The organism is Streptomyces sp. NPDC005878 (assembly GCF_040629815.1).
GTDB lineage: Bacteria > Actinomycetota > Actinomycetes > Streptomycetales > Streptomycetaceae > Streptomyces.
This window is the reverse complement of the sequence record NZ_JBEXWK010000013.1, coordinates 1-57,671: the sequence shown is the minus strand read 5'-3', so window position 1 is coordinate 57,671 and position 57,671 is coordinate 1. Positions and strand designations below refer to the sequence as shown.

The window sequence follows — 57,671 nt, the reverse complement described above, 5'->3', positions numbered from 1 at the left end:
TCGCTACTTAGGCAGCGAGGGCGAAGGAATCGCGCTTGGTGTTGGCGATTATTGGTTGCGACATATGGTTAACGAGATCATTGCCGCTTCCTCGACACGCTTCCCCTGCTCCGACATCCGCTGTCGAAACCGATCATCCCCATGTTTTGTTAACAAGGTGCTCCGCCCCGGGGGGCGGCGCTGTAGCCATGGTACGCGACGCGGACCGCGGCTCGCCAGGACATTTACGCCCGCTGCCGCCGCCGGGCCGCCGCGACGGCGCGGTTCGTCTCCCGGGTGTCCTGCTTCTCCCGCAGCGTCTGGCGCTTGTCGTACTCCTTCTTGCCCTTCGCCAGCGCGATCTCGATCTTCGCCCGGCCCTCCTTGAAGTACAGGACGAGGGGCACGATCGTGTGACCCGACTCCTGCGACTTGCTCGCCAGCTTGTCGATCTCGGCGCGGTGCAGCAGCAGCTTCCGCTTGCGCCGCGCGCTGTGGTTGGTCCAGGTGCCCTGGGCGTACTCCGGTACGTGGACGTTGTGCAGCCAGGCCTCGCCCTGGTCGATCTGGACGAACCCGTCGACCAGCGACGCCCGCCCCTGGCGCAGCGACTTCACCTCGGTGCCGGTGAGCACGAGACCGCACTCGTAGGTGTCGATGATGAGGTAGTCGTGCCGCGCCTTCTTGTTCTGCGCGACGAGCTTGCGCCCGTTGCCCTTGTCCTTCTCTTTTGCCTTAGCCATAGTGCGGCCATTTTCGCACTACGACCGCCCCCCGAGGCCACCCAATACCGCCTCGGCCCGCTTCTCGGCCCGCTCGGTGACCGGTACGTCCGGGGTGATGCCCTTCCCGTCCACCGCGTGCCCGGCCGGGGTGCGGTAGTGGCCGACGGTCAGCTCGGCCACCGAGCCGTCCGGCAGCTCGGTCGGCATCTGGACCGAGCCCTTGCCGAAGGTGCGCGAGCCGACCGTGACGGCCCGGCCGCGGTCCTGGAGGGCTCCGGTCAGCAGCTCGGCCGCGCTCATGGTGCCGCTGTCGACCAGGACGACCAGCGGGCGGGCGGTGTCGCCGGCCCGGTCCGCGTAGAGGGCGCGCTGGCGGCCGTGCACGTCGTAGGTGGCGACCAGGCCGCCGTCGAGGAAGGCGGAGGCGGCCGAGGCGGCTTCGGTGACCAGACCGCCGGTGTTGCCCCGCAGGTCGAGGAGGACCCCGGCGCCGCCGGGGGCCGCGCGAACCGCTCTGCGCACCCGCTCGCCGGAGCCCTTGGTGAAGGCCGCCACCTTGATCATCACGTCGCCGCCCGGCAGCGCGCTCACCGTCACGGTCTCGGTGGTGAGCTCGGCCCTGCGCAGCGCCTCGGTCCAGGTCCGCCCGGCCCGGTCGAGACCGAGGACGACCCGGCTGCCGGGGGTCGCCCTCTCACCGCGCAGCAGCGCGACGACCTCGGTGACCGGCAGGGTGCCGAGCGCGCGGCCGTCGATCGTGACGAGCCGGTCACCCGCCCTGATCCCGGCGCGGGCGGCCGGGCCGCCGGGCTGGAGGCGGGTCACCTCCACGCGGCCGTCGGCGGTGCGCCTCGCCCACAGGCCGACGCCCGTGTAGCGGCCGTCGAGGGCGTTCTCGAACTGCTCGTACGCGCTCTGGTCGTACACCGCGCCCCAGCGGTCGCCGCTGCGGCTGACGGCCTCGGCCGCCGCCTCCGTACCGGACTTGCCGTCGGCCACCGCCCGGGCCGCGGCCCGGGCCACGTCCGCGCCGCGGTCGCGGGGCTCGACGGCGGAGGCGGGCAGGGCGTGCAGCGGGGCGCGGCGCTCCTCGGCCTGCGGCAGCGAGCCGGTCACCGCGGCGGTCGCCAGGACCGAGACGAAGACCAAGGTCAGAGTCGCCCCGCGGCGCACTCCGCGGGACCTGGGACAGCTGTCCGGACCTGACATGGCGTCGAGTCTAGGACAACGCGAGGGCGCCGCAGGGGCTGTTGCTCCTACGGCGCCCGGGGCACATCTCACACTCCGACGGCCTCGCGTCACACCTTCAGGTACTTGCGCAGCGCGAAGAACGCGGCCAGCGAAGGCATCAGCACACTCGCGGCCAGCACCAGCGGCAGCTTGGCGAGGACCGCGTCCCAGCCGATGAAGTTGATCAGATTCAGCTTGTGCGACAGGTCGAGCCCGTGGTCGATCATGAAGTAGCGGCCGACGATCAGCATCCCGGAGGCGGCGATGCCACCGAGCACCCCGGCGAAGGCGGCCTCCATGATGAACGGCGCCTGGATGTAGAAGCTCGAAGCGCCGACCAGGCGCATGATGCCCGTCTCGCGCCGTCTGCTGAACGCCGAGACCCGGACCGTGTTGACGATCAGCATCAGCGCCACGACCAGCATCACCGCCATGACCAGGACCGCGGCCACGTTCATCCCGCCGAGCAGGCTGAACAGGTTCTCCAGGATGCCCTTCTGGTCCTGGACGGACTGCACGCCGTCGCGCCCGGCGAAGGCGGTGGCGACCACCTTGAACTTCTCCGGGTCCTTGAGCTTGACCCGGAACGACTCCTGCATCTGGTCCGGCGTGATGGAGCCGGCCATCGGCGAGTCGCCGAACTGCTCCTTGTAGTGCTTGAACGCCTGGTCCGCGGACTCGTAGGTGACGGTCTCGACGATGTCGAGCTTCTTGAGGTCGGCCTCGATGTCCTTCTTCTGCTGGGCGGTGACAGCGCCCTTGGAGCACTTGGCGACGGACTCCGCGTCGGCCTTGTTGCAGAGGAAGATCGAGACGTTGACCTTGTCGTACCAGTAGCCCTTCATGTTGTTGACCTGATCCCGCATCAGCAGCGAACCGCCGAACAGGGCCAGGGACAGGGCCACGGAGACGATGACGGCGAACGTCATGGTCAGGTTGCGGCGGAGACCGACGCCGATCTCCGAGAGTACGAACTGCGCGCGCATGGCGACTGGTTGGGCCTTTCCGTGCTGGTCGTGCTTCCGAGCTCGATGCTCAGCGCATCAGTGCTGGTAGCCGTAGACGCCGCGCGCCTGGTCACGCACGAGACGGCCCTTTTCGAGCTCGATCACACGCTTGCGCATCTGGTCGACGATGTTCTGGTCGTGGGTCGCCATGATGACGGTCGTCCCGGTCCGGTTGATGCGGTCCAGGAGCTTCATGATGCCCACGGAGGTCTGCGGGTCGAGATTGCCGGTCGGCTCGTCCGCGATCAGCAGCATCGGCCGGTTGACGAAGGCCCGCGCGATGGCGACGCGCTGCTGCTCACCGCCGGAGAGCTCCCCGGGGCGCCGGTCCTCCTTGCCACCGAGTCCGACCAGGTCGAGCACCTGGGGCACGGCCTTCCTGATCTCCCCGCGCGGCTTGCCGATGACCTCCTGGGCGAAGGCGACGTTCTCGGCCACGGTCTTGTTGGGCAGGAGGCGGAAGTCCTGGAAGACGGTGCCGAGCTGGCGCCGCATGTGCGGCACCTTCCAGTTGGAGAGCCGGGCCAGGTCCTTGCCGAGGACGTGCACCTGCCCCTGGCTGGCGCGCTCCTCGCGCAGGATGAGTCGCAGGAAGGTCGACTTCCCGGAGCCGGAAGAACCGACGAGGAAGACGAACTCGCCCTTCTCGATGTCGAGGGAGACGTCCCGCAGAGCGGGGTGGCTCTGCTTGGGATAGGTCTTGGAGACGTTGTCGAATCGGATCACGGTGCACCACGGTCGCCGGGAATAGGTGTGCGTGACACTACGCGAACCGGCCTGGGCCGTGCAGGCACCGTTCGGGGATGTTCCGGGGATGCGCCTTATGTCCCGTTGACGGCGGCCTCCGGACCCCCTCACGGGGGCAGAATCCGGCGGGGCGCGCCGAAACGCGCGCGAGCTGGCACAGTGGTAGGGGGAACGGTTGCGTTTCCCTGAGCGTTGTGCGGAGCAGTAGGTGCCTACAGCGGCTCCGCCGCGCGGGAGGAGGAAAGCGCATGACCTACGACCGCTTGGTGTGCGCGAACTGCGCGGCGCCGGTCAGCGAGGGCCGCTGCCCCGTCTGCCGGGCCAACCGCCAGCGGCTCCAGCAGGAGGGCCCCTGGGGCGGCCTGAGTCCGGCCGCCCTGGTGACGCTGCTCGTGGTGCTGGTGGCCGCGTTGGCGCTGCTGGCCCACCAGACCGCGTGACGTCACGGCACCGGGCCGCACGGCCCGGCCGCTTCTGACACGTCGGGTGTACGCGAGTGGGGCCCGGGTTGCGAAGTGCGCCCCGGGCCCCACTTTCGTACGGTGTAACGACTACCGTGCGTGACGCCTAGGCGACCGTGCGGCCGCCGACCAGACGCGGCATGAAGCGGAAGCCGATGCCGCCGGCGATCATCGTCGCGGCGCCGAGCAGCAGGAACGTGGTCTCGCCCGCACCGGTCTCGGCGAGCTCCTCCTTGGGCTTGCCCTGCTCGACCGGCTTGGAGCCACCGCTGTCCGGGGTGGTGTTGTCCGGGCAGCTGGCCCCGTCGAGGGAGACGGTGCAGGTGCCGCCGGTGGAGCCACCGGTGCTGCTGGAACCGCCGGTGGCGGAGGAGCCGCCGGTGGAGCCGCCCGTGGCGGACGAACCGCCGGTGGAGCCGCCGCCGGTCGCGGAGCTGCCGCCGGTGGACGAGGAACCGCCCGTGGAGGACGAGCCCCCGGTGGAGGAGCTGCCACCGGTGGACGAGCCGCCGGTGGACGAGCTGCCGCCGGTCGTGGAGGAGCCGCCCGTGGTGCTGCTGCCGCCCGTGGAGGAGCTGCCACCGGTGGACGAGGAACCGCCCGTGGAGGACGAGCCCCCGGTGGTGGACGAGCCGCCCGTGGTGGACGTGCCGCCGGTGGACGAGCTGCCGCCGGTCGTCGAGGTGGAACCGGACGAGCCGCCGATGTCGGCACCGCCGATGCCACCGGTGGAGGAGGTCCCGCCGGTGGAGGAGGTACCGCCCGTGGTCGACGTGCCGCCCGTGGAGGACGTGCCGCCGGTGGACGAGGTACCGCCCGTGGAGCTGGTGCCACCCGTGGACGTGGTGTCACCGGTGGTCGAGGTACCGCCCGAGGAGGAGGAACCGCTGGTGGAGGAACCACCCGTGTCGGCGCCGCCGATGCCGCCCACCGTGCCGGTGGTGCCCTCGGACTCGCCCTGGACGCCGAGGCCGACGTCCACGCCGCTCTTGTCGGCCTCGGCCTTGGCGCTGATGCCGCCGATGTTGACGTCGACACCGGCGGCCTGAGCCGCCCCCGCGGCGGTCAGGGACGCACCCGCCGCGATCACCGCGCCCGCGGCTATCCGTGCGAAGCGGACCCGCGTCATTTTCGTCATCTGGCTGCTACCCCCAGTAGCTCAAGTGTCATGGAGCAGCGTCCGGGGGCCGCGGGACCGGGGGGATACGTTTCTCCGTCGCCCCCGTCACACGCGCCCCGGAAATACGCATGCCGCGCGTCACCCTTCCGCACTTTCAAGAATGACGTCAAGGCCGTTGCGTACGGAATGCCCGGAATGGCGTGACTTGCCCGTCGTACGGAGTTGCGACTGTGACGTAAAAAGGGAACTGCCGCTCAACGAACGGCAGTTCCCTTGTCGACAAAGCCCCGAAAGGGCGGTCGATTACTTCTCCTGCTGCTTGCGCCAGCGAATTCCGGCTTCGAGGAAACCGTCGATCTCACCGTCGAGGACGGCCTGCGGGTTGCCCACCTCGAACTCGGTGCGCAGGTCCTTGACCATCTGGTACGGGTGCAGGACGTAGGAGCGCATCTGGTTGCCCCAGGAGCTGCCGCCGTCCTTGAGGGCGTCCATCTTGGCCTGCTCCTCCTGGCGGCGGCGCTCGAGGAGCTTGGCCTGGAGGACGTTCATGGCGCTGGCCTTGTTCTGGATCTGCGAGCGCTCGTTCTGGCAGGAGACCACGATGCCGGTCGGCAGGTGCGTGATGCGGACCGCGGAGTCGGTCGTGTTGACGCCCTGGCCGCCGGGGCCGGAGGCGCGGTAGACGTCGATGCGCAGCTCGCCCTCGTCGATCTCGACGTGGTCGCTGGACTCGACGACCGGCAGCACCTCGACGCCCGCGAACGAGGTCTGGCGGCGGCCCTGGTTGTCGAAGGGCGAGATCCGCACCAGGCGGTGGGTGCCCTGCTCGACGGAGAGCGTGCCGTAGGCGTACGGCGCCTTGACCACGAAGGTGGTCGACTTGATGCCGGCCTCTTCCGCGTACGACGTCTCGTAGACCTCGGTGGAGTAGCCGTGGCGCTCGGCCCAGCGCAGGTACATGCGCTGGAGGCGCTCGGCGAAGTCCGAGGCGTCGACGCCGCCGGCCTCGGCGCGGATGTTGACCAGGGCCTCGCGCTCGGCGTACTCGCCGGACAGGAGCGTCCTGACCTCCATCTCGTCCAGGGCCTTGCGCACCGAGACCAGCTCGGCCTCCGCCTCCGCGAGGGTGTCCGCGTCGTCCATCTCCTCGGCGAGCTCGAAGAGCACGCTGAGGTCGTCGATCCGGCCGCGCAGCGTCTCGGTCTTGCGGACCTCGGCCTGGAGGTGCGAAAGCTTGCTCGTGATCTTCTGGGCGGCCTCCGGGTCGTCCCACAGGGACGGCGCGGCGGCCTGCTCCTCAAGCACGGCAATGTCTGCCCTCAGCTTGTCGAGGTCCAGGACGGCCTCGATCGACCCCATGGTCGAGGAGAGGGACTTCAGCTCTTCGGATACATCGACGACTGCCACGGGTCCAGCGTAACGGCTGTGCGCAAGGACGTTTCCCCCGCGGCGTGCCACGGGCGGACGGGCCCGGGACTACGGGGCCGGCGCCGAGTGCTTGGAGTCCTGCGGGGGCTTGTCGTCGTCGCCCGAGGTGGCGAGCCAGCCGCCGACGGCGACCGCGGCCGTCAGCACCACCGCCGAGGCGCCCAGGATCAGCCGCCGCCGGCGCAGCTGGTCCGCCCGGTGCCGGGCCGAGCCCGGGCGCGGGGTGCCCGCCGGGCGAGGGGCGCGGGCGGTGCCCAGGGGGCCGCCGGCCAGCTCGTCGGGGCCGGGGACGCGCATGCTGGTGTGGGTGTCGCGGTTGGAGTCCAGCGGGGCGCCCGGGACCAGCGGCACCGCGCCCCGGCGGGGCCTGCCGGAGGGGGCCGCGGGCTCCTCGTAGACCGGCTCCTCGGGCTCCTCGGCGTCCGGCTCGTCCACGTCCAGCGGCGGCATCCCGGCCACCAGCGGCAGCAGCTCGCGCAGCCGGGCGGAGAGCTCGGAGGCGCGCAGCCGGGAGGCCGGGGCCTTGGCGAGGCACTGGACCATCAGCTGCCACAGCTCGTCCGGGATGCCGGGCAGCGGCACCACGGTCTCGGTGACGTGGCGGCGCAGGACCGCGCCGGGGTGGCCGCCGCCGAAGGGGGTGAAGCCCGCCAGGAGCTCGTAGAGGACGGTCGCCAGGGCGTAGATGTCGACCGCCGCCCTGGGCGGCAGGCCCTCGACGATCTCGGGGGCGAGATAGTCGGGCGTGCCGATGATGCGGGTGGCCTTGGTACGCCGCGGGGTGTCGATCAGCTTCGCCACGCCGAAGTCGGTGAGGAGCGCGGGATGCGCGCCACCGGGGCCGAGCGGGCCCTGCATGTCCAGGAGGATGTTCTCGGGCTTGACGTCGCGGTGCACGATCCCGGCGGCGTGCGCGGCGGCCAGGCCGTCGGCCACGTCCGCGACGATGGCGACCGCCGCCTCGGGCGCGAGCCGGCGCTCCCGGTCGAGCCGGGTGCGGACGTCCGTGCCCCGCACCAGGTCCATGACCAGGGCGAGGTCGTTGCCGTCGACGACCAGGTCGCGCACGCCCACGACGTTCGGATGGTCCAGGCCGAGCAGCGCGGTGCGCTCCTGGACGAAGCGGCCGACCAGCTCCTGGTCGGCGGCGAGGTCCTCGCGCAGCAGCTTGATGGCGACGGGCCCGTCCGGGCCCTCGCCGAGCCACACCGTGCCGGCGCTGCCCCGCCCCAGGATCTGGTGGGCGGTGTACCGGCTGCCGATATTCCGTGCCAAGACTGCTCCCTCAGCGGCTGGCTGTGCACGCCGAGGCTACGCGGCCAGGGGGGCAACCTTCACTTCCGAGGGGGAATTCACCCCCTGGAAGTCGACAAATCCATGAAGTCGGTGTTCCGGAACGCCTTACTTGCCCCCGAGTTTGCCGATCCAGCCCGACACCTTGTCGACGGCGTCGCCGATCGCCTGCCAGTAGCTCTTGCCCTCGGCCACCCAGTCCTGGAGCGGGGTGAGCTCCCAGACGAGCCAGCCCGCCACGAACAGCAGGACCAGGGTGAACAGACAGCCCTTGAGGCAGCCGAGACCCGGAATCCGCATGGGGTTGGCGCTGCGGCGGCGCGGCTCACGGGGCTCGCGCGCCGCGGGTGCCTGCGGCTGCTGGGGCGCCTGCGGCGGGGCGTACTGCCGGCGCTGCTGGTGCTGGGGCGGCGGCGCGTACTGCTGGTGCTGCGGGGGCTGCTGCGCGTACGGCTGGGGCTGCTGCGGCTGCCGGTACGGCTGGGGCTGCGGCTGCGGCGCGTACGGCTGGGGGCGCTGCTGCTGGGGTTGCTGGTGCTGGGGGCGCTGCTGGGGCTGCTGCGCCTGGCGGTGCGGGCGGCGGCGCAGCGGGTCCTGCTCCGGGTCCAGGTACTGCACCTGCGTCTGCTCGTTGCGGTCGCGGGCCGCCTGGAGCTGGGACTGCCAGGGGTGCGGCTCCTCGGGCCGGTCGGGACCGCCCTGGGGGCCGTACTGGTTCTGCCCCTGCCCCACCGGCGGCAGCACCGCCGTCGGGTCGGGCGCGCCCCGGCCGGGCAGGACCGCGGTCGGGTCCGCGGCGCCGGGGGTGTGCGGCAGGTACGAGGTCGCGGCGTTCGGGTCGTACGCGCCCGCGTTGGTGGGCAACACCTGGGTCGGGTCGGCCGCGCCTGGCGTCTCGGGGACGGGCGCGGGCGCCGGGTCGGGCGCGAGCAGCGCGCCGACGCCGTCGGCCGCCTCGACCTGGGCCGGGGTGGAGTGCACCCCGATGCCGTCGGCCACCACGCGCAGGGCGCGCGCGAGGTTCTCCGCGCTCGGCCGCTCGTCCGGGTTCTTGCGCAGACAGCGCTCGATGACCGTCCACAGCGGGGCGGGCACGGTGGTGGGGCGGCGCGGCTCCTCGCTCAGATGCCGGTGCAGCACCTCCAGAGCCGTGCCCCCGGCGAACGGCGGACGCCCGGTGACCAGCTCGTACATCAGGATTCCGGCGCCGTAGACATCGACGGCGGAGGTCTGCGGGCGGCCCTCGGCGGACTCCGGCGCGACGTACGCGGGCGTGCCCACGAACTCGTGCGTACGGGTCAGGCCCGGGGAGTCCGCGAGGCGCGCGATGCCGAAGTCGGTGAGCATCGGGTGCATGGCGCCGTCGCGCTCGTCGAGCAGGACGTTGGCGGGCTTCAGGTCGCGGTGGACCACGCCGTCGGCGTGGCTCGCGGCGAGCGCGTCCGCGATCTGCGCGGTGAGCAGGGACGCGGCGACCGGCGTGAAGGGCCCGTTGTCCCGCAGATAGCGGTGCAGGTCGGGGCCGTCGACCAGATCCATGACCAGGGCGAGCAGATCGCCCTCGACGACGAGGTCGCGGGTGCGCACGATGTTGGGGTGCGTCAGGCGCAGCAGCACCGACCGCTCGCGCAGGAACCGCATCACGACGTCGGCGTCGTTGGCGAGCTCCTCCTTGAGGACCTTGATCGCGACGGTCTCGCCGGGCTGGCCGGCCACCGCCGCCTCGGCACCCGCCGCCTCCCTCTGGCGGGCGCGCCAGACGGTACCCGTGGCACCGCGTCCGAGCGGCTCCTCGAGCAAGTACTTGCTGCCTACCGGCCGCACGTCATGCGCTCCCTGCTGGTCTGGCTGGATCCGGGTCTCCTCGGGTGTCCCCCGGGCCGCCCACTGTAGTGCCGACGGCTGTCACCACGGCCGCCGCGGCGGCCGTGGCGGCGCGGGCCCGCGGGCTCCGCTTGTTCGAAGGGAAGACGCCGCCGTCGCACGGAAGGTTGCCGAACGGCCGTGCCGAAGCGGGGTGAACGATTCCGCCGAGGTGCGCAACCGGCCACTTTGCGGCCACATTTGCGTCGAGAGCCGATCATTCAAGATCACTTGGAGGTGGGTGGCGGGCGTGTTGTCAGTGGCAGGTGCGAGGATGCCCTCAGCACGACATGTGTGCCTGGTGGGGGGAATCACAAGGGCCTTTCCCTCCGTGCCCGGCACCCCCGCGCAGAAGGGACCGCCGAGGCGATGCAGATCCGGCTGACCGTCCTCGCGCCGCGCAGCGGCCACGCTGCGGCGCGCGCCTGCGACGTGCTCGTGACCGCGCCGGCCGGGACCGCCCTGGCGGCCGTCGCCTCCGGCCTCGCCACGGCCGCGTCCGGTTCCGAGGTGTCGAGCACGGTCGTGCTCTACGCGGGCCGTGAGCGGCTCGACCCCCAGCGCCGCGTCCTGGGCGAACCGCCCCTGGTGGACGGCGCGGTGCTGTCCCTCTCCGCCCCGGCCGACTCCTCGACGTACGCCTACGAGGAGCACGAGGAGGCCGTCCGCGCCCGCCTGTGCGTGGTGGCGGGGCCGGACGCGGGCGGGGTCCATCTGCTGCACGGCGGACAGATCCGCGTCGGCCGCTCGGCGGACGCGGACGTCCCGCTGGACGACCCGGACGTGTCCCGGCTGCACTGCGCGGTCACCGTCGGCGAGGGCGGCCGGGTCTCGGTGGCCGACCTGGGCTCGACGAACGGCACGCGCGTGGACGACGCCCCGGTCGGCCCGCACCCGGTGCGGCTGCCGGTGGGCGCCCTGCTGCGCCTCGGCGAGTCCGCGCTGCGCCTGAGCACGGGGGCCCCGTCCCCGCAGCCGCTGCCCACGACACCGGACGGGGAGGGCCACATCCGGGTGACTCCGGCGGCTTCCCCGGCCCCGGCCGGATCCGGCGAAGCCGCGCCGCTCGCGCCCGGCCCCGGGACCGCCGCCCGGGTGCCGTCCCCGCGCGCGTCGAGCGAGCCGGTCCCCACCGCCCCCGGACCGACGACCCACGGCACCGGGAACACGCCCGCCCCGGGCGGCCCCGGTCCCGCCGAGGCGAGGGAGAGCGGCGGACGGCCGCACGCACGCGACGGCGCGGAGACCGACGAGGCCTACGGGGAGGCGGGACGAGGGCGTACCGAGGGCGGGTTCGGTACGTACGGCGGCGTGCCGGGAGCGAGGAGTGCCGCCGGGGGCGGCAGCGGTGATGACGCCGGTGACGGCGTTGACGGCTGGGGTTTCGCCCCCGGGGGGCAGGGTCACGGCCCCGGGCTGGTGCCGGGACGGGCTGGCGAGGGGCACGGCCCCGGGCCGGGGGGACAGGGTTACGGCGCCGGGCCCGGCGGTGAGGGTTACGGGTCTGGACGCGGCGGTGAGGGCTACGGGCCCAGGCCCGGTGGCGCGGGCCAGGGGCTCGGGCCGGCTGGCGCCGGCCAGGGATCCGGGCCGGCGCAACAGGGTTACGGCCCCCGGCCGGGCGGTGCGGTTCACGGGGCTGGACCGGGCGGTGAGGGCTACGGGCCCGGGCCGGGCGGCGGGGTCCAGGGATCCGGGCCGGGTGGTGTGGGTCAGGGGTCCGGGGTCGGGGCCAGTCGGAGGGTTGGGACGCCTCCCCGTGGGACGCGGCTGCCCGAGGACGTCGAGCACGCGCGCGCGGACGACGGAGCCGCGGCGCGGCGGCGCGGCGGGATCGGGGCCTGGGCTCGGCGGCTGACCGGCGGCCGCCCCGAGTCCGTGGACGAACCGGCGCCGACCGAGACCGCCGCCGTGGTGCCGGGCGGCTCCCCCCGCGCCCCCGAGCGCTGGCCCGACCCGGCCGCGCTGCTGCTGACCGCGCTCGGCCCCGGGCCGAGGCTGTGGGAGCGGCGCCCCGGGCACCCGGAGGAGCTGGCGATCCGGGTGGGGACGGCGGACCGCGGCGAGCTCGCGGCCGTGCCGGTGACCGTCGGGCTGCGGGAGGTGGGCTCGCTGGGGCTCGCCGGACCCCGCGCGAGGCTGAACGGGCTGGCGAGGGCGGCCGTGGCCCAGCTCGCGGCGCTGCACGCGCCGGCCGACCTGGAGATCGTCCTCATCAGTACGGAGCGCGGCCGCAGCCTCCAGACGCGTACGGCGGAGTGGGGCTGGCTCGGCTGGCTCCCGCATGTGCGTCCCGGGCACGGCCAGGACTGCCGGCTGCTCCTGGCGTACGACCGCGAGCAGGCCACCGCCCGGACGACCGAGCTGGTCCGGCGCCTGGACGACAGCCCGCTGGGCCCCGGCTGGGCGTCCGCCGACGCGGCGGCCGTGGCCGACGCCACCCGCCGCTACTCGGGTCCGTACACGGTGGTGATCGTCGACGGCGACCCCGGCTCGTCCGTGCTGCGCGAGACGACGGCCCGGCTGGCCTGCGCCGGGGGCGCGGCCGGCATCCATCTGCTCTGCCTCGCCGAGACGCCGCCCGCCTCGCCCGTGTCGCCGGTGGAGGCGACGTACGAGTCGGCGTGCGCGGTCTCGCTGCCCTTCCGCGAGTGCGGGGCGGCGGCGCTGCTCAGCGGCGACGTGGCCACGGCGCTGCGGCTGCTGCGCACGGCGGGCGGACGTCCGGCCGGGCACGGCACGCTGGCGGTGGTGGACGCGGTGTCGGCGGCCTGGGCCGAGCGCTTCGCGCGGGCGCTCGCGCCGCTGCGCGCGGGCGACGGAACGACCGCGCCCGGCCGGCCGCCGGTGGCACTGCCCCCCTCGTCCCGGCTGCTCGACGAGCTGGGCCTGGCGCGGGCCACCCCGGCGTCCCTGATGGCGCGCTGGGAGTCGGCGCCGGACGGCGCGGCTGTGCTCGGCACCGGGCCGCGCGGCCCGGTCGGCGTCGACCTCGCCTCCGAGGGGCCGCATCTGCTGGTCGAGGGCCCGGCGGGCAGCGGGCGTACGGAGCTGCTGCGGGCGGTCGCCGCGTCGCTGGCGGCGGGGGCGCGGCCGGACCGGCTGGCGCTCGTGCTGGTCGACGGGGCGGGCGGGGAGCGCGGCGAGGGGTTGCGCCCCTGCACCGAACTCCCCCATGTCTCGACGTACTTGGTGGCCTCGGACCCGGTCCGGATGCGGGAGTTCGCGCAGGCGCTGGGGGCGGAGCTGAAGCGGCGGGCGGAGCTGCTGGGGGAGCTGGGGTTCACGGAGTGGCTCGCCCGGCAGGAGCCCGGGCAGGGAGCCGAGGAGGTGGCGGGACGGGTGGTGGGTCCCCGGCCGCCGGCCCCCGGTGAGCAGCAGGGCGAGGGGGACGCGCCGTCCACGAGCACGCTGCGGCTGCGCCCCCTGGGGCGTACGCGTACGGACTCGGGGCCGCCGGCCCTGGCACGTCTCGTCGTCCTGGTGGACGACTTCGACGCGCTGCTCGCGCCCGCGCTGGGCAGCCCCGGGCGGCCCGCGGCGGGCTCGGTGGTGCGCGCGCTGGAGGCGGTGGCGCGGGACGGCGAGCGGCTGGGCGTCCACCTGGTGGCGACGTCGTCGCGTCCGGAGCGCACGGCGGAGACGGAACTGGCGCGCCGGGTACGGCAGGTGGTGCGGCTGGACGCGCCCCCGCTCGTCCCGTCGCCGGAGGAGCCGTCGCCGGGGCGGGGCCGGCTGTTCGGCCCGGACGGTTCGGTGACGCCGTTCCAGGGCGGCCGGGTCACAGGCCGGATACCGCGCACGGCGACGCTGCGGCCGACGGTGGTGCCGCTGGAGTGGGAACGGATGGGCGACCCGCCGGCCCGGCGGCCGGTACGGGAGCTGGGGAACGGGCCTACGGATCTGGCGTTGCTGGCCAGTGCGTTGGAGAGGGCGGGGCGGGTAGTACAGGCAGCAACCCCGGCGGGCCTATAACCCCCGGACACCCCCTTCGGGGCTGCCCCCGCCCCCCTTCAGGGCCACGCCCCCGGACCCACCCCGGGGCCACGCCCCCGACCCCACCCCGGGGCTGCGCCCCTGACCCCGCTTCGGGGCTCCGCCCCGGGCTGCCGTCTTTCGCCTGCGGACCGTGCTGGGTTGCTCGCGCAGTTCCCCGCGCCCCTAGGCAGCCGGGGGCGCGGGGAACTGCGCGCTCAGCCACCAACAACCCGCAGACAAGGTCCCGGCCCCCGGGGCAATCAGGGGCGCGGGGAACTGCGCGACCAGCCACCCACCACCCGCAGACAAACCCCGACCCCCGGGACAGTCAGGGGCGCGGGGAACTGCGCGACCAGCCACCCACCACCCGCAGACAAACCCCGACCCCCGGGGCAATCAGGGGCGCGGGGAACTGCGCGCTCAGCCACAGACGGGCCACAGACGGGCCACAGGCGGGCCGCAGACGAACCCCGGACCGAAACCGCTTCGCGGACTGACCCCACGTCACGACCCCATCACGATCACCCAGTTGACAGCGAACGCGGTATTGCGGGGCCCCCGCACCCGGCGTAGGACTGTCCGGACGGGACGACGACCTCGGTGAGCGGGAGGCGGCACACTCATGCGTACAGGCCGGAAGTTGGTCGGGATGGCCATCGTCGGGGCACTCGCCCTCACCGCCACCGCCTGCGGGGACGACAAGAAGGACGACGAGACAAAACCGGCGCCCGGCAAGTCCGGCACGGCGGCCGCCGTCACCCTCCCCCGCCTCGACGGGCAGAAGATCGAAGTGGCCGCGGTGTGGACCGGCCCCGAGCAGGCCAACTTCGTCAAGGTGCTGAAGGAGTTCGAGAGCCGTACCGGCGCCACCGTCACGTTCGTCCCCGCCCAGGACCCCATCGTCAACTTCCTCGGCACCAAGATCGCCGGTGGCAGCCCGCCCGACGTGGCCATGCTGCCGCAGGTCGGCGCCATCCAGCAGGCCGTGCGGAAGAAGTGGGTCAAGCCCGTCGGCCCGGACGCCAAGGCCCAGCTCGCCAAGAACTACAGCAAGGTCTGGCAGGACCTGGGCGCGGTCGACGGCACCCAATACGCCGTGTACTTCAAGGCCGCCAACAAGTCCCTGGTCTGGTACAACACCAAGGTCTTCGACACCGCGGGCGCCCAGGTCCCCAAGACCTGGAAGGACTTCCTGGCCACCGCCGACACCATCTCCGCCTCCGGCGTCACCCCGGTCTCCGTCGGCGGCGCCGACGGCTGGACCCTCACCGACTGGTTCGAGAACATCTACCTCTCCCAGGCGGGCCCGGAGAAGTACGACCAACTGGCCAAGCACCAGCTCAAGTGGACCGACCCGTCGGTCAAGGACGCCCTGACCACCCTCGGCCAGCTCTTCGGCAAGCCCGACCTCATCGCGGGCGGCGCGACCGGCGCGCTCCAGACCGAGTTCCCCGCCTCCGTCACCCAGACCTTCACCGGCGGCGACCAGCCCAAGGCGGGCATGGTCTTCGAGGGCGACTTCGTCGGCATCAACATCGCGCAGACCAGCGCGAAGATCGGTACGGACGCGAAGGTCTTCCCGTTCCCCGCCGTCGGCGCCAAGGCGCCCGTCGTGACCGGCGGAGACGCGGCCGTCGCGCTCAAGGACACCAAGGGCGCCCAGGCCCTGCTCACCTGGCTGGCCTCCGCGGACGCCGCCAAGGTCTGGGCCTCGGCGGGCGGGTACATCTCGCCCAACAAGGCCACGGACCTCGCCGCGTACCCCAACGACGTCCAGCGCGACATCGCCAAGGCCCTGATCGCGGCCGGGGACGACGTACGGTTCGACATGTCCGACCAGGCCCCGCAGTCCTTCGGCGGCACGCCGGGCAAGGGTGAGTGGAAGGACCTCCAGGACTTCCTGAAGAACCCCAAGGACGTGAGCGGCGCCCAGGCCAGGCTGGAGGCCGACGCGGCCGCGGCGTACAAGAACTGACCCGGTCATGACCACCGCGCCGGTACCGCCGCCCGCCTCGCCCGCCCCTCCCCCGCCCTCCGCCGCCCCGCCCGGCCGCGGGACCGTCAGGAGCGTCACCGGGACGCGCGTCTACCTCGCCGCCGGGTTCCTGCTGCCCGCGCTCGTCCTGCTGGGCGCGCTGGTGGTGTATCCGATCGGGTACTCGGTCTACCGCTCGTTCTTCGACCGGTCCGGCGACGGTTTCGCGGGGATCGACAACTACAAGACGCTCTTCACCGACGACACCATCCTGAAGGCCGTCGAGAACAACGCGATCTGGGTGGTCTGCGCCCCGACCATCGCCACCGTCCTTGGGCTGATCTTCGCCGTACTGACCGAACGGGTGCGGTGGGGAACGGCGTTCAAGCTGATCGTCTTCATGCCGATGGTGATCTCGATGCTGGCCGCGGGGATCATCTTCCGGCTGGTGTACGAGCAGGACCCGGACCGGGGCGTCGCCAACGCCGTCTGGGTGGGGGTGCACGACACCTTCGCCGAGTCGGCCGGCTTCCCCCGCGCCCGTCCGCTGCCCGCCGCCCCTCTCGGGCCGGGCGGCGGGGGCTCCTTCGTGACCAAGGATGCCGTCCACGCCGGGCAGAGCGCGCTGCTGCCGCTCGTCGGGGTGCCCGCCGAGAAGATGCCGTCGTCCGCGAAGCCGGCGCGGCCCGCCGCCGCCGGCCCCGGTGAGATCACCGGTACCGCCTGGCTCGACTTCACTAAGGGGGGCGGCGGCAGGCCCAACACCATCGACTCCAAGGAGCTGGGCCTCAAGGGCCTCAAGATCGAAGCCGTACGGGACGGCCGGGTCGTCGCGACCGCCACCGCCCGCGCGGACGGGACCTTCACGCTGCCCGCGAAGGCGGACGGGGCGAGACTGCGGCTGCCCCGGAGCAACTTCCGCGAGCCCTACAACGGCGTGAACTGGCTCGGCCCGACCCTCGTCACCCCCGCCATCATCGGCTCGTACATCTGGATGTGGGCCGGGTTCGCGATGGTGCTCATCGCGGCCGGACTCGCCGGGCTGCCGCGCGAACTCCTCGAGGCGGCACGGGTGGACGGGGCCAACGAGTGGCAGGTGTTCCGGCGGGTGACCGTGCCGCTGCTCGCGCCCGTCCTCGCCGTGGTCCTGGTCACCCTGATGATCAACGTACTGAAGATCTTCGACCTGATCTTCATCATCGCGCCCGGCTCCAGCCAGGACGACGCCAACGTACTGGCGCTCCAGCTCTACCGCTCCTCGTTCGGCACGGACGCCGATCTCGGCGTCGGCAGCGCGATCGCGGTCCTGCTGCTGGTCCTGGTCATACCGGTGATGCTCTTCAATATTCGCAGGATGCGGCGGGAGGCCGGGCGATGACGACGAGCCACGCCGCGACCACCCCCTGCCGGGGGTCCGGGGGTCGCCCCCCGGGACAGCACAGCAATATCCGCAGGATGCGGCGGGAGGCCGGGCGATGACAGTCGTGGGGGTCGTCAAGGCCAAGCAGTCGCTGCCCGCCCGGATCGCCGCCCGGGCCGGGGGCGGGGCGCTGCGCGTCTTCCTCGTCCTGGTCGGGCTGTTCTGGCTGATGCCGACCGTCGGGCTGCTGCTGTCCTCGCTGCGCGGCTCCTCCGACATCGCCGCCAGCGGCTGGTGGAAGGTCTTCACCGAGCCGTCCCAGCTCACCTTCCACAACTACTCCAGCCTGCTGGACAACAGCACGATCACCGACTCGCTGCTGTCCACCGTGATGATCACCGTGCCCGCGACCGTCCTGGTCGTCGTCATCGGCTCGTTCGCCGGATACGCCTTCGCGTGGATGGACTTCCCGGGCCGGGACTGGTGGTTCATGGTCGTGGTGAGCCTGCTCGTCGTCCCCGTCCAGGTCGCCCTCGTCCCCGTCGCCAAACTCTTCGGCAAGATCGGCATCTTCGAGACGACGGTCGGTGTCATCACCTTCCACGTCGCCTTCGGCCTGCCCTTCGCGATCTTCCTGCTGCGGAACTTCTTCGCGGAGATCCCCCGGGAGCTCCTGGAGGCCGCGCGACTCGACGGGGCGGGCGAGGTGCGCCTGTTCACCCGGGTCGTCCTGCCGCTCGGCGGCCCGGCGATCGCCTCGCTCGGCATCTTCCAGTTCCTGTGGGTGTGGAACGACATGCTGGTGGCGCTGATCTTCGCGGACTCCAAGCACCCGCCGATCACGGTCGCCCTCCAGCAGCAGGTACGGCAGTTCGGCAACAACATCGACGTCCTGGCGCCCGGCGCCTTCGTCTCCATGGTCATCCCGCTGGCCGTCTTCTTCGCCTTCCAGCGGCAGTTCGTGTCGGGGGTGATGGCGGGCGCCGTCAAGTAACCGGACCGGGCTCCGGCGGCGCGGTCCGGGCGGCGCGGTCCGGACGGCGCGTCCGGGCGTCCGGGCGGCCGCGTCAAGCGTGCGCCACGGCTTCACCCCGCGTGCCGCCCCGGCGTAACCCGTTCGTGCCATCCGCCGTTCTACGGGCCATGCCCCGGTTCAGCGTGATCGTTCCCGTGTTCAAGGTCCAGGCCCATCTCCACGACTGTCTGGGCTCGGTGCTGAGCCAGTCGTACGACGATCTGGAACTGATCGCGGTGGACGACTGCTCACCGGACGCGTCCGGTGCGATCCTCGACGAACACGCCGCCCGCGACCGCCGCGTCACCGCCCTGCACCTGGCCTCCACCACAGGCCCCGGCCCCGCCCGGAACGCCGGGCTCGCCCACGCCACCGGCGACTACGTGCTCTTCCTCGACGCCGACGACGCCCTCGCCCCCGGCGCCCTCCAGGCCGTCGCGGACCGGCTCAAGGAGACCGGCGACCCGGACGTGCTGGTCTACGGCCACGCGCGCTACGACCACGCGCGGACGTCCCCGTCGGGCGAGCAGGTCCGCGACCCTGCCGCCGCCCAGCTCACCGAGACCGGTCCCGCCACCTTCCGGCTCGCGGACCGGCCGGGGCTGCTCAGGCTCACGGGCGCGGTGTGGAACAAGGCGTACCGCCGCGCGTTCGTCGAGGAGCAGGGCCTCGGCTTCACCGCCGGCTGCTACGAGGACGTGCCGTGGACGTATCCGGCGCTGTTGGCCGCCGGGACGCTCGCCACCCTGGACCGGATCTGCGTCCACCACCGCGAACGCCGCCACGGCGGCCTGCTGTCCACCACCGGCCGCCGCCACTTCGACCTCTTCGAGCAGTACGAGAGGGTGTTCGCGTTCATCGACGAGCGCCCCGAACTGGCCCCGCTGCGCCCGCTGGTGTTCCGGCGGATGGCCGACCACTTCCTGGCCGTGTTCACCACCCGGGCGCGCCTGCCGCGCGGCAGCCGCGCCGAGTTCTTCCGGCGTGCCCGCGCCCAATACCGCCGCCACCGCGTCCCGGGCGGCGGCCCGCGCACCCTGCGCGTGCGGGTGCGGCACGGCCTGGTGCGGCTCGGCGCCCACCGGGCTCTGCTGGGGCTTGAGGCGCTCGGCGCCGTGCGCGCCCGCGCGGGACGGTCGCTGCGCGCGCTCGGCCGCGCCCTGCGCTCGGGAGTGCTCCACCTGCACTACCGGATCCAGCTGCGGCTGCCGCTGCGGGACGAGGCGGTCTTCAGCGCGTACGGGAACGGGGGGTACGCCTGCAACCCGGCCGCGATCGAGGCGAAGGTGCGCGAGCTGGTGCCCCGGGTGCGCACCACCTGGGTGGCGGCGCCCGCGCACCTGCACACGGTGCCGCCCGCGACGGCCAGGGTGGCGCCGGACACCTTCGCGTACTGGACGGCGCTGGCCCGGGCCACGTACCTGGTCAGCAACGTGGAGTTCGACGGGCGGCTGGTCAAGCGGAAGGGCCAGGTGCTGCTCCAGACCCATCACGGCACCCCGCTCAAGACCATGGGCCTGGACCTGATGGACCGTCCGGCGGCCGCCCGCGACACCGACTTCGCCGCCCTGGTCGCCGGCAGCGACATGTGGGACTACAGCCTCTCCGCCAACCTCCACTCCACCCTCACCTGGGAGCGCACGCGCCCCTCGGGTTGCACCACGCTCGAATACGGCTATCCGCGCAACGACGTCTTCCACCGGGCGAGCGCGGCGGACGTGGCCCGGCTCCGCGACGGCCTGGGCATCCCCCCGGGCGCCACCGCCGTCCTGTACGCGCCGACGCACCGCGACTACCGGCGCGGCCAGCACCGCCCCCTCGACCTGGAGCGCGTGGCCCGGACGCTTGGCCCCGGCGTCGTGCTGCTCACCCGCGCCCACCCCGCGTACGGCGCGCCGCTGGCCGAGGTCACGCACCCGCGGATCATCGACGTCAGCGGGCACCGGTCGGTCGAGCAGCTGTGCCTGGCCGCCGACGCGCTGGTCACCGACTACTCCTCACTGATGTTCGACTACGCCAACCTGGACCGTCCGATCGTCATCCACGCCGACGACTGGGAGGCCTACGAGGCCGCCCGCGGCACCTACTTCGACCTGCGGGCCTTCCCGCCGGGCGCGGTCGCCCGCACCGAGGACGAGCTGATCGACATCTTCTGCACCGGCCACTGGCGCGGCTCCCGCTCGGCCCAGCTGCGGGCCGCGTTCCGGGCCAGGTTCTGTCCGCACGACGACGGGCACGCGGCGGAGCGGGTGGTGCGGCGGGTCTTCCTCGACCAGAGCGGCGGCCGGCCGCCGGTGGTGCCGCTGGAGGACCGCCGCCCCGCGCCCGCGCCTGCGGCCGCGGCCCGGCGCGAAACGGCGGGGCTGGTCTAGCGCCCTCGGGCCCCGCGCCGGTCACGGGGAGCGCCTTCCCGCCGGCGGACGGGGGTGCTCGCGCTCCCGCGTGCCCAACCCTCGAACGCGGGGGCGGTCACCTCGGCCCGTCCATCCGGGTGACGGGGCGCGGGCCGTGGCAGTGGGGGCGGTCGCGGTGCTCGCGCGCGCCGCTCCCCGGGCGGCCGGGTCCTCGACCGGCTGACGGCGGGCTGCTGATCGGGTGATGGAGACGGGATGCCGGTGCGGAACAGCACCCCCAAGGAACCGATGACCTGTGCGCACCTCTCCTCCCGCCGGTCCCGCCCGGCTTCCGGCACCCCGGCGCGCGGCCGCCCGCCCCGCCGACGCGCCGCCCCCGGGCCCCGCCTGGCGCGTCACGCCGTACTTCGTGCTGGGCGGGGTGTTCTGGGTGGTGATGTCGGCGGCGGCCTGGCGGGTGCCGTTCTGCTGCGACCTGGGCACGCACGCCGCCGTGGTGGAGCGCCTGAAGGCCGATCTGCTGGCCCCGGCCCACCCGATGGCGGACCTGCCGGGCGCGGGCAGCCCGTACTTCTCGCCGTACTCCGTGGTCCAGGGCCTGTTCGCGCACCTCACCGAGTTGCCGGGCCGGATGGTGGTGCGGCTCTTCGGGCCGCTCAACCTGCTGGTCCTGATCACCGGGCTCGGCCGCTTCACCCGGCTGTTCTCCCCGCGCGCGTGGGCGCCGGTGTTCGCGCTGGTCTTCTCGTCGGTGCTGTGGGGCACCGCGGTGACCTGGTGGAGCGGGTTCCTCGGCCTGCTGTCCATGACCGGCAACCTGTCCTACCCCAGTACCTTCGCCATCGGACTCACCTTCCACATCTGGGCCCTGGCGGGCCGGCTGACGGCACGTTCCTCGCGGACCGCCCGATGGCGGGCGGCCCCGCTGGAGTACGCCGCGCTCGGCGTGCTCACCGGCGTGGTCGTCCTCGTCCACCCGATCACCGCGATCGCCGCGGTGATCGGCACGGCCGGGCTCGCCCTCGCGCGGAAGGGGGCGTGGAACCGCGCGACGGCCGTCCACTGGGCGCTGGCGGGGGCGGGCGCGTTCGCGGTGGCCGTGACCTGGCCGTACTGCGACATCTTCACACTCGTCGGTGACACCGGCATCGATTCCATGCACAGGGCGCTGTACGAAAATCTGACCGGTCGCTACTGGCTGGCGGCCCTGCTCGGCGGCCCCGCCCTGCTGTTGCGCCTGCGCCGCGACCGGCGCGACCCGCTGGCGCTGATGACGCTGCTGTTCGCGCTGGTCGTCCTGTACGGCTGGGCCAGCGGCCACTACACCTACGGCCGGCTGCTCGCCCTCGCCCCGGTGCCCGCGCAGGTCGCGCTCGCCGTCGAAGTGGCCCGGCCGCGCCCCTGGTCGGCGGCCCGCCGCGCCCTGGCCCCGCTCGCGGCGGCCGGGGCGTGCCTCGGGTTCGTCTCGGCCCAGGCGGGGGCGGTGGCGCCGAGCCTGGGCGTACGGAGTGTGGAGCGCCCGCCGCACTGGGCCACGTACGGCTGGGCCGCCCAGCACATCCCGCCCGGGGAGACGGTGCTGGCGGACGGCTACTACGTAGTGCGCTCCCTGCCCGGGTACGGGCCCTTCCTGGTGGCCCCGGTCTGGCCGGACCCGGCGCTCGCGGAGCCCGAACGGCTGCGCCGCAAGGCGGCGGTGGCGCGCTATCTGTCCCCGTCGACGCCGCGCCACGCGCGCGCGGCCATCGCCCGGCGCTACGGAGTGCGCTGGCTGCTGCTCACACCGAAGGAGCGCCTGCCCGAGGAGGCGGTGGTGGTCGCGTTCAGCCCGCGCAGCGGGGAGGTGCTGGCCCGGGTCGCGTACTGAGCGCGGCGCGGCGCCGGGAGGGCGGCCGTCCGGGGGAACCGTCCGGGCGGGGCGGGCGGCCCGCGGCCGGGGGAGGTCTCAGCCCGTCGCCTTCAGCGCCGCCACAGCCGACGTGGCCAGATCGTCCAGATAGCCCTTGGGCAGGTCGCCCCGGACCACCACAAGGCGCCAGTACAGCGGTCCCACGATCAGGTCGAGGGCGCGGTCCGGGTCGGTGCCCCCGGGGAGCTCGCCGCGCTCCACGGCCTCGCGCACGACGACCGCAGCGACGCCCTTCTGCCCGTCGAGCAACGCCTCCTTGATGGCGTCGGCGATCTCCGGGTGCCGGACGGACTCCACCAGCAGGTCCGGGATCACCTGGGAGGCGACCGGGTGGCGCAGGGCGAGCGACGCCACCGCCAGCAGCGCCCGGATGTCCCCGTACAGCGAGCCGGTGTGCGGCACCGGGAGGCCCTGTGCGGCGAAGGCGGACACCAGGTCGAGGACCAGGCTCAGCTTGGACTTCCAGCGGCGGTAGACGGCCGTCTTGCCCACTCCGGCGCGGCGCGCGATGCCCTCGATCGACATCCGGGCGAACCCGACCGCCGCCAGCTCCTCGAACACGGCCTTGCGGATGGCCTCGGTCACGTCCGAGCGCAGCACGGCGGCTCCTGCCGGGGCACGGCGCTGGGGTTCGGCGGGGGCCGGGGCCGGGGCGTCCGAGTGGGTCATGTCCTGAGCATAGCGATACGACGAGACGGTTGCGTTGCGACGTCGGGGCGTCCTACTCTCACCGTGACGACGATACGGTCCCGTCCCGTCGTCACCCCGGGTTCACCGCCCGGCCACGCCCCGGCCACGAAGGCACCCCGGCCGGGAGACACACCCCGGGCCGGACCGCACGCCCCCGCCCGGCCCCACCCGACTTCCCGACTGCCCGACAGCCCGCCCGCGAAGCCACGTCGAAAGCGACCGTTGTGAGCCAGACCGCAGCACCGCCGGCCCCGCCCGCGCCGCCCGTCCCCGCACAGGACCCCCGGCCCGCCGACCCCGACCAGGGCCTGAGCGCCGCCGAACTGGCCGCCAAGTACGGCCTGACGGTCAGCGGCGCCCGGCCCTCGCTCAAGGAGTACGTCCACCAGCTCTGGGAGCGCCGCCACTTCATCTCGGCGTTCGCCACCGCCAAGCTCACCGCGCAGTACAGCGAGGCGAAGCTGGGCCAGATCTGGCAGCTGATGACACCGCTGCTCAACGCGACGGTCTACTACTTCATCTTCGGCGTCCTGATGGGCACCAAGCAGGGCGTCCCGGACTACACCCCGTTCCTGGTGACCGGCGTCTTCATCTGGACCTTCACCGCCAACTCGATCATGTCGGGCACGCGCGCGATCACCGGCAACCTGGGCCTGGTGCGCGCCCTGCACTTCCCGCGCGCGTCCCTGCCCGTCGCGCTGGCGCTCCAGCAGCTCCAGCAGCTGCTGTTCTCCATCGCCGCACTGGCCATGATCCTGGTCGCCGTCGGCGTCTACCCGGGGCTCTCCTGGCTGATCGCCGTGCCGGTGCTGGTTCTCCAGGCCATGTTCAACACCGGCCTCTCGCTCGCCATGGCCCGCGTCGCCAGCAGGACCCCGGACATCTCGCAGCTCATGCCGTTCGTCCTGCGCACCTGGATGTACGTCTCGGGCGTCATGTGGAGCCTGCCGCAGCTGATGACCCGCAGCTCGCTGCCGCACGGCCTGGTGCAGGTGCTCCAGTACAACCCGGCGGCCGTCTACATCGACCTGATGCGCTTCGCGCTCATCCACAGCTTCAGGGCGACCCAGCTCCCGCCGCACGTGTGGGCGGTCGCGGGCGGCTGGGCGCTCCTCGCCCTCGTCGCCGGGTTCCTCTACTTCTGGAAGGCAGAGGAGACGTACGGACGTGGCTGACAGCACTCCCGCCGTGACCGGCACCGCCGCCGCGCTCGGCGCCCCCACCGTGATCGCCGACCAGGTCCACGTCGTCTACCGGGTGAACGGCGGCTCCTCCAAAGGAAGGGGCAGCGCGACCTCCGCGCTCAGCCGGATCGCCTCCCGCAAAGCCACCCCCGGCGTCCGCGAGGTGCACGCCGTCAAGGGCGTCAGCTTCGTCGCCCGCAAGGGTGAGGCGATCGGCCTGATCGGCTCCAACGGCTCGGGAAAGTCCACCCTCCTGAAGGCCGTCGCGGGCCTGCTCCCGACCAGGAGCGGCCGGATCTTCACCCAGGGCCAGCCGTCCCTGCTGGGCGTGAACGCGGCGCTGATGAACGACCTCACCGGCGAACGCAACGTCACCCTCGGCGGTCTCGCCATGGGCATGTCCCGCGAGGAGGTCAGGGACCGCTACGACGACATCGTCGACTTCTCCGGGATCAACGAGAAGGGCGACTTCATCTCGCTCCCGATGCGCACCTACTCCTCCGGCATGGGCGCCCGGCTGCGGTTCTCCATCGCCGCCGCCAAGTCCCACGACGTCCTCCTGATCGACGAGGCGCTGTCCACCGGCGACGCCCGCTTCCAGCGGCGCAGCCGGGAGCGGATCGAGGAGCTGCGCGCCGAGGCGGGCACGGTCTTCCTGGTGAGCCACGGCAACGGCACCATCAAGCAGACCTGCGACCGGGCCCTCTGGCTGGAGTCGGGAGTCCTGCGGATGGACGGCCCGGCCGACGAGGTGGTCGCGGCGTACGAGGAATACACCGGAAAGAAATAATGCACAACCGGAAAAATTAGGGTCACACCGGTACGAATAAATATCCCAAAACGGACTAAACTTCTGGGCGATGACGACCCAGCAGCTGCGTGTCCCCACTCCGTCCACCGCCCCCCGGCCCGGCGCCGCAGACCGCCGCATCCGGTACGCCGTCCTCGCCGCCACCTGGCTCGCCACGCGCGCGTTGATGCTGTTCCTCCTCGTCGACGACTCCATCGGCGTCGGCGGGGTCAGCGGTGAGGTGTACGTGCTGTACCGCCAGTGGTACGGGCAGCTGACCGCCGGTCACTTCCCGTACGGCGACCCCACCTGGCAGTACCCGCCGGGCGCCGGCGTGGTGATCCTCTCCCCCGCGCTGCTGCCGTTCCTCACCTTCTTCCAGGCGTTCGTCGGGCTCACCCTGGCGGCCGACGCGCTGATCGCCGTCGCCCTCGTACGGGCCGGGTCCCGCCCGGCGGGCAGCGCGGCGGGCGTCTGGGCCTGGATCGGCGGCCTGCCGCTGCTGCTCCACCTCCCCTACGGCCGCTACGACGTCCTGGTCACCGCCCCGGCCGTGGCCGCCCTGCTCTGCCTACGGCGCACGCCGCGCCTGAGCGGGGTGCTCGCCGGGGTCGGCGCGCTGGTCAAGGTGTGGCCCGCGCTGGCCCTGATCGGGACCCCGCGCGGTCGCACCACGCGCGCGTCGTGGACGGCGGCGCTCGGCGCGGCAGCCGCGCTGCTCGCCGTCCTCGCCCTCGGCTTCAGCCACACCCTGGACTTCCTGCGCCAGCAGGGCAGCCGGGGCGTGCAGATCGAATCGCTCGGCGGCACCGCCCTCCAGCTCGCACACCTCCTCGCGCACTGGCCGGGCCGCGTCGTCTACCGCTACGGAGCCATGGAGTTCACCGGCCCGTACGTCTCCTCCGTGGCCGGGCTCGCCCTCGCCCTGACCGCGCTCGCCTTCTGCTGGCTGCTGCTGTGGCGGGTCAGGGCGCGCCGCTGGACGGCCGCCACTCCGGCGGACGCGGCCCTGTGCGCGGTGCTGCTCTTCACCGTCACCAGCCGGGTGATCAGCCCCCAGTACCTGGTCTGGCTCCTCGGTCTGGCCGCCGTGTGCCTGACCTCCCGGCAGACCAGCCAGCGGCCCGTCGCGCTCCTGATGCTGCCCGCCGCCGCGTTGAGCGCCCTCGCCTTCCCGACCCTGTACGACCAGGTCATGGCCGGGACCCCGGTCGGCACCTCGCTGATGGTCCTGCGCAACGCGCTGCTGCTGGCCGCCGCGCTGCTCTCGTGCCGCAGGCTGTGGACGGCGACGACTGCGCCCTCCGCTGTCAGTGGGCCGCGATAGTCTCGTTCCCCATCGGCACGAAGGCCTCGGCAGCGCCGCAAGAGGCCCTGGGGGAAGGGGGATCGTGGTGTCCGACACCCGTTTTCCGCCGCTGCGCGCGGACGACCCGCGCCAGATCTCCGGCTATGTCCTGGAGGCCCGCATAGGCGAGGGCGGTATGGGCACCGTCTACCTCACCCGCACCCGGGGCAGCCAGCCGGTGGCGCTGAAACTGATCCGCAGGGAGTACGCGGAGAACGACGAGTTCCGCCGCCGCTTCGCGCGCGAGGTCGAGGCCGCCCAGCGGGTGTACGGGGCGCATGTCGCCCCCGTCCTGGACCACTCGGCGCAGGGCCCCCGCCCCTGGCTCGCCACCCGCTACATCCCGGGCGTCCCGCTGGACGACGCCCTTCAGGCACATGGACCGCTGCCGCCCGAAGCCGTGCTGCACCTGCTCGCCTGCGCGGCCCGCGCACTGGACTGCGTGCACCACGCCGGGGTGATCCACCGCGATGTGAAACCAGGGAACCTGCTGCTCGCCGCCGACGGCCCCTGGCTGCTCGACTTCGGCATAGCCAAGGCCGCCGGGGCGGTCCGGCTCACCACCACCGGACGGCTGGTGGGCACCCCGAAGTACATGTCGCCCGAGCACGCCCTGGGCCGCGAACTCACCCCCGCTGCCGACGTGTTCGCGCTCGGGCTGCTCACCGGCCTCGCCGCCACCGGGCAGCATCCGTACGGACGGGGCAGCGCCCTCGCGGTCGCCGCGCGCATCGCGGGCACCGACCGCGAGCCGCCGGACCTCGCGCCGTACCCCGAACCGCTGCGCGAGGTGCTCCGGCTCTGTCTGGCCGCCCGGCCCGAAGAGCGGCCTAGCGCGGCCGAGTTGGCGGCGTTGTGCCGCCGGCTCTCGGGCCGGGGCCCGCTGGACTTCGCGGGCTGGCTTCCCGCGCCCCATCTGGCCGCGATCGGCGCGACCGAGGCGGCGGCGAGGCTGCGGATGGCGCTGCCGGACGCGCCCACGGTCCCGGCGGTGCCCCCGACCGCACCCCTGACCGTCCGCGACGCCGACGCGGCCGAGTTCATCCGGCGGGTGCGCGGGAGCAGGCGTTCCGGAGCTGAGTAGTACCGGCGGCGGCCGTCCGCGTAGGCTCTGCGCCCGCAGCAGTTGACGGCACGTCGGGTGCCATGACGGGGGAGGAACCATCAGCAGATCCGGCGACACACTCAGGCCACTGGGACCCGAGGACCCGCGCGAGACCGCCGGCTACCAGCTCCTCGCCCGCATCGGCGAAGGCGGCATGGGCACGGTCTACCTCTCGCACACCCGCGGCGGCCAGCCGGTCGCGCTCAAGGTGATCCGCCGGGAGTACGGGCAGGACGCCGACTTCCGGCGCCGCTTCGAGCAGGAGGTGCAGGCCGCCCGCCGGGTGCAGGGCTACCACATCGTTCCGGTGGTGGACCACGACACCAGCGGCGCCCAGCCCTGGCTCGCCACGCAGTACGTGCCGGGCCTCTCCCTGCACGACGCGCTGGCCTCGTTCGGCCCGCTGCCGCTGCCCGCCGTCTTCCAGCTCGTCGGCTGCGCCGCCCAGGCGCTGACCGCCGTCCACGCGGCCGGGGTCATCCACCGCGACCTGAAGCCCAGCAACGTCCTGCTCGGCTCCGGCGGCCCGTACGTGATCGACTTTGGCATCGCGCGCGCCGCCGACGCCACCCAGCTCACCGCGAGCGGCGGCATGATCGGCACGCCGCAGTACATGTCGCCCGAGCACGCGCTGGGCGAGCCGCTCACGTCCGCCACCGACGTGTTCTCGCTCGGTCTGATCGCGGCCGTCGCGGCCACCGGCCGCCACCCGTACGGCGACGGCGGCGCCATCACCGTGGCCGCGCAGATCGCCAACTCCGCCCACCGCCCGCCGGACCTGAGCGGCTACCCGGCGGAGCTGCGCCCGCTCCTGGAGTGCACGCTGACCGCCGATCCGGCGCAGCGCATCACCCCGGCCGACCTCGCCCCGCTCTGCGAGCAGGCGTCGGGGCGCGCCCTGCGCGACTTCAAGGGCTGGCTTCCGGAGGCATTGGCGGCGGAGATCGCCCGCAGCGAGCAGGCCGCCGCGACACCGCCGAAGCCCACCCCGGCCCAGCCCCCGCTGCCGCCCACCACCTCCCCGGCTTCCCCGGCGATGCCCCCGGCCCCGCCGCAGACGGCCCCGCCGACACCGCCTCCGGCCACCCCCGCGCCGCCACCCGCGGCCCCGCAGACGGGTCCGGCGACAGGTCCCCAGACGGCGCAGGGGACCGGCCCGCAGACCGGCCCCGTGCCCGGCTACGGCACGGCGTACGGCGCCCCGTACGACACGGCGTACGGGCAGGGCTACGGCACGGCGCAGCAGCCCTCCGTCCACCCGCAGGGCCAGGCCCACCACCCCCAGGCCCCCGCCCCGGCGTCGACCGCGCCGCAGAAGAAGCCAAGGCGCCGGCTCCGTACCGTCCTGATGGCGGCCACCCTGGTCGTGGCGGTCGGCGCGGGCGCCGCCGCCGCGGTCTGGCTCACCAAGAAGGACGACGACGGTGACCAGGCCAAGGGCGGCGGTTCCTCGTCGTCGCCCGTCGGCAAGAAGAACCCGCCGAAGCAGTCCCCCGTCGCCGCCACGCCCTCGGACGCTCCGAGCGACGACAGTTCGGTCCCGCCCGCCAACGTCACGTACACGGTGGTCTTCCAGGACAAGCCGATCACCGTACGGACCCCGGAATCGCTCGCCACCACGCAGATCGACTTCGATGTGCCGGCCGTGGACCCGACGGGCAAGCTCGCCTACGACAACACCGAGTTCGAGGCGCGCGACGACCGGCTGGACTTCAAGCAGGCGCTCGGCAAGGCGAACGGCACCACGCCCGAGGCGTGCCGCGACGGCGCCCTCCAGAACCCGCTGCCCAACTCCGCCTCGGCGCAGGCGCTCAACGACGACCACCTGATCAAGGCGGGCGACACCATGTGCTCGCTGACCACCAAGGGCAATCTGGCCATGTGGCAGATCACCAAGGTGACGCCGTCCACGGACAAGAACATCCCGACGTTCGAGGGCACGGTCACGCTCTGGAAGGCGACGCGCTGACCTGGGCGAAGCCGCCCGGGGAAGCCGGCAGACGAAGCCGGCGGACGCGAGGGGGCGCCCACCACACGGTGGGCGCCCCCTCGCGCGGCAAAGCGCCTAGCTGTGCGTGCGCAGCAGCGTCCGCATCGTCCGCATCGCGACCGACAGGTTCGCCAGGTCGAAGGCGTCCGAGCCCTGGATCTCCTCCAGGGTGGTGCGGGCGCGGCCGAGGATCGCCGCGTTCTTCTCCTCCCAGGCCTTGAAGCGCTGCTCGGGCGACGCGACGCCGTCACCGGCCGCTAGCACGTCCTGCGTGAGGCCCGCGTGCGCCGCGTACAGGTCCTCGCGGATGGAGGCGCGGGCCATGGACTGCCAGCGGTCGGCCCGCGGCAGCTCGATGATCCGGTCCATCAGCTGGGTGATCCGCAGCCGGTCCGCGAGGTCGTAGTACACCTCGGCGACCGCCAGCGGGTCCTTGCCGGTACGGCCCGAGATCGCCACCACGTCGAGCGAGGGGAACGCGGAGGAGAACCCGGCGACCCGGCGCGCGAGCTCGTCCGGCACCCCGGCCTCGGTCAGCTCGTCCAGGATCGACTGGTACCACTCCAGGTCGGCGCCCTTGAGCAGGTTCGCCAGCTCGCCCCAGACCTTCTCGACGCCCTCGGCGAAGTCCGTGATGGTCTCGGCGATCTGGAGCGGCTGCGGCCGGTTGTTGAGCAGCCAGCGCGTGCCGCGCTCGACGAGCCGGCGCGAGTGGAGCCGGATACGGGTCTGGACGTCGGCGTCGACCTGGTTGTCCAGCGCCTCCACCGCGTCCCACACCGCGCTCAGGCCGAAGATCTCGCGGGCCGCGGTCTGCGCCCGGACGATCTCCTCCAGGGACGCGCCGGTCTCCTCCCGCAGCCGGTGCAGGAAGGTCGAACCGCCGGTGTTCACCGTGTCGTTGACCAGGACCGTGGTGACGATCTCGCGGCGCAGCGCGTGGCCGTCGATGGCCTCGGGGAACTTCTCGCGCAGTTGCTTCGGGAAGTAGGCGTGGAGCAGCTTCTGGAGGTACGGGTCGTCCGGCAGGTCCGTGTGGATCAGCTCGTCGGCCACCGTGATCTTGGTGTAGGCGAGCAGCACGGCGAGCTCGGGCTGGCTGAGCCCGCGCCCGTTGTTCAGCAGCTCGCGGATCTGGCGGTCGGTCGGCAGGAACTCCAGCGCCCGGTCCAGGTGGCCGTCGCGCCCGAGGCGGCGCATGAACCGCTGGTGGGCGTGGAGCAGCGACGGCGACTGCGCGACCGCGTTGGCCAGGGCGGTGTTCTGCGCGTAGTTGTTGCGCAGCACCAGGTGGCCGACCTCGTCGGTCATCTGGGCGAGGATCTTGTTGCGCTGCTTGACGGTCATGTCGCCGTCCGTGACCAGACCGTTGAGCAGGATCTTGATGTTCACCTCATGGTCGGAGGTGTCCACGCCCGCGCTGTTGTCGATCGCGTCGGTGTTGACCTTGCCGCCGTTGCGGTCGAACTCGATCCGGCCGAGCTGGGTCAGACCCAGGTTGCCGCCCTCGCCGACGACCTTGACCCGCAGGTCCTCGCCATTGACGCGGATCGCGTCGTTGGCCTTGTCGCCGACGTCCGCGTTGGACTCGGCGGAGGACTTCACGTACGTACCGATGCCGCCGTTCCACAGCAGGTCCACCGGTGCCTTGAGGATCGCCTGCATCAGCTCGGCGGGCGTCAGCTTGGTGACGCCGCCCTCGATGCCCAGAGCCGCGCGCATCTGCGCGTTGACCGGGATCGACTTGGCCGTACGCGGGTGGATGCCGCCGCCGACGGACAGCAGCTCCTTGTTGTAGTCCGCCCAGGAGCTGCGCGGCAGGTCGAAGAGGCGGCGGCGCTCGGCGTAGGAGACGGCCGCGTCCGGGCTGGGGTCGATGAAGATGTGGCGGTGGTCGAAGGCGGCGACCAGGCGGATGTGCTCGGAGAGCAGCATGCCGTTGCCGAACACGTCACCGGACATGTCACCGACGCCGACGACCGTGAAGTCCTCGGTCTGGGTGTCGTGGCCGAGCTCACGGAAGTGCCGCTTGACGGACTCCCAGGCACCGCGCGCGGTGATGCCCATGCCCTTGTGGTCGTATCCGGCGGAGCCGCCGGAGGCGAACGCGTCACCGAGCCAGAAGTCGTAGCTGATCGCCACGTCGTTGGCGATGTCCGAGAAGGTCGCGGTGCCCTTGTCGGCGGCGACCACCAGATAGGTGTCGTCCTCGTCGTGGCGCACCACGTCGGCCGGCGGCACGACCTCGCCCGCCACCAGGTTGTCGGTGATGTCGAGCAGCGCCGAGATGAACGTCTTGTACGAGGCGATGCCCTCGGCCAGCCACGCGTCGCGGTCCACGGACGGGTCCGGGAGCTGCTTGGCGACGAAGCCGCCCTTGGCGCCGACCGGCACGATGACGGTGTTCTTCACCATCTGCGCCTTGACCAGGCCGAGGATCTCCGTACGGAAGTCCTCACGCCGGTCGGACCAGCGCAGACCACCGCGCGCGACCTTGCCGAAGCGCAGGTGGACGCCCTCGACTCGGGGCGAGTACACCCAGATCTCGAACGCCGGCCGGGGTGCCGGCAGGTCCGGGATCGCCTGCGGGTCGAACTTCATCGAGATGTACGCGTGGGGGTTGCCCTCGGCGTTCTTCTGGAAGTAGTTCGTGCGCAGCGTCGCCTTGATGACGGTGAGGAAGGAGCGCAGGATGCGGTCCTCGTCGAGCGAGGCGACCTGGTCGAGCGCCCCGTCCAGCTCTTCGAGCAGCCCGTCGATGAGCTCGGTGCCCGCGCTCTGGCGGCCCGGCGACATCCGCGCCTCGAAGAGCGAGACCAGCAGCCGGGTGGTGTGGACGTTGTCGCGGAGGGTGTCCTCCATGTAGTCCTGGCTGAAGGTCGAACCGGCCTGGCGCAGGTACTTGGCGTAGGCGCGCAGCACCATCGCCTGGCGCCAGTTGAGCCCGGCGCGCAGCACCAGCGAGTTGAAGCCGTCGTTCTCGGCGGCGCCGGTCCAGGTGGCGGCGAAGGCCTCCTGGAAACGCTCGCGGGCGTCGTCCGCGAGGTAGTCGCCGGTGCCGATGATCTTCTTGGGCAGGCGCAGGCCGAAGTCGTAGATCCACGCGTGCGTGCGGTCGGCGCACCGCAGCTCGTAGGGGCGCTCGTCGGTGACCTCCACGCCCAGGCGCTGGAGGACCGGCAGCACCGCCGAGAGCGAGACCTGCTCACCGATGCGGTAGATCTTGAACCGGCGCTCGCCGGGGGCCGCGCCCACCGGCTCGTACAGCGAGAGCGCGAAGTCCTTGCGGCCGTGGGTGAGCTGCTCCAGGTGGACCAGGTCGGCGACGGCCGCGCGCGGCGAGTGGTCCGCCTTGTAGCCCTCGGGGAAGGCGTGGCCGTAGCGGCGCAGCAGCTCGGCGGCGCGCTCCTCGCCGCACTCGGCGTTCAGCGCGTCGGAGAAGCCGTCCGCCCAGGAGCGGGCGGCCTCCACCAGCCGGGCCTCGATGCGCTCGGTGTCGGCGTCGGTGAGGTCGGGGAGCTCGGTGCCCGCGGGCACCCGCACCACGAAGTGGAGCCGGGACAGGATCGACTCGGTGTTCCAGGCGGTGAAGTCGACGCTGATGCCGCCGAGCTCCTCCTTGAGGATGTCGATGAGCCGCAGCCGCACGCCCGTGGTGTAGCGGTCGCGGGGCAGGTAGATCAGCGCCGAGTAGTAGCGCCCGTACTCGTCCTGGCGCAGGTAGAGGCGCAGCCGGCGCCGCTCCTGGAGGTAGAGCACGGAGGTGACGATGGAGCGCAGCTGGTCGGCCGGGGTCTGGAACAGCTCGTCGCGCGGGTAGGTCTCCAGGATCTGGAGCAGGTCGCGGCCGTCGTGGCTGTTGGGCGAGAACCCGGCGCCGCGCAGCACCTCGGCGACCTTGCGGCGCACGACGGGGACGCGGCGGACCGACTCGGTGTACGCGGCCGAGGAGAACAGGCCGAGGAAGCGGCGCTCGCCGACCACGTTGCCCTCGTCGTCGAACTTCTTCACGCCGACGTAGTCGAGGTAGGAGGGGCGGTGCACGGTGGCCCGGCTGTTGGCCTTGGTGAGCACCAGGAGCTTGTGCTCGCGGGCCTTGGCGCGCGCGTCGGCGGGCAGCCGCTCGAAGGACGGGCTGACCGGGTGGCTGTCGTCGCCGCCGTGCTGCGGGTCGGAGCGCAGGATGCCGAGGCCGGTGCCGGGCACGGCCGCCAGCGAGTCGTCCTCGCGCAGCTCGTACTCGCGGTAGCCGAGGAAGGTGAAGTGGTCGTCGGAGAGCCAGCGCAGCAGCTCCCGGGCCTCGTCCACCTCCTCGTCGCGCAGATCGCCCGCCTTGGGCTCCTTGGGGAGCTCGTCGGCGATGCGCAGCGAGGCGTCGCGCATCTTCTCCCAGTCCTCGACGGCCTCCCGGACGTCGGAGAGCACCCGCAGCAGGTCGGCGGTGATCTGCTTGAGGTCGGCGCGGTCGGTCTCACGGTCGATCTCGACGTGGATCCAGGACTCGACGAGCGCGTCGTGCGGCAGACCGCCGGCCTGCGCGGGGGTGTCCAGGACCTCGATGAGCTTGCCCGTCACGTCGCGGCGGACCACCACCTGCGGGTGGATCACGACGTGGATGCCGCGGTTCTGGCGCGAGAGCTCGTTGGTGACCGAGTCCACCAGGAAGGGCATGTCGTCGGTCACGACCTCCACGACCGAGTGGCTGCACGTCCAGCCGTTCTCCTCGACCGTCGGGGTGTGCACCCGCACGCTCGCCGTGCCCTGGGGGCGGTTTTCAGCCAACCTGTAGTGCGACAGGGCTGCGCCGAAGACGTCGACCGGGTCGCGGTCGGCCAGGTCCTCGGGAGCGGTGTGCAGGTAGTAGCGCTGGAGGTACCCGAGGACGGCGTCCCGGGCAGGACCTTCCTCCCCTGCGGCCCCGATGGTGGCTTCCCGGTCCTGGGGGGCGCCCCCCAGACCGCCGGGGCCCCCCACCGGGCTGTTCTCAGCTACCCGGGCCGCCCGTGCGAGCAGCTCGGCCTTGGCTTCGTCCAGCTTGGTCTGCATGTCCTCTGGCTCCTGTCGCGCGCCATTGCGTGACGTAGGTAGAAGCGGCGCAACGCCACGACGCGGGGTGTCCGGTCGGAGTCGACGTTATGCCGCGATGAGAGATGCCCGGGTCGTTATTGGCCATTTTCGGCGAAGGGCCCGGGATACGGGAATCAGCGAGGGCCCGGGCACTGTGGCACTCCGGGCGCAGGGCAGGGGCGGCAGTGCCCCTGCGGGATATCGCGCTGATCACGGGTCAAGGCTATCGCCCCGCCCCCCCGAACCGTCATGAGCCGTATGTGTACAAAACCAGGGACCGAAGTTTGACACTCTGGACAGCGACGCGCGCCGTCCTGACGCCCTCTTGGCAAACCGGCCGGACCGGGGCACGTTGGCCCCGTACGCGCGGTACGCCTCGCGGCACCGCGCGCCGCACCCCGCACAGCCCGAGGAACAGCGGGGTGACGCGCCCCGCGCACCCTGTACGAGCCAGGCACGCACGGTCGACTCCGGGAGCACCGATGGCAGCCAAGATCCTGATCGTGACCGGCGACGCGGCGGAGTCGCTGGAGGTCCTCTACCCCTACCAGCGGCTGCGCGAGGAAGGCTACGACGTCCACATCGCCGCCCCCGCCCGCAAGAAGCTGCAGTTCGTCGTCCACGACTTCGAGCCGGGCTTCGACACCTACACCGAGAAGCCGGGCTACACCTGGCCGGCCGACCTGGCCTTCTCGGAAGTCGACCCCGGCCAGTACGCCGCCCTGGTGATCCCGGGCGGCCGGGCGCCGGAGTACCTGCGCAACGACCCCGAGCTGCGCAAGCTCCTCAAGGCCTTCTTCGACACGGACAAGCCGGTCGCCCAGATCTGTCATGGCCCCCTCCTGACGGCGGCGATCGGCGGCCTCAGCGGCCGCCGGGTCACCGCGTACCCCGCCCTCGAACTCGACATGCAGGCCGCCGGGGCCGACTTCCGCGACGCGGAAACCGTCGTCGACGGCACCCTGGTCTCCGCCCGCGCCTGGCCGGACCACTCCACCTGGATGCGGGAGTTCCTCACGGTGCTGCGGGCGAAAGCGCCGGTGACGTAGGCGTCGGGCGCGGACGCGGTCCGGTCGGGCACGGGCCGGCTGGGTCCGGCGCGCCCGGCTGGGTCCGGCGCGGTCGGCTCGTCCGGCGCGGCCCGGCGCGGGCACGCCTGGGCGGCCCCGTAGGGCCCGTGCGAGGCGCCCGGGGGCATCCCGCGCCGGTGGCGGCCCGGCGGACGGTCCCGCCCGCTCGCGTGCGGCAGGAGGGCTCTCAGCCCGCCAGCGCCTCCGCCGTCTCGACCGCGTCCGCCAGCGTGTCCACCACCGGCACGCCCGCCAGCGCGAGGCTGGCACGGCTGTGCGACCCCCCGGTGTACAGCACCGCCCGCGCGCCCACATGGGCCGCCGCCACAGCGTCGTCCACCGCGTCCCCGATCACCACGATGCGGTCCGGGGATATGCCCTCGCCCGCCTCGCTCAGCAGGGTCAGATGCCGCACCATGTGCTCGGCCTTGCTGCCGTGCGAGGGGCCGGTGCGCCCGTCCACCCGCACGAAGTGCTCGGTGATGCCGTGCCGCCGCACGATCGGCACCAGGTGCTCGTGCGGCGCCATCGACAGCAGCGACTGGCTGAGCCCGGCCGCCCGCCGCGCGGCGAGCAGCTCCGCCGCGCCCGCCGTGAGCGCGCAGGCGTCCGCCCGGAGCCAGTAGTGCTTGTGGAACGCGTCGTCCATCACGAGCCACTCCGCCTCGGTCGGCAGCCGCCCCATCAGCCGCTCGTAGAAGCGGGGTATCGGCACGCAGTACAGCTCGCGGTAGCGCTCCAGCGTGATCGGCGCGAGGCCGAGCTCCGCGAAGGCGGCGTTGGTCGCCTCGACGACCGTCGCGATGTCGTCGAGCAGTGTGCCGTTCCAGTCCCAGACCAGATGCGTCGTGCGCTTCCCCATGCGAGAACGGTACCCAGCGCCACTGACAACGGATCCGCCCGCGCCCCGAATGTGGGCGAGAGCGCAGGTCAGCGGGGTGTCAGCCGATGAGGTTGGGAATCTCCTGCACCCCGAACCACAGCAGTTCGTGGTCCTCGGCGCCGTCGACCGTGAACTGGGCGTCGTCGTCGCCCTGGTCCGCCGCGCCCAGCGCGTCGGCCGCCGCGGCGACGTCGGTGACCGCGTCGTCGGCGTCCACGTGCACCGCCGCTGCCTTCGCCAGCGGCACCGCGCCCGCGATCCGCACCTCGCCCAGCGCGCTCGCGTCCAGGCCGCGGTCCGGGTCGGCCGAGGCGGCGCCGTCGGGCACGTCCACGGCGACCACGACGCGGCGCCTGGGGGCCCCCGGGTCCACGGCGAGCAGCCGGAGCGACGCCGCCGCGGCCCGGCTCAGCGCCGCGTACTCCAGCTCCTCGATGTCGTCCGAGACGTACCACTCGCGCAGCCCGGGCGTGACGGCGTAGGCGGTCAGCGGGCCGGGCCCGAGCTCTCCCGCCGCGTGCGCCGTCGCGAGCCCGGGGAGGGTCAGGGGGAGGTACACGCGCATGGCAGGCCGCTCTTTTCTGCTCGGAAGACGCCCTCAGGATACGTGTGGGAGTCCCCCTTCGGGTTGCCCGGACGGCCTCGGCGGCCCGGGGATGCCTGGCGCCGGATGCCCCGGCGCCACCGGCCCCGCACGGCCCCGGATCACCCGGATAGGTGAACCTCCCGGGCCCCGCCACGCCCCTGCCGCCGCCCTTGCGACCGGCGCCGCCACCCCCGTACAAGATCCCCAACAGAAAGCTACTGGCCGGTATCAAAGGGGGCGACGGAGATGAACAGGACCGACAGGACGAGGACGGCCGCGCGAACCGACAGCACCCGGCCCGCGGGCCGCGGCGACCGCGTGGGACCCGGCAGGACCGCCGCCGTCTCCGCCTACGCCCGGCGCCAGCGGCTGCCGCGCTACTGGTTCGCCGAACGTCTGCTCGCCGTCCTCAGCGGCCACCGCCCGGTCCACTGGATGCTGGGCCACACCGTCGGCGAGGCGTACGAGCAGCTGGTGCTCCTGGCCCCGGCCAGCCCGCTGCGGGCCTCGTGCCGGCCGGTGGTGCGCCACTGCGACGAGTACGTGCCCCGGCCGGGCGTCATCGAGGCCTTCGCGCGCATCGGCGCAGGCGACCACGTGCGCGCCATGGCCTTCCGCCTGGAGCAGGGCGCCGACCTGCGCTGGCGGTGCGCGGCAGTAGAAGTGGGGCCGGGCACCCGTACGGTGCCCGGCCCCACCCGGTGACAGCGCGCCTCGCGGGCGCGCGGTGCCCCTACTTCTTGCGGCGACGGCCGCCCGTGCTCTTCTGGGCCTTGCGGCGCTCCGCGCGGGTCATACCGTCGGCCTCGGAACGGGCCGGCTCGTCGCCGTTGTCGAAGTCGCCCTCAACGACACCGCCCTCGCCGTCCACCGTCGGCGCCGAGAAGTGCAGCCGGTCCGGGCGCTGCGGGGCGTCCAGGCCCTTGGCCCGGATCTCCGGACGCGCCCCGGCGGGCTCCTTCTCCAGCGACGGCCGGTCGGACGGCGCCGCGTCCTCGACCGGCACCTCCTCGACCTGCTGCTCGACCTGGACCTCCAGGTTGAACAGGTAGCCGACGGACTCCTCCTTGATGCCGTCCATCATGGCGTTGAACATGTCGAAGCCCTCGCGCTGGTACTCGACCAGCGGGTCCTTCTGCGCCATGGCCCGCAGGCCGATGCCCTCCTGGAGGTAGTCCATCTCGTAGAGGTGCTCGCGCCACTTGCGGTCGAGCACCGAGAGGACCACGCGCCGCTCCAGCTCACGCATGATCTCGGAGCCGAGCTGCTCCTCGCGCGCCGCGTACTGCTCGTGGATGTCGTCCTTGATGGACTCGGCGATGAACTCGGCGGTGATGCCCGCGCGGTCGCCCGCCGCCTCCTCCAGCTCCTCCACGGTGACCTTCACCGGGTAGAGCTGCTTGAAGGCGCCCCACAGCCGGTCCAGGTCCCACTCCTCGGCGAAGCCCTCGACGGTCTCCGCCTGGATGTAGGCGTCGATGGTGTCGTCCATGAAGTGCTGCACCTGCTCGTGCAGGTCCTCGCCCTCCAGGACGCGGCGGCGCTCCCCGTAGATGACCTCGCGCTGGCGGTTGAGCACCTCGTCGTACTTCAGGACGTTCTTGCGCGTCTCGAAGTTCTGCTGCTCGACCTGCGACTGGGCCGACGCGATCGCGCGCGTCACCATCTTGTTCTCGATCGGCACGTCGTCCGGCACGTTGGCCATCGACATCACGCGCTCGACCATCTGGGCCTTGAACAGGCGCATCAGGTCGTCACCGAGCGACAGGTAGAAGCGGGACTCGCCCGGGTCGCCCTGACGGCCGGAGCGGCCGCGCAGCTGATTGTCGATACGGCGCGACTCGTGGCGCTCGGTGCCCAGCACGTACAGACCGCCGAGCTCCTTGACCTCCTCGAACTCCGCCTTGACGGCCTGCTCGGCCTTCTCCAGGGCGGCGGGCAGCGCCTGCGCCCACTCCTCGACGTGCTCCACCGGGTCCAGGCCGCGCTGGCGCAGCTCCGCCTCGGCGAGGTCGTCCGGGTTGCCGCCGAGCTTGATGTCGGTGCCTCGGCCCGCCATGTTCGTGGCGACAGTGACGGCGCCCTTGCGGCCGGCCTGGGCGACGATCGTCGCCTCCCGGTCGTGCTGCTTGGCGTTCAGCACCTCGTGCTGGATGCCGCGCTTGGAGAGCTGCTGCGAGAGGTACTCGGACTTCTCGACCGAGGTGGTGCCGACCAGGATCGGCTGGCCCTTCTCGTGCTTCTCGGCGATGTCGTCGACCACCGCGTCGAACTTGGCGACCTCGGTGCGGTAGATCAGGTCCGACTGGTCCTTGCGGACCATGGGCTTGTTCGTCGGGATCGGCACGACGCCCAGCTTGTAGATCTGATGGAACTCGGCGGCCTCGGTCATCGCCGTACCGGTCATGCCGGAGAGCTTGTCGTAAAGGCGGAAGAAGTTCTGGAGGGTGATCGTGGCGAGGGTCTGGTTCTCGTCCTTGATGTCCACCCCTTCCTTCGCCTCGATCGCCTGGTGCATGCCCTCGTTGTAGCGGCGGCCGGCGAGGATACGGCCGGTGTGCTCGTCGACGATCATGACTTCGCCGTCGATGACGACGTAGTCCTTGTCCTTCTTGAACAGTTCCTTCGCCTTGATGGCGTTGTTCAGATAACCGACGAGCGGGGTGTTCACCGACTCGTAGAGGTTGTCGATGCCCAGCCAGTCCTCGACCTTGGCGACGCCCGGCTCGTGGATGGCGACGGTGCGCTTCTTCTCGTCGACCTCGTAGTCGCCGGTCTCCTCGATGCCCTTGAGCGGGTTGCCCGCCTCGCCCTTGGTGAGGCGGGTGACCAGCTTGGCGAAGTCGCCGTACCACTTGGTGGCCTGGTCGGCCGGGCCGGAGATGATCAGCGGCGTACGCGCCTCGTCGACCAGGATGGAGTCGACCTCGTCGACGATCGCGAAGTTGTGACCGCGCTGGACGAGCTCCTCCTGGGACCACGCCATGTTGTCGCGCAGGTAGTCGAAACCGAACTCGTTGTTCGTTCCGTACGTGATGTCGCAGGCGTACTGCGCGCGGCGCTCGGCGGGCGACATGTTGGCCAGGATGCAGCCGACCTCGAGGCCGAGGAACTTGTGCACCCGGCCCATCATCTCGGAGTCGCGCTCGGCCAGGTAGTCGTTGACCGTGATCAGGTGCACGCCCTTGCCGGAGAGCGCGTTGAGGTAGGCGGGGAGCGTGCCGACGAGGGTCTTGCCCTCACCGGTCTTCATCTCGGCCACATAGCCGAGGTGCAGGGCCGCTCCACCCATCATCTGGACGTCGTAGTGACGCTGGCCGAGGACGCGCTTGGCGGCTTCGCGGACGGTGGCGAAGGCTTCCGGGAGCAGGTCGTCCAGGCTCTCCCCGTTCGCGTACCGCTCCTTGTACTCGTCGGTGAGGGCACGGAGCTCGGCGTCGGAGAGGTTCACGAAGTCCTCTTCGATGGAGTTGACCTGGTCCGCGATGCGGTGCAGCTTGCGCAGGATCTTGCCTTCGCCTGCACGCATGAGCTTTGAAAGGACGGACACGGGGGTTGGTCTCCTTGCCGGTCGGGCCTGGCGCGGTCGAGTACGGTTGATTACTTCTGGGCAACGGCCATCGTATGCGAGGACCCGCCCGCGCCGGGAGGTCTGCCATGACGACAACGGACCGGGCGCCCGGAAGGTGCCGGGAAACACGAAAAGCCCTGGCGTCCGCTCCGGTCCCGCGCGGAGAATCAGCCGATGGACCCAGTCACTCTCACCACCGGACGCCTGCTGCTGCGCCCCGTCGGCCCGCAGGACGCGGACGACACCTACGTGGCCTGTCAGGACCCCGACATCCAGCGATGGACGACCGTCCCCTCCCCCTATCTGCGCGAGCACGCCGAGGCCTTCACCGGCACCTTCGCCCCCAACGGCTGGCGGGACGACTCCGACTACACGTTCGCGGTACGTCTGCGGGTGACCGCGGGGGCGGATGAGGCTCACGGGGGCCGTGGGGCAGCCGAGACGTCAGGGTCTCCGAAGAGTCCCGCTGGGGCCGTGGGGGCTGCGGAGGCGGAGGGCGCGCTGGTGGCGATGGTCGGCCTCATGCGGCGTGGCGAGAACGTCGCCGAGCTGGGGTTCTGGGCGGCCAAGGAGCACCGGGGCCGCGGCTACATGACCGAGGCGGCCCTCGCCGCCGCCCGCTGGGCCTTCGAATCGGCGGGAGTCGAACGCCTGGAGTGGCGGGCGGAGGTCGGCAACACGGCCTCGCGCGCGGTGGCCGAGAAGGCGGGCTTCACCATGGAGGGCACCCTGCGCGCGGGCCTCGTCCACGGCGGCACCCGCCGCGACAGCTGGGTGGGCGGCCTCCTCCCCGGCGACCTGGGCCTGCCCACCACGCGCGCGTACCTGCCCGCGCGGGTGTGAGCCGGGCGGGGATGCCCCGTACGGGAAGGGCGCGTGGGTGTGGGGCGCACGGGCCGGCGTGAGCGGCCCACGGGCGTGAGCGGCGGCTCCCGGGCGTGACGGGCTCGCGGGTGTGAGGGGCTTACGGGAGCGAGGCCCCGGGCGTGTGGGGCTCACGGAAGCGAGGGTCCCGGGCGTGTGGGGCTCCGACCGTGAAGGCCCCGGGGCACTGGCCTCCCCGGTGGATTGTCAGTGCCGGCGTCTATCGTGCGGAGCATGACCAGCCTGCCGCGTCCCGTTGCCCAACTCTCCGCCGACGAGGCCCGTCGCATCGCCCTGCGCGCCCAGGGATTCATGGGCGCGCCCGACCGCAAGGGCGGGGTGCGGGGCGTGCTGCGCCACCTGGGCGCGGTCCAGCTCGACACGATCTCGGTCCTCGCCCGGTCGCACGAGCTGATTCCGTACGCGCGTCTGGGCGCGGTGGGCCGCAAGACGGTGGACACGGCGTACTGGACGGGCTCCCACGCCTTCGAGTACTGGTCGCACGCCGCCTGCATCCTGCCCGTGGAGGAGTGGCCGCACTTCGCGTTCCGCCGCCGCGCCTACCGCACCCGCCCGCAGTGGCACCACGACCTGCCGGACGCGGCGTACCAGCAGGTGATCAAGCAGCTGCGGGCCGAAGGGCCCCTGACCGCGACGGACTTGGGCGGCGCCAAGAACAAGGGCGAGTGGTGGGACTGGTCCGAGTCCAAGGTCGCCGTCGAGCGCGCGCTGATGTACGGCGAGGTGGTCTGCGTCGAACGGCGCGGCTGGAAGCGGGTGTACGACCTCGCCGAGCGCGCCATTCCGGACGTCCACCTGCACGACGAGCTGGACGACGCCGAGTGCCTGCGTCGGCTCGTCGCGCTTGCGGGCCGCTCCCTCGGCGTGGGCACCCGCGCGGACATCGCGGACTACCACCGCCTCAAGGGCGAGCAGGTCGACGCGGTCATCGCCGACTCCGGTCTGGTGCCCATCACCGTCCAGGGCTGGGACAAGGCCGCCTGGGCGGACCCGCAGGCGCTGGCCACCGAGCCGCGCGGACGTCACCGTACGACGCTGCTGTCCCCGTTCGACTCGCTGATCTGGGACCGCGCGCGCACCGAGCGGATCTTCGGCTTCACCCACCGCCTTGAGGCGTACACCCCCAAGCCGAAGCGGGTGTACGGATACTTCGCGATGCCCCTGCTGGTGGGCGGGAGGCTGCTCGGCCGCGTCGACCCCGCCCGCGAGGGCCGCACCCTGGTGGCCAAGCAGGTCTCCCTGGAGACGCCCAAGGCGATCGCCCCGATGGCGCAGGCCCTGCTGGAGGCGGCGCTGTGGGTGGGCTGCGACGCCGTACGGATCGAGCGCGCCGACACACCGGGCCTCGCCCGTGAGCTGACGGCGGCGATAGCGGCGGTCTGAGCCTCCCTGTCCCGGGGAGGCCCCGGCGGGGCGGGCGGGGTGGGGCGGGCTAGCGGATCTCCAGGATCTTCTCGCGCATCGCGTACACCACCGCCTCCATCCGGGAGTGCAGCTGAAGCTTCTCCAGGATGTTGCGGACGTGGTTCTTCACCGTGTTCTCGGAGATGAACAACTCCTTGGCGATGTCCCGGTTGTTCATCCCCGTCGCCACGAGCTTGAGCACTTCGAGCTCACGGTCGGTGAGCCTCGGCGCCGGCACCAGCCGGCGCTCGTCGGTGCGCTGGATCATCGACTTGAACTCGGTGAGCAGCTTCGACGCCATCGACGGACTGATCTGGGACTGGCCGTCCGCGACCGCCCGGATGGCGGTCGCCACCTCGTCGGTGGAGATCTCCTTGAGGAGGTAGCCCGTCGCCCCCGCCTTGATCGCGTCGTAGAGGTCGGCCTCCTCGTCGCTGATCGTCAGCATGATGATCTTCGCGCTGGGAGCGACCTCCTTGATGGAGGTGCAGGCCTCGATCCCTCCGCGCCGCGGCATCCGCACGTCCATCAGCACGATGTCGGGCAGCAGGTCCGCCGCCTTGTCCACGGCCTCCGCCCCGTCGCCCGCCTCGCCGACGACCTGGATGTCCTCCTCGGCGGCCAGCACGATCTCCAGGCCCCGGCGGAACAGCGCGTGGTCGTCGACGACCAGGACCCGGATGGGCTCCTTGCGCGACCCGGCCGCTTCCATGCCGGTGGGAGCACCGTCAGAACCGTCCGGGGCCGACCCGCCGTGCACCGGCCCGAAGCTGTCTGCCATCGTTCCTCCCCCTGAAGGCCATGGCCCGAGTTGGTGTGGCTGCCAACCGCGCTCCGGGGAGAAGCGGTTGGCGTGCGACGCCATGATTTCATGCCCGGCCGACAGAGCGGTGCTCCAGTCGTCGCACAGTGGTGCCCCTGGGGGCGCACAAGGCGCTCCAGGGGCATCACCGCTCTCTGGTACGGCGCGCCGCACGGGTCCGTTCAGCGCGTCGCCCACCTGGTCATCCGCCGAGCGCTCCGCCGGCGCCGCTCGCGTCCTCACCGGCCAGCGGGTCCGTCTCCAGGTGGATCACGCCGTAGTCGTAGGCGTGCCGCCGGTAGACGACGCTGGGGTTCTTCGTCTCGGAATCGACGAAGAGGTAGAAGTCGTGTCCGACCAGTTCCATCTCGTAGAGCGCCTGGTCGAGTGTCATCGGGGCGGCGACATGGTTCTTCTCGCGGACCACCAGCGGTCCTTCGCCCTGTACCTCGACCGATCCCATCCGGGTGACGGGAACGCTCTCCTCCCGCGATCCGCCCACGGGCTCGCCGTTCGCGTTCAACTGGGCCACGCCCGGGACCACGTCGGCCACCTCGGCAGCCGAGAGCCGGCCGTTGCCCCTGCGGGTGTAGCGCTTGTCGTGCTGCTTGCGCAGCCGCGCCTCCAGCTTGCTGTGGGCGAGGTCGAGGGCTGCGTACGGATCGGCCGCCGCCGCCTCCGCGCGGATCACCGGACCACGCGAGTGCAGCGTGATCTCCACTCGGTCGGAACGGTCGGCCTGCCGCGGGTTGTGTTCCTTGGACACCTCGACGTCGAGGCTGATTACCTTGCCGTCGAGCTTCTGGATCTTCTCCAGCTTCAGCTTCTCGGCCACGTGCTTGCGGAACCGCTCGGGTACCTCGGTCTTGCGGCCCTTGACGACGATGTCCACGCAGAACTCCGTTCCCGGATTACTCCGCCTCAACCGCGGAGCATCTCCCTCTTGCACCAGACTCCGGTGGGCACCGGAGTCTCGGACTGGGCGACTTTCACCTCCTCCTCCCCCGTGGGGAAGATCGCCACCCCACCGACTTCAGGGTCAGGGAAGTACCCAGAAGCGAGGCCGTACATTCCGTGAGGCCGGCTGTCGCCATTCCTCACAACCGAACATAGCTCGCTCGGACGGATGTCGGCACCCGCTACCAGCACGTACCTCCGTTCAGGTGTTTCATGCGTCTTATCACCTGCAACGATGCAGGTTCCCCGTCAGTTCCGGTTTATTTCAAAAGATGCGAAGGTCGACGCGACGACCGCGGCAGTCGCCCGTCGGTGCGCGAATCCGGGCCTCGCGTACGCCGGAGAACCACCCGCCGCGCCGCCCGTCCCACCCGCCGCGCACGCCACCGCCCGGGCCGCCTCCACCAGCGAGGCACCCGTGGTCATGAGGTCGTCCACCAGGACCACCCGGCCCCGCTCCAGCAGCCTGTCACCGCCCACCGACACCTCCAGCGCCCCGCTCAGATTCGCCAGCCGCTGCCGGGCGCTCAGCCCCGACTGGTCCGCCACCGCACGCCGCTGACGCAGCACCGCCGCCACGCGCGCGTCCGTTCCCGTACGCCGCAGCTCCCCCGCCGCCGCCAGGGCGATCCGGCGCGCCGCGTCATGCCCGCGCGCCCGCACCGCACGCCGCGCCGACGGCACCGGCACGAGCAGCAGCGGCCCGTCCCGGGGCGCTGCCGCGGCCGCGCGCACCGCGCCCGCGAGCGCCTGCCCGAGGACTCCGGCGAGCCCCAGGGCACCGCGTTCCTTGTGCGCGAGGAGCACCGCCCGTACGGCGTCCTCGTAGACCGCCGCCGCGTACACCACCGGCAGTCCCGCGGGCTCGGGGGCAGGTCGGACCCGCCGCGCCCGCACACCGAGCAGCGCCGCCGCGCACCGCTCGCACAGCGCCGTACGGGGACTGCCGCAGCCGCCGCAGGCAACCGGCAGCACCAGCCCGGAGACCTCCTGCCACCATCCCCGCATGGCATCCACTCTGCCAACAGCGAGGCTGCCCGGCCACCCCTGTGGAAAACCGGCGGGAAGCCCCGGCCGGGCGGTTGAAGGCGCCGGGGCACCGCCCTCATGGGAACGGCGGAGCCGGCGGGGTGAGCCGGCCTGCGCCCGAAGGCGCCGAGGCACCGCCCTCACCGGATCGGCGGGGCGGACGGCAGGGCGGCGGCGGCCGACCGGGCCCATGGGGCCGATCGGCCGACCGAGCATCCGGCTGACAGTCGCGGGGCGGCGCGCCTGTCAGCCGGGTCAGTTCGGTCAGCCGGGTCAGCCGGGGTAGACCGGCGAGGACCCCGCCTTGACCGCCGTCTTCCAGTTGGCGCCCGGCGGCAGCCGGACAATGCCGTCCTCCTTGGAGTGCGCCACGAGCGGCAGCCGCTCGTCGTCCGCGGCGGCGATCTCGGTCACCCGGTTGGCGCCCGGCAGATTGCCCGCGGCCGACAGCGAGCCGTCGGTCTGCATGTACCGCAACTGCTGCTGGAGGCCGCCGGTCTCCTTGCCGACCACGACCAGGCGGCTGCGGCCCGCCCAGGACACCGCCGTCACATCCTCCATCTGCGGTGCGCCGGGGCGCAGTTCCACCACGGAGACCTGGGGGTGCTCAGGGTCGCCGATCCGCTCCACGCGGCCGATCCGCAGCGTCGTGCGCCCGCCCTCGTTCACCAGGAGGGCGATCCGTACGCTGTCCGCCGACATCCGCACCTGTTCGATGTGCGCCCCGTTCAGACCGGCGACATCGACCTCCTGCGGCTGTCCCTGGCCGTGGTCGAGGTGGAGCAGCCGGGGGTGGGCCGGGTCGCGGTCGGCCACCCACAGATCGTCGCGGCCGTCCCAACTGGGCGCCGAGAGTCCGTCCTTCGGATCCTTGCTCTGGCTGGTCACCGGCGTCTTCACCAGCTCGCCGTCGGAGACGATCGGCGCCACGTACAGCGAGCGGCCGTCATTCGTCACACCCGCGGCGCGCCTCTCGCCCCGCTCCACCGCCACCGAACGCAGCCGCTGCTCGCCCCGGCCGAACGGTCCGGGGACCAGCTCGGTGACCACGTCCCCGTCCGCGCTCTCGGCACTGTCGGCGCCGTCCGCGCTGTCGTGCTCCCCGGCACGCATCCGCGCGAGCCGCCCCTGCGTGTCCACGAAGTACTGGCCGGGCTTGGGCGAGACGCGCTCCGGGGCGTACTGCTCGGCCTGGTCGCCGCCGAGCACGCACAGCTGCGAGCCGTTCGCCCGGTCCAGCTCGACCTGGCTGACCCGGGTCGCCGTCAGATCCCGCAGGGTGAACAGCAGTTGGGCCGCCATCTTGCGGCACTGACCACCGCCGACGTTGGACGCCCGCTCACTGAGCGGCACCTTGAGCGCGTTGCGGTCGTCGAACGCGAGCGCCTTGGTGCCGTCCTTCAGCGCCGTACCGCTCGGGAAGCGCGAACCCACCACCGGGCGCAGCCAGTTGGTCGGACCCTCCAGCACGGCCATGACCGTCTGGGTGACCAGGTTCATCTGTGTCTCGGGGTCGTTGCGCTGGCGCACGTACACCGGGTCGGCGACCAACCGGTCCTGACCGGAGGCGAAGTAGTACTTGTTGACGGAGCGGTAGATGCGCTGGAAGTCCGACTGGCCGAGCAGCAGCCCCTCGGGCAGCGTGTCGATGCGCCACTCCTTGCCGCTCGCCGTGTTCTGCCGTACGAGATGGATCGTCTCGTTGTACGCCGACTTGGCCCCGGCCGGTTGGTAGGCGTGCTGCTTGTCCACCACGGCGACCGGTCTGCCGGTCACGGTGAACGTGAAACTGGAGCTGTCGCCCTTGTCGCTGGTCCGGCTCGGCTGCGGGTTCGGCCCGTCGGCCAGCACCGTGGTCGCCTGATCCGGCTTCCACGTCCGCGCGGCCTGCGGCGTCAGATACTTGCGCGCCGTCGCGAACTGCGGGTCGTCACTGGTCATCGCCTCCAGGAACCCGTCGACTATCTCGTCCGCGGCCGCCCCCTCACGCGGCGGCACCGCGTACACCTGCACCTGCGAGTCGGCGCGCTGCGAGGCCTGCACCGCGTGCACGTCCCCGCTGTCGGGCATCGACGCGCACCCCGCCACCAGCACACCGCCGCAGCCCAGCAGCGCGGCCGACCGCAGCCGGCGGCCGCGGCCCCTCCCCCGATCAGCGCCCACGAGACGATTCCTCCTGGTCGGCGGCTGCCGGGGCAGCCGCTCTGTCAGCAGCCTGCGATGGTACGGACTCGCCCTCCCCGCGCGCGTCGGTGACCCGCGGCACCACCCTGGCCCCGCCGCCACCGGGCAGCGCGGTCGGATCGGCGGCCGGCCCGGACGTACGCGGCGGGACCGGCGGCCGGGGCGGCACCGGCAGCGAGGAGCGGGTGGCGGCGGGCTGGACCGGCACACTCGCCAGACGCAGTCCGTTGCCCTGCTCGGGCGCCGCGCCCACCCGGGCCCGCTCCCGCGCGGCCCGTGAATCCTCCGGCTCCAGTGGTATCGGAGATCCGCGCAGCGGCTCGTCGGCCGTACGCGGCAGCGTCAGCCGGAACTGGGAGCCGCCGCCGGGCTCGCCCCAGGCCTGGAGCCAGCCGCCGTGCAGCCGTGCGTCCTCGACCGCGATCGACAGGCCCAGACCGGTGCCCCCGGTCGTCCTGGCGCGGGCCGGGTCGGCCCGCCAGAAGCGGTTGAACACCCGGGTCGCCTCGCCGGGCTTGAGCCCGACTCCGTAGTCGCGCACCGCGATGGCGACCGCGCCCCCGGCCGAGCCCATACGCACCACCACGTCCCGGCCCTCGCCGTGCTCCACGGCGTTGACCACGAGGTTGCGCAGCACCCGCTCGACCCGTCGGGCGTCGGCCTCGGCGATGACCGGCTGCTCGTCCCCGACCACCCGTATCCGGGTCCCCTTGCGCTCGGCGAGCGGCTCGGCTCCCTCGATCACCCGGCGTACGACCTCGCGCAGGTCTATCGGCTCGGCCTCCAGGGCGGCCGCCCCGGCGTCGAACCGGCTGATCTCCAGAAGGTCCGCCAGCAGCGACTCGAACCGGTCGAGCTGTCCGGCCAGCAGCTCCGCCGACCGCGCCGTCACCGGATCGAAGTCGACGCGCGCCTCGTGGATGACGTCCGCCGCCATCCGTACGGTCGTCAGCGGCGTCCGCAGTTCGTGCGAGACGTCCGAGACGAACCGCCGCTGCATCCGCGACAGCTCCTCCAACTGCTGGATCTTGAGCTGGAGGTTCTGCGCCATCTTGTTGAAGGCCTCGCCGAGCCGCGCGATGTCGTCCTCGCCGGTGACCTTCATCCGTTCCTGCAACTTGGCCGCGGAGAGCCGCTCCGCGATCTGCGCCGCCATCCGGACCGGGGTGACGACCTGGCGCACCACCAGCCAGGCGATCGCCCCCAGCAGCACCACCAGGAACAGCCCGGCGGTCGCGAGGGTGCCCTTGACCAGGCTGAGTGTCTTCTCCTCCTGCGCCAGCGGGAAGAGGTAGTACAGCTGGTAGGCCTGGCCGTCGACGTCCTTCAGCTTGGTCCCGATGACCAGGCCCGGCTTCGGTTCCTGACCGTCGAGGTACTTGATCGAGGCGTACGTCTTGTACGCCCCCGTGCCCTGGTCGACGTCGTCCCGCAGGCTCTGCGGGACGCTCGCGGCCGGGTCCACACCGCCCGAGGCGCGCGGGCCGCGGTTGCTGGAGCCCGAGTCCTCGGAGTCGGCGCTCAGCGCGACCACGTAGAACGCGCCCTGGCCGCCGCTGGCGAGCTGGGTCACCAGCTCGCTGCGCCAGGTCACCGAACTGCCGGCCCGTCCGTCGGAGCCGTCGTCCTGCCCGCCCGGCGCCGCCGGGGCGCTGGCCTTGTCCTTGGCCACGGCGAAGCCGCCCGCGGACTGGCTCTCGGACGCCTTCTCCTTGGTGACGAGGAGCCCGTTGCGCACCTGACCGATGACAACGAACCCGAGCAGCAGCACCACACCCAGCGACATCAGCAGGGTGGAGGCGACCACCCGCAGCTGGATGTTGCGCCGCCACAGCCGCACGGCGGGCAGCAACGGACGCCGCACCCAGCGCGCGAACAACCGCAGCACGGGGCTGCCGGGCGTGCCCTCCTGAAGGATCCGCCCGCCCCATGACGTCTTTCGTCCCCCACCAGCAGCCCGCCCCCCACGGACCCCGGGCTTCCCGGGCTTCGGAGCAGCACCGCCGCGGGACATGTCAGCTCGGTCCGGCCTTGTAACCGACACCACGGACGGTCACCACGATCTCCGGACGCTCGGGGTCCTTCTCGACCTTCGAGCGGAGCCGCTGCACATGCACATTCACCAGCCGCGTGTCCGCCGCGTGCCGGTACCCCCACACCTGCTCCAGGAGCACCTCGCGCGTGAACACCTGCCAGGGCTTGCGCGCCAGCGCGACCAGCAGGTCGAACTCCAGCGGGGTCAGGGCGATGGACTGCCCGTCCCGCTTCACGGAGTGACCCGCCACGTCGATCACCAGATCGCCGATCGCCAGCTGCTCCGGCGCCGGCTCCTCCGACCTCCTCAGGCGCGCCCGGATACGGGCGACCAGCTCCTTCGGCTTGAACGGCTTCACGATGTAGTCGTCGGCCCCGGACTCCAGGCCGACCACCACATCCACCGTGTCGCTCTTGGCGGTGAGCATCACGATCGGCACGCCGGACTCGGCCCTGATCAGCCTGCAGACCTCGATGCCGTCCCGTCCGGGCAGCATGAGGTCCAGCAGTACCAGGTCCGGCTTGGCCTCACGGAATGCCGCCAGTGCCTTGTCGCCGTCCGCTACGAACGACGGCTCAAAACCTTCTCCACGCAGCACAATGCCGAGCATCTCGGCCAGCGCGGTGTCGTCGTCGACGACAAGGACGCGTCCCTTCATAAACGTCATCATCCCATTAGCTAATCGTTACCTGGCGTGACCTGGCACACAGCTCTCTCAGACCGCCCCCGGTGACGGGCGAGAGAACACCTTCTTCGGTGACGATCGCCGTCACCAGCTCGGGGGGCGTCACATCGAACGCAGGGTTGTACGCCTGCGTCCCCAGCGGCGCCACGGGCAGCCCCCCACCCGCTCCCCATCCGGCCACAGGAGCCTGTGGTCCGGTGAGCTCCGTCACCTCCTGCCCGGGCCGCTGCTCGACCTCGATCGACGCCCCGTCGGGGGTTTCCAGATCCACCGTCGTGACCGGCGCCACCACGATGAACGGGACGTGGTGGTACTTGGCGAGCACGGCGAGCGGATAACTCCCCACCTTGTTCGCCACCGATCCGTCGGCGGCTATCCGGTCCGCCCCCACCAGAACGGCGTCCACCTCCCCCGCCGCGAACAGCGAACCGGCCGCATTGTCGGTCAGCAGGCTGTACGCCATGCCGCTGCGCGCCGCTTCGTACGCGGTCAGTCTGGACCCTTGGAGCAGCGGCCGCGTCTCGTCGACCCACAGCCGCCGCAGCCGCCCCGCCCGGTGCGCGGCCAGCGCGACCGCGAACGCGGTGCCCTCGCCACCCGAGACCAGCCGCCCGGTGTTGCAGTGCGTGAGCACCCGGTGGCTGCCGCCGGGCAGCAGCTCGTCGAGCAGAGCCAGACCGTGGGCAGCCATCCTGACACTCGCCTCCGCGTCCGCCCGATGCAGGGCCCTCGCGGCCGCCAGCGCCGCCGCCCCCGCCTCCCGTGGAGCGGCGCCCTTGTCCAGCGCCGCCTGATACGCCCCGAGCGCCAGGCGCACCCCGTACCCGAGGTTCACCGCGGTGGGCCGCGCCGCCGCCAGCAGAGCCGCGGCCTCCTGGACGTCGTAGCCGCGCACCCCCGCCAGCGCGACCCCGTACGCCCCCGCGATACCCAGCAGCGGCGCCCCACGGACGGCCAGCGTCTGGATGGCCCGCACCAGCCCCGGCACATCCGTGCAGACCAGCTCCACCTCCTCGGCCGGCAGCCGGGTCTGGTCGAGGAGCACCAGCACCGGCCCCTCCGGCGGCTCGTCCCAGCGCAGCTGTTCCAGTCCCGACGGCTCGGAGCCCACGGTGGATCGCACCTCGTGATCAGCCATCCGCCCAGTCTGCCCGGTGAGCCGCCGACAAATGAAGGTGCCAACGAGATACGGGGGCCGGTCCACGGCCCGGAACCGCATGGCACGATGGCTGCCGACCCCAACGTGCCGGCTCGCCGAGCTGGTCCCACGACCAATCCACGAGGTGGACGACCGTGAACGACTCTCCGGGCTGGGCTTCGCCCGGATCGGCCCCCTCCGACGGCGAGGACGCCGGTGCGCCCGGGCAGCCCGAGCCCTCCGACCGGGCCCGCACGTCCTCGCAGTGGTCCCGTAACCAGCCTCCGGCGGGCCAGTGGTCGCCTCCGGCCGCCACCCCGGGCCCGGGCACGCCCCCGCCCCCGCCGGGCCGTCCTGGGCCCCAGCAGGGCGGCTGGGGCCCGCCTCCGCCTCCCGGCGGGCACGGGAACTCCGGCTGGGGGCCCGCGCCGGCCGCCAAGCCCGGTGTCATCCCGCTCCGCCCGCTCGGGGTCGGCGAGATCCTCGACGGCGCGGTGTCGACGATGCGCGCCCACTGGCGCACCGTCCTCGGGCTGACCCTCACGGTCGCCGTGATCACGCAGACCGCGGAGATCCTCGTCCAGCGCTACCTCCTGCCGGACCCGCCGGAGATCGACGCGAACGCCACCGGCGCCGCGGCCGTCGACCAGGCCATGGACCTCCTGCGGTCGAGCATGCTCAGCCTGCTGCCCGTCGGAGCCCTGGCCCTGGTCGGCATGCTCTTCGTCACAGCGGTCCTCACCATCGTCATCAGCCGCTCCGTGCTGGGCCGGCCGGTGACCCTTCGGGAAGCGTGGGCGGAGGCACAGCCGAGGCTGCTGCCGCTGCTCGGTCTGCTGGTGCTGCTGCCCCTGATGGCGGGCGGGATCGTGGGCATCGGCGTCCTGCCCGGCGTGCTCATCGGGTCCGATGCCGGTGCGGCCCTGGCCGGCCTCGGCGGGCTGGCCGCCTTCGTCGTCGTGATCTGGCTGCTGGTCCGGTTCAGTCTCGCCGCGCCCGCGCTGATGCTGGAGCGCCAGGGCCTGGTGCCGTCCCTGCGCCGGTCCGCCAAGCTGGTGCGCGGCGCCTGGTGGCGGATCCTCGGCATCACCCTGCTGACGTACCTCCTGACCTCCATCGTCTCGATGATCATCGCGATCCCGTTCACCGTGACCGGCATGATCGTGGACGACGGCTCCGGCAGCCTCTTCTCGGGGGACGTCGCCGACTTCGGCTGGCCGTTCCTGATCATCACGGGAATCGGCTCCGTGATCGGCGCGGCCATCACCTACCCGATCACCGCCGCGGTGTCCGCCCTGCTGTACATCGACCAGCGCATCCGCCGCGAAGCCCTCGACATCGACCTCGCCCGCGCCGCCAAACTGCCGGGCTACGAGACTTCCGGGAGCTGATGCGGTGTCCGCGACGGGGGGCGCGAGCATGGTGCGGCTGCTGGTCCGAGCGGCCGGTGAACCACCGGTGGACACGCCGCGCGTGCCCGCCCGCGAGGCGGCACGGCGCGAACTTTCCAAGCCGATGTACCACGAGAACGACCCGAACCTCCTGGAGCGCGCCCTCAACCGCTTCTGGGACTGGGTCGGCGGCCTGTTCGGCGCCGCCTCGGGCGCGACCCCGGGAGGCGCGCTCGGCCTCGTGGCCATCGCGGTGTTCGCCCTGGCCCTGATCGCCGCCCTCTGGTGGCGTCTGGGTACCCCGCAGCGCGCTGTCTCCACCCTCGGCGCGGTCTTCGACGACCGTCCGCGCAGCGCGGCGGAGCACCGCGCCACGGCCGAGGCCCACGCAGCCGCCGGCCGCTGGACCCAGGCCGTCCAGGAACGGATGCGTGCGGTCGTCCGCTCTCTGGAGGAGCGCGCCCTCCTCGACCCGCGCCCCGGCCGCACCGCCGACGAGGCCGCCGCCGAGGCGGGCCGTCCGCTGCCCGGCCACGCCGACCGACTCCGCGCCGCCGCGCGCGAGTTCGACGACGTCACATACGGAGGCCGTACGGCGAACCGGGCCGCGTACGACCGTCTGCGCGACCTCGACGACGATCTGGACCGTACGAAGCCGGATCTCAGCGCCCTCGCCCACCACCCCGTGGCGGAGGCGGCTGCCCGAGGAGCGGCCGAATGACCGGCACGCAGACCCCCGCCACCCCGCCCTCGCCCCCTTCCACGTCCACCGACGCCAAGGCCCGTCAGCTCTGGACGCGGAGCCGCGGGGTGCTGCTCGCCGCCGTGCTCCTCCTGGTCGGGGGGATCGCCCTCGCCGCCACCCGCTCCGGCGACCAGCACGGCCGGCTCGACCCCCGCTCGGCGGACCGCTACGGCAGCCGCGCCGTCGCCGAACTCCTGAAGGACCAGGGTGTCTCCACCCACGTGGCCACCACCCTCGACGAAGCCACCCGGGCTGTGGGAGCGGACACCACACTCCTGGTCACGGCCCCGGATCTGCTCACCACCTCCCAGCAGCACCGACTCCACGACGCCGCCGCCAGGTCGGGCGGCCGAACCGTGCTGCTCGCCCCCGGCGCCCCCTCCCTTCCCGTCCTCGCCCCCGGCGTACGGGAAGAGGACTCTGCCTCGGTCGGCAACCGTGAGCCGGACTGCTCCCTGCCCCTCGCCACCCGCGCCGGAAGCGCCGACACCGGCGGCATCCGCTACGCCTCCGAGAACCGGGCCGACGGCGCCTGCTACCCGGCGGGCGGACTGCCGACCCTGCTTCGCATACAAGCCCCGGCCCACGGCGACACCGTCCTGCTCGGCGCCTCCGACATCTTCTACAACCACCGTCTCGACAAGCAGGGCAACGCCTCGCTCGCCCTCCAGCTCCTTGGTTCCCGCCCCCATCTGGTCTGGTACCTCCCCTCGCTCGGTGATGTCTCGGCCACCGACGGCGGTGACCGCAGCTTCTTCGATCTCGTTCCGTCCGGCTGGCTCTGGGCCACCCTTCAGCTCGCGCTCGCGGCTGCTCTCGCCGCCCTCTGGCGAGCCCGACGCCTCGGCCCCCTGGTGACCGAGCAACTCCCGGTTGCCGTCCGTGCGTCCGAGGCCACCGAGGGCCGGGCCCGCCTCTATCGCAAGACCAACGCCCGCGACCGCGCGTCCGACGCCCTGCGTTCGGCCACACGCACCCGACTTGCCCCCCTCCTGGGCGTGCCCGCCGCCTCGGCGCACGCGCCCGAACTCCTCGTCCCCGCCGTCTCCGCCCGGATCCCCGCGCCCGAACGGGACCTGCACGTCCTGCTCTTCGGCCCGGCCCCGGCTGACGACGCCGCACTGGTCCGCCTCGCGGACGAACTCGACGCCCTCGAAAGAGAGGTACGCACCTCATGAGCGACCGAACCCCGGCGACCGCAGCGAACCCGGACACCGCCCGCGCCTCCCTGGAGGCCCTGCGCGCCGAGATCGCCAAGGCCGTGGTCGGCCAGGACTCCGCCGTGACGGGCCTGGTCGTGGCCCTGCTCTGCCGCGGCCACGTCCTCCTGGAAGGGGTGCCCGGCGTCGCCAAGACACTCCTGGTGCGCTCGCTCGCGGCCTCACTCGAACTCGACACCAAGCGCGTCCAGTTCACCCCCGATCTGATGCCCAGTGATGTCACCGGTTCGCTGATCTACGACGCCCGTACCGCCGAGTTCTCCTTCCAGGCCGGCCCCGTGTTCACCAATCTGCTGCTCGCGGACGAGATCAACCGAACGCCCCCCAAGACCCAGTCCTCCCTCCTCGAAGCCATGGAGGAGCGCCAGGTCACGGTCGACGGCACGCCGCGCCCGCTTCCCGAGCCGTTCCTGGTCGCCGCGACGCAGAACCCCGTCGAGTACGAGGGCACGTATCCCCTGCCGGAAGCCCAGCTGGACCGCTTCCTGCTGAAGCTGACGGTGCCCCTGCCCTCCCGGGCGGATGAGATCAATGTCCTGGCCCGTCACGCCGAGGGCTTCGATCCTCGTGATCTCCAGGCAGCAGGAGTCCGCCCCGTCGCGGGAGCCGCCGATCTCGAAGCGGCCCGCGCCGCCGTCGCCAAGACCTCGGTCTCGGCGGAGATCACCGGCTATGTCGTCGATATCTGTCGTGCCACGCGTGAATCCCCCTCACTCAGCCTCGGTGTCTCTCCCCGAGGTGCCACCGCCCTGCTCTCCACCGCCCGCGCCTGGGCCTGGCTCACGGGCCGGGACTACGTCATCCCCGACGACGTGAAGGCCCTGGCCCTCCCCACACTTCGCCACCGCGTCCAGCTGCGGCCCGAGGCGGAGATGGAGGGCGTCACCGCCGACTCCGTCATCACCTCGGTCCTCACCCACGTCCCCGTCCCCCGCTGAGACGGCGGCCGTGGCTCTCACCGGACGCGCTGCGCTGCTCGCTGCTCTCGGATCGGTCCCCGTAGGCGTATGGGCCCCGAGCTGGGCGGGAATGCTCGCGGTCAACGCCCCCCTCACACTCGCAATGATGTGCGACTACGTCCTCGCCGCGCCAGTGCGAAAGCTTCAATTCACCCGAAACGGTGATACATCAGTTCGACTGGGTGACGCGGCTGAAGTCGTCCTCACCGTCACCAACCCGTCCGCCCGCCCGCTGCGGGCCCAGCTCCGCGACGCCTGGCCGCCCAGCAGCTGGCCTTCCCCCGCCGAACAGGACGCCTCCCGCCACACCGTGACAGTCCCGGCCGGAGAACGCCGTCGGCTCACCACAACCTTGCGCCCGACCCGCCGCGGCGACCGCCGCGCCCAGCGGATCACCCTCCGCTCCTACGGGCCCCTGGGCCTCGTCTCCCGGGAAGGCAGCCACCACGTCCCCTGGACCGTGCGCGTCCTGCCGCCGTTCACCAGCCGCAAACACCTGCCGTCGCGGCTCGCGCGGCTGCGGGAACTCGACGGCCGTACCAGCGTGCTGACCCGGGGCGAGGGAACCGAGTTCGACAGTCTGCGCCCGTACGTCCCGGGGGACGACACCCGCTCCATCGACTGGCGTGCCACCGCCCGGCAGAATTCCGTGGCCGTACGCACCTGGCGGCCGGAGCGCGACCGCCACATCCTCATCGTCCTGGATACGGGACGTACGTCGGCCGGTCGCGTCGGAGACATCCCGCGCCTGGACGCCGCCTTGGACGCCTCACTGCTGTTGGCCGCCCTCGCCTCCCGCGCCGGCGACCGCGTCGACCTCCTCGCTTACGACCGCCGCGTGCGAGCCCAGGTACGGGGCCGCTCCGTCGGCGAACTCCTGCCGGCCCTGGTCAACGCCATGGCGCCACTTGAGCCCGAGCTCGTGGAAACGGATGCCCGAGGACTGAGCGCCGCCGCCCTCGCGCACGCCCCTCGACGTTCCTTGATCGTGTTGTTCACCAGCCTGGACGCGGCCCCGGTCGAGGAAGGCCTGCTGCCCGTCCTTCCCCAGCTCACGAAGCGCCAAACAGTCCTGGTAGCGGCGATCGCAGACCCGCGCGTCAAGGCGATGGCGGAGGCCCGCGGCTCTGTGGACGCCGTGTACGAGGCGGCCGCAGCCAGCCGCACTCAGGAGGAGCGCCGCCGCACGGCCGAGCAGTTGAGGCGGCATGGAGTCACCGTCGTGGACGCCACCCCCGATGAACTCGCGCCCGCAGTGGCGGACGCCTACCTGGTCCTGAAGGCCGCAGGTCGGCTCTGAGGGGAATCTGAAGGGGGTTCGAGGGGGGCGTCGGAATGGCCCCCTCGAACCGAATGGGTCCTGAACGCAAAAATGCCTCAACCCCCGGCCCAAAAGGGCACGGGGGTTGAGGCTAAAAATTGTTCGGCGGCGTCCTACTCTCCCACAGGGTCCCCCCTGCAGTACCATCGGCGCTGAAAGGCTTAGCTTCCGGGTTCGGAATGTAACCG

41 protein-coding genes, 1 rRNA gene and 1 other RNA gene (1 of these 43 running past the window's edge) are annotated in these 57,671 nt (G+C 72.4%); 21 read left to right on the top strand and 22 right to left on the bottom strand.

Going from position 1 to position 57,671, the window contains the following annotated elements; translation table 11 throughout:
* From ssrA to ftsE, 5 genes are all read right to left on the bottom strand, one after another.
* Nucleotides 1–141: a transfer-messenger RNA gene (ssrA, locus tag ABZ404_RS20265) on the bottom strand; it reaches 229 nt to the left of the window's first position.
* A gap of 83 nt (nt 142–224) precedes the next feature.
* Nucleotides 225–722 carry an SsrA-binding protein SmpB gene (gene smpB, locus ABZ404_RS20260; RefSeq protein WP_358833510.1) on the bottom strand — a complete coding sequence of 166 codons (498 nt, stop codon included), beginning with the start codon at nt 720–722 and terminating at the stop codon, nt 225–227.
* An 18-nt stretch (nt 723–740) separates the two neighbouring features.
* Nucleotides 741–1,913 (bottom strand): S41 family peptidase, encoded by a 1,173-nt coding sequence (locus tag ABZ404_RS20255; protein WP_358833509.1) that lies wholly within the window; start codon nt 1,911–1,913, stop codon nt 741–743.
* Nucleotides 1,914–2,002: 89 nt separating this feature from the next.
* Nucleotides 2,003–2,920: a permease-like cell division protein FtsX gene (gene ftsX, locus ABZ404_RS20250; protein ID WP_358833508.1), complete on the bottom strand. Its 918-nt coding sequence runs from the start codon at nt 2,918–2,920 to the stop codon at nt 2,003–2,005.
* A gap of 57 nt (nt 2,921–2,977) precedes the next feature.
* The gene (ftsE, locus tag ABZ404_RS20245; RefSeq protein ID WP_101388537.1) at nt 2,978–3,667 is read right to left on the bottom strand and encodes a cell division ATP-binding protein FtsE; all 690 of its coding nucleotides are present in this window, start codon (nt 3,665–3,667) and stop codon (nt 2,978–2,980) included.
* A 269-nt stretch (nt 3,668–3,936) separates the two neighbouring features.
* Between ftsE and ABZ404_RS20240 the strand changes: the two genes are divergently transcribed.
* Nucleotides 3,937–4,128 (top strand): hypothetical protein, encoded by a 192-nt coding sequence (locus tag ABZ404_RS20240; RefSeq protein ID WP_358833507.1) that lies wholly within the window; start codon nt 3,937–3,939, stop codon nt 4,126–4,128.
* Between the two features lie 127 nt (nt 4,129–4,255).
* Here the strand turns inward: ABZ404_RS20240 and ABZ404_RS20235 are convergent, their stop codons facing one another.
* The 4 genes from ABZ404_RS20235 to ABZ404_RS20220 all read right to left on the bottom strand — a co-directional run bounded on the left by ABZ404_RS20235 (nt 4,256) and on the right by ABZ404_RS20220 (nt 9,814).
* The gene (locus ABZ404_RS20235; protein WP_358833506.1) at nt 4,256–5,287 is read right to left on the bottom strand and encodes a hypothetical protein; all 1,032 of its coding nucleotides are present in this window, start codon (nt 5,285–5,287) and stop codon (nt 4,256–4,258) included.
* Nucleotides 5,288–5,572: 285 nt separating this feature from the next.
* Nucleotides 5,573–6,676 (bottom strand): peptide chain release factor 2, encoded by a 1,104-nt coding sequence (gene prfB, locus ABZ404_RS20230; protein WP_358833505.1) that lies wholly within the window; start codon nt 6,674–6,676, stop codon nt 5,573–5,575.
* Nucleotides 6,677–6,745: 69 nt separating this feature from the next.
* Nucleotides 6,746–7,972 (bottom strand): serine/threonine-protein kinase, encoded by a 1,227-nt coding sequence (locus tag ABZ404_RS20225; protein ID WP_358833504.1) that lies wholly within the window; start codon nt 7,970–7,972, stop codon nt 6,746–6,748.
* 126 nt (nt 7,973–8,098) lie between these two features.
* Nucleotides 8,099–9,814, bottom strand: coding sequence for a serine/threonine-protein kinase (locus ABZ404_RS20220; RefSeq protein WP_358833503.1), 1,716 nt, complete (start codon nt 9,812–9,814; stop codon nt 8,099–8,101).
* Nucleotides 9,815–10,222: 408 nt separating this feature from the next.
* On the opposite strand from ABZ404_RS20220, the gene ABZ404_RS20215 reads away from it, so the two are divergent.
* From ABZ404_RS20215 to ABZ404_RS20190, 6 genes are all read left to right on the top strand, one after another.
* The gene (locus ABZ404_RS20215) at nt 10,223–13,828 is read left to right on the top strand and encodes an FtsK/SpoIIIE domain-containing protein (RefSeq protein ID WP_358990640.1); all 3,606 of its coding nucleotides are present in this window, start codon (nt 10,223–10,225) and stop codon (nt 13,826–13,828) included.
* 625 nt (nt 13,829–14,453) lie between these two features.
* Nucleotides 14,454–15,806, top strand: a complete 1,353-nt coding sequence (locus tag ABZ404_RS20210; RefSeq protein ID WP_358835294.1) for an ABC transporter substrate-binding protein — start codon at nt 14,454–14,456, stop codon at nt 15,804–15,806.
* Between the two features lie 7 nt (nt 15,807–15,813).
* Complete coding sequence (locus ABZ404_RS20205) at nt 15,814–17,184, top strand: sugar ABC transporter permease (RefSeq protein ID WP_358835295.1); 1,371 nt, start codon at nt 15,814–15,816, stop codon at nt 17,182–17,184.
* A 97-nt stretch (nt 17,185–17,281) separates the two neighbouring features.
* On the top strand, nt 17,282–18,160 hold the full coding sequence (locus tag ABZ404_RS20200; protein WP_358835296.1) for a carbohydrate ABC transporter permease: 879 nt from the start codon (nt 17,282–17,284) through the stop codon (nt 18,158–18,160).
* 149 nt (nt 18,161–18,309) lie between these two features.
* Complete coding sequence (locus ABZ404_RS20195; RefSeq protein WP_358835297.1) at nt 18,310–20,553, top strand: bifunctional glycosyltransferase family 2 protein/CDP-glycerol:glycerophosphate glycerophosphotransferase; 2,244 nt, start codon at nt 18,310–18,312, stop codon at nt 20,551–20,553.
* A gap of 391 nt (nt 20,554–20,944) precedes the next feature.
* Nucleotides 20,945–22,402, top strand: a complete 1,458-nt coding sequence (locus ABZ404_RS20190; RefSeq protein WP_358835301.1) for a hypothetical protein — start codon at nt 20,945–20,947, stop codon at nt 22,400–22,402.
* Nucleotides 22,403–22,480: 78 nt separating this feature from the next.
* On the opposite strand, the gene ABZ404_RS20185 is transcribed toward ABZ404_RS20190, so the two are convergent.
* A complete protein-coding gene (locus ABZ404_RS20185) occupies nt 22,481–23,113 on the bottom strand; it encodes a TetR/AcrR family transcriptional regulator (RefSeq protein WP_358835298.1) in 633 nt (210 codons plus the stop codon).
* Nucleotides 23,114–23,442: 329 nt separating this feature from the next.
* Between ABZ404_RS20185 and ABZ404_RS20180 the strand changes: the two genes are divergently transcribed.
* The 5 genes from ABZ404_RS20180 to ABZ404_RS20160 all read left to right on the top strand — a co-directional run bounded on the left by ABZ404_RS20180 (nt 23,443) and on the right by ABZ404_RS20160 (nt 29,530).
* Nucleotides 23,443–24,309, top strand: a complete 867-nt coding sequence (locus tag ABZ404_RS20180; protein ID WP_358835302.1) for an ABC transporter permease — start codon at nt 23,443–23,445, stop codon at nt 24,307–24,309.
* Nucleotides 24,302–25,108 carry an ABC transporter ATP-binding protein gene (locus tag ABZ404_RS20175; RefSeq protein ID WP_358835299.1) on the top strand — a complete coding sequence of 269 codons (807 nt, stop codon included), beginning with the start codon at nt 24,302–24,304 and terminating at the stop codon, nt 25,106–25,108. Before ABZ404_RS20180 ends, ABZ404_RS20175 begins: the two co-directional genes overlap by 8 nt.
* Before the next feature lie 187 nt (nt 25,109–25,295).
* Complete coding sequence (locus ABZ404_RS20170) at nt 25,296–26,435, top strand: glycosyltransferase family 87 protein (protein WP_358835303.1); 1,140 nt, start codon at nt 25,296–25,298, stop codon at nt 26,433–26,435.
* Nucleotides 26,436–26,502: 67 nt separating this feature from the next.
* Nucleotides 26,503–27,540 (top strand): serine/threonine-protein kinase, encoded by a 1,038-nt coding sequence (locus tag ABZ404_RS20165; RefSeq protein ID WP_358835300.1) that lies wholly within the window; start codon nt 26,503–26,505, stop codon nt 27,538–27,540.
* Nucleotides 27,541–27,619: 79 nt separating this feature from the next.
* Nucleotides 27,620–29,530, top strand: a complete 1,911-nt coding sequence (locus tag ABZ404_RS20160; protein WP_358990661.1) for a serine/threonine-protein kinase — start codon at nt 27,620–27,622, stop codon at nt 29,528–29,530.
* Nucleotides 29,531–29,626: 96 nt separating this feature from the next.
* Here ABZ404_RS20160 and ABZ404_RS20155 read toward each other — a convergent pair whose 3' ends face one another.
* Nucleotides 29,627–34,597, bottom strand: coding sequence for an NAD-glutamate dehydrogenase (locus ABZ404_RS20155; RefSeq protein WP_358836963.1), 4,971 nt, complete (start codon nt 34,595–34,597; stop codon nt 29,627–29,629).
* A 503-nt stretch (nt 34,598–35,100) separates the two neighbouring features.
* Here ABZ404_RS20155 and ABZ404_RS20150 point away from each other — a divergent pair.
* Nucleotides 35,101–35,667, top strand: a complete 567-nt coding sequence (locus ABZ404_RS20150; RefSeq protein ID WP_358836964.1) for a DJ-1/PfpI family protein — start codon at nt 35,101–35,103, stop codon at nt 35,665–35,667.
* A gap of 208 nt (nt 35,668–35,875) precedes the next feature.
* Here the strand turns inward: ABZ404_RS20150 and ABZ404_RS20145 are convergent, their stop codons facing one another.
* A complete protein-coding gene (locus ABZ404_RS20145) occupies nt 35,876–36,550 on the bottom strand; it encodes an HAD family hydrolase (protein WP_358836965.1) in 675 nt (224 codons plus the stop codon).
* Between the two features lie 79 nt (nt 36,551–36,629).
* The gene (locus ABZ404_RS20140; protein WP_358990637.1) at nt 36,630–37,136 is read right to left on the bottom strand and encodes a hypothetical protein; all 507 of its coding nucleotides are present in this window, start codon (nt 37,134–37,136) and stop codon (nt 36,630–36,632) included.
* A gap of 267 nt (nt 37,137–37,403) precedes the next feature.
* Between ABZ404_RS20140 and ABZ404_RS20135 the strand changes: the two genes are divergently transcribed.
* Nucleotides 37,404–37,862 carry an Rv3235 family protein gene (locus ABZ404_RS20135; protein WP_358836703.1) on the top strand — a complete coding sequence of 153 codons (459 nt, stop codon included), beginning with the start codon at nt 37,404–37,406 and terminating at the stop codon, nt 37,860–37,862.
* A gap of 28 nt (nt 37,863–37,890) precedes the next feature.
* Here the strand turns inward: ABZ404_RS20135 and secA are convergent, their stop codons facing one another.
* The gene (secA, locus tag ABZ404_RS20130) at nt 37,891–40,707 is read right to left on the bottom strand and encodes a preprotein translocase subunit SecA (protein ID WP_358836704.1); all 2,817 of its coding nucleotides are present in this window, start codon (nt 40,705–40,707) and stop codon (nt 37,891–37,893) included.
* Nucleotides 40,708–40,902: 195 nt separating this feature from the next.
* Here secA and ABZ404_RS20125 point away from each other — a divergent pair, with 195 nt between their 5' ends.
* The gene (locus ABZ404_RS20125; protein ID WP_358836705.1) at nt 40,903–41,571 is read left to right on the top strand and encodes a GNAT family N-acetyltransferase; all 669 of its coding nucleotides are present in this window, start codon (nt 40,903–40,905) and stop codon (nt 41,569–41,571) included.
* A gap of 255 nt (nt 41,572–41,826) precedes the next feature.
* Nucleotides 41,827–42,996, top strand: a complete 1,170-nt coding sequence (locus tag ABZ404_RS20120) for a crosslink repair DNA glycosylase YcaQ family protein (protein WP_358836706.1) — start codon at nt 41,827–41,829, stop codon at nt 42,994–42,996.
* A 49-nt stretch (nt 42,997–43,045) separates the two neighbouring features.
* Here ABZ404_RS20120 and ABZ404_RS20115 read toward each other — a convergent pair whose 3' ends face one another.
* The 7 genes from ABZ404_RS20115 to mtnA form a co-directional block, all read right to left on the bottom strand.
* Nucleotides 43,046–43,798 (bottom strand): response regulator transcription factor, encoded by a 753-nt coding sequence (locus ABZ404_RS20115; RefSeq protein ID WP_358836707.1) that lies wholly within the window; start codon nt 43,796–43,798, stop codon nt 43,046–43,048.
* Between the two features lie 223 nt (nt 43,799–44,021).
* A complete protein-coding gene (gene raiA / locus ABZ404_RS20110; protein ID WP_358836708.1) occupies nt 44,022–44,711 on the bottom strand; it encodes a ribosome-associated translation inhibitor RaiA in 690 nt (229 codons plus the stop codon).
* Nucleotides 44,712–45,025: 314 nt separating this feature from the next.
* Nucleotides 45,026–45,784 carry a ComF family protein gene (locus tag ABZ404_RS20105; protein WP_358990634.1) on the bottom strand — a complete coding sequence of 253 codons (759 nt, stop codon included), beginning with the start codon at nt 45,782–45,784 and terminating at the stop codon, nt 45,026–45,028.
* Between the two features lie 294 nt (nt 45,785–46,078).
* Nucleotides 46,079–47,968, bottom strand: coding sequence for an LpqB family beta-propeller domain-containing protein (locus tag ABZ404_RS20100; protein ID WP_358835989.1), 1,890 nt, complete (start codon nt 47,966–47,968; stop codon nt 46,079–46,081).
* A complete protein-coding gene (gene mtrB, locus ABZ404_RS20095) occupies nt 47,958–50,003 on the bottom strand; it encodes an MtrAB system histidine kinase MtrB (protein ID WP_358835990.1) in 2,046 nt (681 codons plus the stop codon). Before mtrB ends, ABZ404_RS20100 begins: the two co-directional genes overlap by 11 nt.
* 1 nt (nt 50,004) lies before the next feature.
* The gene (gene mtrA / locus ABZ404_RS20090) at nt 50,005–50,694 is read right to left on the bottom strand and encodes a two-component system response regulator MtrA (protein WP_188278465.1); all 690 of its coding nucleotides are present in this window, start codon (nt 50,692–50,694) and stop codon (nt 50,005–50,007) included.
* A 4-nt stretch (nt 50,695–50,698) separates the two neighbouring features.
* Entirely contained in the window at nt 50,699–51,847 is a 1,149-nt protein-coding gene (gene mtnA, locus ABZ404_RS20085; protein ID WP_358835991.1) for an S-methyl-5-thioribose-1-phosphate isomerase, read from the bottom strand.
* A 155-nt stretch (nt 51,848–52,002) separates the two neighbouring features.
* Here mtnA and ABZ404_RS20080 point away from each other — a divergent pair, with 155 nt between their 5' ends.
* The 5 genes from ABZ404_RS20080 to ABZ404_RS20060 are packed head-to-tail and all read left to right on the top strand — an operon-like array spanning nt 52,003 to nt 57,462.
* The gene (locus tag ABZ404_RS20080; protein ID WP_358835992.1) at nt 52,003–53,238 is read left to right on the top strand and encodes a hypothetical protein; all 1,236 of its coding nucleotides are present in this window, start codon (nt 52,003–52,005) and stop codon (nt 53,236–53,238) included.
* Nucleotides 53,239–53,242: 4 nt separating this feature from the next.
* The gene (locus tag ABZ404_RS20075) at nt 53,243–53,959 is read left to right on the top strand and encodes a DUF4129 domain-containing protein (RefSeq protein ID WP_358835993.1); all 717 of its coding nucleotides are present in this window, start codon (nt 53,243–53,245) and stop codon (nt 53,957–53,959) included.
* Nucleotides 53,956–55,161, top strand: a complete 1,206-nt coding sequence (locus ABZ404_RS20070) for a DUF4350 domain-containing protein (RefSeq protein ID WP_358835994.1) — start codon at nt 53,956–53,958, stop codon at nt 55,159–55,161. The genes ABZ404_RS20075 and ABZ404_RS20070 overlap by 4 nt, the downstream gene beginning before the upstream one ends.
* Nucleotides 55,158–56,141: a MoxR family ATPase gene (locus ABZ404_RS20065; RefSeq protein ID WP_358835995.1), complete on the top strand. Its 984-nt coding sequence runs from the start codon at nt 55,158–55,160 to the stop codon at nt 56,139–56,141. Before ABZ404_RS20070 ends, ABZ404_RS20065 begins: the two co-directional genes overlap by 4 nt.
* Nucleotides 56,142–56,151: 10 nt before the next feature.
* A complete protein-coding gene (locus tag ABZ404_RS20060) occupies nt 56,152–57,462 on the top strand; it encodes a DUF58 domain-containing protein (protein ID WP_358835996.1) in 1,311 nt (436 codons plus the stop codon).
* 121 nt (nt 57,463–57,583) lie between these two features.
* Here the strand turns inward: ABZ404_RS20060 and rrf are convergent.
* A 5S ribosomal RNA gene (gene rrf, locus ABZ404_RS20055) occupies nt 57,584–57,671 on the bottom strand; the annotation flags it as partial.

Bases quoted from the DNA above. Each gene is read 5' to 3' on its own strand.
- ABZ404_RS20115 (WP_358836707.1), bottom strand. From the start codon at position 43,798: ATGGCAGACAGCTTCGGGCCGGTGCACGGCGGGTCGGCCCCGGACGGT.
- ABZ404_RS20200 (WP_358835296.1), top strand. From the start codon at position 17,282: ATGACAGTCGTGGGGGTCGTCAAGGCCAAGCAGTCGCTGCCCGCCCGG.
- ABZ404_RS20135 (WP_358836703.1), top strand. From the start codon at position 37,404: ATGAACAGGACCGACAGGACGAGGACGGCCGCGCGAACCGACAGCACC.
- ABZ404_RS20255 (WP_358833509.1), bottom strand. From the start codon at position 1,913: ATGTCAGGTCCGGACAGCTGTCCCAGGTCCCGCGGAGTGCGCCGCGGG.
- ABZ404_RS20125 (WP_358836705.1), top strand. From the start codon at position 40,903: ATGGACCCAGTCACTCTCACCACCGGACGCCTGCTGCTGCGCCCCGTC.
- ABZ404_RS20155 (WP_358836963.1), bottom strand. From the start codon at position 34,597: ATGCAGACCAAGCTGGACGAAGCCAAGGCCGAGCTGCTCGCACGGGCG.
- ABZ404_RS20065 (WP_358835995.1), top strand. From the start codon at position 55,158: ATGAGCGACCGAACCCCGGCGACCGCAGCGAACCCGGACACCGCCCGC.
- mtnA (WP_358835991.1), bottom strand. From the start codon at position 51,847: ATGGCTGATCACGAGGTGCGATCCACCGTGGGCTCCGAGCCGTCGGGA.
- ABZ404_RS20215 (WP_358990640.1), top strand. From the start codon at position 10,223: ATGCAGATCCGGCTGACCGTCCTCGCGCCGCGCAGCGGCCACGCTGCG.
- ABZ404_RS20240 (WP_358833507.1), top strand. From the start codon at position 3,937: ATGACCTACGACCGCTTGGTGTGCGCGAACTGCGCGGCGCCGGTCAGC.
- smpB (WP_358833510.1), bottom strand. From the start codon at position 722: ATGGCTAAGGCAAAAGAGAAGGACAAGGGCAACGGGCGCAAGCTCGTC.
- ABZ404_RS20195 (WP_358835297.1), top strand. From the start codon at position 18,310: ATGCCCCGGTTCAGCGTGATCGTTCCCGTGTTCAAGGTCCAGGCCCAT.
- ABZ404_RS20235 (WP_358833506.1), bottom strand. From the start codon at position 5,287: ATGACGAAAATGACGCGGGTCCGCTTCGCACGGATAGCCGCGGGCGCG.
- ABZ404_RS20150 (WP_358836964.1), top strand. From the start codon at position 35,101: ATGGCAGCCAAGATCCTGATCGTGACCGGCGACGCGGCGGAGTCGCTG.
- ABZ404_RS20120 (WP_358836706.1), top strand. From the start codon at position 41,827: ATGACCAGCCTGCCGCGTCCCGTTGCCCAACTCTCCGCCGACGAGGCC.
- ABZ404_RS20105 (WP_358990634.1), bottom strand. From the start codon at position 45,784: ATGCGGGGATGGTGGCAGGAGGTCTCCGGGCTGGTGCTGCCGGTTGCC.
- ABZ404_RS20170 (WP_358835303.1), top strand. From the start codon at position 25,296: ATGCTGTTCCTCCTCGTCGACGACTCCATCGGCGTCGGCGGGGTCAGC.
- ABZ404_RS20140 (WP_358990637.1), bottom strand. From the start codon at position 37,136: ATGCGCGTGTACCTCCCCCTGACCCTCCCCGGGCTCGCGACGGCGCAC.
- ABZ404_RS20145 (WP_358836965.1), bottom strand. From the start codon at position 36,550: ATGGGGAAGCGCACGACGCATCTGGTCTGGGACTGGAACGGCACACTG.
- ABZ404_RS20205 (WP_358835295.1), top strand. From the start codon at position 15,814: ATGACCACCGCGCCGGTACCGCCGCCCGCCTCGCCCGCCCCTCCCCCG.
- mtrB (WP_358835990.1), bottom strand. From the start codon at position 50,003: ATGTCCCGCGGCGGTGCTGCTCCGAAGCCCGGGAAGCCCGGGGTCCGT.
- ABZ404_RS20210 (WP_358835294.1), top strand. From the start codon at position 14,454: ATGCGTACAGGCCGGAAGTTGGTCGGGATGGCCATCGTCGGGGCACTC.
- mtrA (WP_188278465.1), bottom strand. From the start codon at position 50,694: ATGATGACGTTTATGAAGGGACGCGTCCTTGTCGTCGACGACGACACC.
- ftsX (WP_358833508.1), bottom strand. From the start codon at position 2,920: ATGCGCGCGCAGTTCGTACTCTCGGAGATCGGCGTCGGTCTCCGCCGC.
- ABZ404_RS20070 (WP_358835994.1), top strand. From the start codon at position 53,956: ATGACCGGCACGCAGACCCCCGCCACCCCGCCCTCGCCCCCTTCCACG.
- ABZ404_RS20185 (WP_358835298.1), bottom strand. From the start codon at position 23,113: ATGACCCACTCGGACGCCCCGGCCCCGGCCCCCGCCGAACCCCAGCGC.